48 protein-coding genes (2 of these 48 running past the window's edge) are annotated in these 57,671 nt (G+C 43.4%); 26 read left to right on the forward strand and 22 right to left on the reverse strand.

Features of this window, described 5'->3' with window-relative positions:
• Nucleotides 1-852 carry the 5' portion of a CvfB family protein gene (locus tag KYS23_RS11915; RefSeq protein WP_218418834.1) on the reverse strand. It extends 21 nt beyond the left edge of the window, so only the first 852 of its 873 coding nucleotides appear in the window; its start codon is at nucleotides 850-852; its stop codon lies off the left edge, out of view.
• Between the two features lie 65 nt (nucleotides 853-917).
• Between KYS23_RS11915 and KYS23_RS11920 the strand changes: the two genes are divergently transcribed.
• From KYS23_RS11920 to KYS23_RS11935, 4 genes are all read left to right on the forward strand, one after another.
• The gene (locus KYS23_RS11920) at nucleotides 918-1,646 is read left to right on the forward strand and encodes a 5-oxoprolinase subunit PxpA (protein ID WP_159530651.1); all 729 of its coding nucleotides are present in this window, start codon (nucleotides 918-920) and stop codon (nucleotides 1,644-1,646) included.
• Nucleotides 1,647-1,781: 135 nt separating this feature from the next.
• A complete protein-coding gene (locus KYS23_RS11925; RefSeq protein WP_159530649.1) occupies nucleotides 1,782-2,486 on the forward strand; it encodes a 5-oxoprolinase subunit B family protein in 705 nt (234 codons plus the stop codon).
• Nucleotides 2,476-3,408, forward strand: coding sequence for a 5-oxoprolinase subunit C family protein (locus KYS23_RS11930; protein WP_218418835.1), 933 nt, complete (start codon nucleotides 2,476-2,478; stop codon nucleotides 3,406-3,408). The genes KYS23_RS11925 and KYS23_RS11930 overlap by 11 nt, the downstream gene beginning before the upstream one ends.
• A 2-nt stretch (nucleotides 3,409-3,410) precedes the next feature.
• On the forward strand, nucleotides 3,411-4,277 hold the full coding sequence (locus tag KYS23_RS11935) for a D-amino acid aminotransferase (RefSeq protein ID WP_218418837.1): 867 nt from the start codon (nucleotides 3,411-3,413) through the stop codon (nucleotides 4,275-4,277).
• Nucleotides 4,278-4,394: 117 nt separating this feature from the next.
• On the opposite strand, the gene KYS23_RS11940 is transcribed toward KYS23_RS11935, so the two are convergent.
• Complete coding sequence (locus tag KYS23_RS11940; protein ID WP_159530643.1) at nucleotides 4,395-5,402, reverse strand: LacI family DNA-binding transcriptional regulator; 1,008 nt, start codon at nucleotides 5,400-5,402, stop codon at nucleotides 4,395-4,397.
• Nucleotides 5,403-5,500: 98 nt separating this feature from the next.
• The gene (locus tag KYS23_RS11945) at nucleotides 5,501-6,082 is read right to left on the reverse strand and encodes a gluconokinase (protein WP_218418839.1); all 582 of its coding nucleotides are present in this window, start codon (nucleotides 6,080-6,082) and stop codon (nucleotides 5,501-5,503) included.
• A 270-nt stretch (nucleotides 6,083-6,352) separates the two neighbouring features.
• On the opposite strand from KYS23_RS11945, the gene KYS23_RS11950 reads away from it, so the two are divergent.
• From KYS23_RS11950 to KYS23_RS11960, 3 genes are all read left to right on the forward strand, one after another.
• Nucleotides 6,353-7,693, forward strand: coding sequence for a GntP family permease (locus tag KYS23_RS11950; protein ID WP_218418841.1), 1,341 nt, complete (start codon nucleotides 6,353-6,355; stop codon nucleotides 7,691-7,693).
• 192 nt (nucleotides 7,694-7,885) lie between these two features.
• The gene (locus tag KYS23_RS11955) at nucleotides 7,886-9,523 is read left to right on the forward strand and encodes a trehalase family glycosidase (RefSeq protein ID WP_232370617.1); all 1,638 of its coding nucleotides are present in this window, start codon (nucleotides 7,886-7,888) and stop codon (nucleotides 9,521-9,523) included.
• A gap of 87 nt (nucleotides 9,524-9,610) precedes the next feature.
• Entirely contained in the window at nucleotides 9,611-12,514 is a 2,904-nt protein-coding gene (locus KYS23_RS11960) for a TonB-dependent receptor (RefSeq protein WP_218418843.1), read from the forward strand.
• A 76-nt stretch (nucleotides 12,515-12,590) separates the two neighbouring features.
• Here the strand turns inward: KYS23_RS11960 and fur are convergent, their stop codons facing one another.
• Nucleotides 12,591-13,016, reverse strand: a complete 426-nt coding sequence (gene fur / locus KYS23_RS11965; RefSeq protein WP_159530635.1) for a ferric iron uptake transcriptional regulator — start codon at nucleotides 13,014-13,016, stop codon at nucleotides 12,591-12,593.
• 314 nt (nucleotides 13,017-13,330) lie between these two features.
• Here fur and KYS23_RS11970 point away from each other — a divergent pair, with 314 nt between their 5' ends.
• Nucleotides 13,331-15,337, forward strand: coding sequence for a HAMP domain-containing methyl-accepting chemotaxis protein (locus KYS23_RS11970; RefSeq protein ID WP_159530633.1), 2,007 nt, complete (start codon nucleotides 13,331-13,333; stop codon nucleotides 15,335-15,337).
• A gap of 117 nt (nucleotides 15,338-15,454) precedes the next feature.
• Here KYS23_RS11970 and fldA read toward each other — a convergent pair whose 3' ends face one another.
• The 5 genes from fldA to KYS23_RS11995 all read right to left on the reverse strand — a co-directional run bounded on the left by fldA (nucleotide 15,455) and on the right by KYS23_RS11995 (nucleotide 19,401).
• Nucleotides 15,455-15,979, reverse strand: a complete 525-nt coding sequence (fldA, locus tag KYS23_RS11975) for a flavodoxin FldA (RefSeq protein ID WP_013784294.1) — start codon at nucleotides 15,977-15,979, stop codon at nucleotides 15,455-15,457.
• A 29-nt stretch (nucleotides 15,980-16,008) separates the two neighbouring features.
• Nucleotides 16,009-16,227, reverse strand: coding sequence for a DUF2788 domain-containing protein (locus KYS23_RS11980; protein WP_013784293.1), 219 nt, complete (start codon nucleotides 16,225-16,227; stop codon nucleotides 16,009-16,011).
• A 110-nt stretch (nucleotides 16,228-16,337) separates the two neighbouring features.
• Complete coding sequence (locus KYS23_RS11985; protein ID WP_159530631.1) at nucleotides 16,338-17,120, reverse strand: alpha/beta fold hydrolase; 783 nt, start codon at nucleotides 17,118-17,120, stop codon at nucleotides 16,338-16,340.
• Between the two features lie 116 nt (nucleotides 17,121-17,236).
• On the reverse strand, nucleotides 17,237-17,638 hold the full coding sequence (locus KYS23_RS11990) for an H-NS histone family protein (protein WP_159530629.1): 402 nt from the start codon (nucleotides 17,636-17,638) through the stop codon (nucleotides 17,237-17,239).
• A gap of 113 nt (nucleotides 17,639-17,751) precedes the next feature.
• Nucleotides 17,752-19,401 (reverse strand): electron transfer flavoprotein-ubiquinone oxidoreductase, encoded by a 1,650-nt coding sequence (locus KYS23_RS11995; protein WP_159530627.1) that lies wholly within the window; start codon nucleotides 19,399-19,401, stop codon nucleotides 17,752-17,754.
• Nucleotides 19,402-19,766: 365 nt separating this feature from the next.
• Here KYS23_RS11995 and KYS23_RS12000 point away from each other — a divergent pair, with 365 nt between their 5' ends.
• Together KYS23_RS12000 and KYS23_RS12005 are read left to right on the forward strand one after the other, a co-directional pair.
• Entirely contained in the window at nucleotides 19,767-20,519 is a 753-nt protein-coding gene (locus KYS23_RS12000) for an electron transfer flavoprotein subunit beta/FixA family protein (RefSeq protein WP_159530625.1), read from the forward strand.
• Nucleotides 20,516-21,442, forward strand: coding sequence for an electron transfer flavoprotein subunit alpha/FixB family protein (locus tag KYS23_RS12005; RefSeq protein ID WP_218418845.1), 927 nt, complete (start codon nucleotides 20,516-20,518; stop codon nucleotides 21,440-21,442). Before KYS23_RS12000 ends, KYS23_RS12005 begins: the two co-directional genes overlap by 4 nt.
• 96 nt (nucleotides 21,443-21,538) lie before the next feature.
• On the opposite strand, the gene KYS23_RS12010 is transcribed toward KYS23_RS12005, so the two are convergent.
• Complete coding sequence (locus KYS23_RS12010) at nucleotides 21,539-21,847, reverse strand: isoamylase early set domain-containing protein (protein ID WP_159530623.1); 309 nt, start codon at nucleotides 21,845-21,847, stop codon at nucleotides 21,539-21,541.
• 361 nt (nucleotides 21,848-22,208) lie between these two features.
• On the opposite strand from KYS23_RS12010, the gene KYS23_RS12015 reads away from it, so the two are divergent.
• From KYS23_RS12015 to KYS23_RS12025, 3 genes are all read left to right on the forward strand, one after another.
• On the forward strand, nucleotides 22,209-23,465 hold the full coding sequence (locus tag KYS23_RS12015; RefSeq protein ID WP_159530621.1) for an efflux RND transporter periplasmic adaptor subunit: 1,257 nt from the start codon (nucleotides 22,209-22,211) through the stop codon (nucleotides 23,463-23,465).
• Nucleotides 23,465-26,614 carry an efflux RND transporter permease subunit gene (locus KYS23_RS12020; RefSeq protein WP_218418847.1) on the forward strand — a complete coding sequence of 1,050 codons (3,150 nt, stop codon included), beginning with the start codon at nucleotides 23,465-23,467 and terminating at the stop codon, nucleotides 26,612-26,614. The genes KYS23_RS12015 and KYS23_RS12020 overlap by 1 nt, the downstream gene beginning before the upstream one ends.
• Nucleotides 26,615-26,760: 146 nt before the next feature.
• Nucleotides 26,761-27,171: a hypothetical protein gene (locus tag KYS23_RS12025; RefSeq protein ID WP_218418849.1), complete on the forward strand. Its 411-nt coding sequence runs from the start codon at nucleotides 26,761-26,763 to the stop codon at nucleotides 27,169-27,171.
• A gap of 319 nt (nucleotides 27,172-27,490) precedes the next feature.
• Here the strand turns inward: KYS23_RS12025 and KYS23_RS12030 are convergent, their stop codons facing one another.
• Both KYS23_RS12030 and KYS23_RS12035 read right to left on the reverse strand, forming a co-directional pair.
• Entirely contained in the window at nucleotides 27,491-29,737 is a 2,247-nt protein-coding gene (locus tag KYS23_RS12030; RefSeq protein WP_218397182.1) for a TonB-dependent receptor, read from the reverse strand.
• Between the two features lie 122 nt (nucleotides 29,738-29,859).
• A complete protein-coding gene (locus tag KYS23_RS12035; RefSeq protein ID WP_218418851.1) occupies nucleotides 29,860-30,849 on the reverse strand; it encodes a GlxA family transcriptional regulator in 990 nt (329 codons plus the stop codon).
• A gap of 138 nt (nucleotides 30,850-30,987) precedes the next feature.
• Here KYS23_RS12035 and KYS23_RS12040 point away from each other — a divergent pair, with 138 nt between their 5' ends.
• The 4 genes from KYS23_RS12040 (at nucleotide 30,988) to KYS23_RS12055 (ending at nucleotide 34,940) form a co-directional block, all read left to right on the forward strand.
• Nucleotides 30,988-32,790, forward strand: a complete 1,803-nt coding sequence (locus KYS23_RS12040) for an acyl-CoA dehydrogenase (protein WP_218397178.1) — start codon at nucleotides 30,988-30,990, stop codon at nucleotides 32,788-32,790.
• A gap of 75 nt (nucleotides 32,791-32,865) precedes the next feature.
• Nucleotides 32,866-33,630 (forward strand): SDR family NAD(P)-dependent oxidoreductase, encoded by a 765-nt coding sequence (locus tag KYS23_RS12045; RefSeq protein WP_159530610.1) that lies wholly within the window; start codon nucleotides 32,866-32,868, stop codon nucleotides 33,628-33,630.
• 77 nt (nucleotides 33,631-33,707) lie between these two features.
• Complete coding sequence (locus KYS23_RS12050) at nucleotides 33,708-34,469, forward strand: SDR family oxidoreductase (protein ID WP_159530608.1); 762 nt, start codon at nucleotides 33,708-33,710, stop codon at nucleotides 34,467-34,469.
• A 21-nt stretch (nucleotides 34,470-34,490) separates the two neighbouring features.
• Complete coding sequence (locus KYS23_RS12055) at nucleotides 34,491-34,940, forward strand: YaiI/YqxD family protein (RefSeq protein WP_013784278.1); 450 nt, start codon at nucleotides 34,491-34,493, stop codon at nucleotides 34,938-34,940.
• Nucleotides 34,941-35,098: 158 nt separating this feature from the next.
• Here the strand turns inward: KYS23_RS12055 and KYS23_RS12060 are convergent, their stop codons facing one another.
• Nucleotides 35,099-36,289, reverse strand: a complete 1,191-nt coding sequence (locus KYS23_RS12060; RefSeq protein ID WP_218397176.1) for an amino acid aminotransferase — start codon at nucleotides 36,287-36,289, stop codon at nucleotides 35,099-35,101.
• A 209-nt stretch (nucleotides 36,290-36,498) separates the two neighbouring features.
• Nucleotides 36,499-37,263 (reverse strand): NRDE family protein, encoded by a 765-nt coding sequence (locus KYS23_RS12065; protein ID WP_159530604.1) that lies wholly within the window; start codon nucleotides 37,261-37,263, stop codon nucleotides 36,499-36,501.
• 129 nt (nucleotides 37,264-37,392) lie between these two features.
• On the opposite strand from KYS23_RS12065, the gene KYS23_RS12070 reads away from it, so the two are divergent.
• The 4 genes from KYS23_RS12070 (at nucleotide 37,393) to KYS23_RS12085 (ending at nucleotide 43,038) form a co-directional block, all read left to right on the forward strand.
• A complete protein-coding gene (locus KYS23_RS12070; RefSeq protein WP_159530602.1) occupies nucleotides 37,393-37,998 on the forward strand; it encodes a 1-acyl-sn-glycerol-3-phosphate acyltransferase in 606 nt (201 codons plus the stop codon).
• A 19-nt stretch (nucleotides 37,999-38,017) separates the two neighbouring features.
• Entirely contained in the window at nucleotides 38,018-39,271 is a 1,254-nt protein-coding gene (locus tag KYS23_RS12075) for a cystathionine gamma-synthase family protein (RefSeq protein ID WP_159530600.1), read from the forward strand.
• A gap of 383 nt (nucleotides 39,272-39,654) precedes the next feature.
• Nucleotides 39,655-40,263, forward strand: a complete 609-nt coding sequence (locus KYS23_RS12080; RefSeq protein WP_159530598.1) for an FMN-dependent NADH-azoreductase — start codon at nucleotides 39,655-39,657, stop codon at nucleotides 40,261-40,263.
• Nucleotides 40,264-40,500: 237 nt separating this feature from the next.
• Nucleotides 40,501-43,038 (forward strand): S9 family peptidase, encoded by a 2,538-nt coding sequence (locus tag KYS23_RS12085; RefSeq protein WP_218418853.1) that lies wholly within the window; start codon nucleotides 40,501-40,503, stop codon nucleotides 43,036-43,038.
• A 124-nt stretch (nucleotides 43,039-43,162) separates the two neighbouring features.
• Here KYS23_RS12085 and rrtA read toward each other — a convergent pair whose 3' ends face one another.
• On the reverse strand, nucleotides 43,163-43,747 hold the full coding sequence (gene rrtA / locus KYS23_RS12090; RefSeq protein WP_218418878.1) for a rhombosortase: 585 nt from the start codon (nucleotides 43,745-43,747) through the stop codon (nucleotides 43,163-43,165).
• Between the two features lie 142 nt (nucleotides 43,748-43,889).
• Here rrtA and KYS23_RS12095 point away from each other — a divergent pair, with 142 nt between their 5' ends.
• The gene (locus tag KYS23_RS12095) at nucleotides 43,890-44,654 is read left to right on the forward strand and encodes an enoyl-CoA hydratase (RefSeq protein ID WP_159530594.1); all 765 of its coding nucleotides are present in this window, start codon (nucleotides 43,890-43,892) and stop codon (nucleotides 44,652-44,654) included.
• Between the two features lie 15 nt (nucleotides 44,655-44,669).
• On the forward strand, nucleotides 44,670-46,427 hold the full coding sequence (gene ggt, locus KYS23_RS12100; RefSeq protein WP_159530592.1) for a gamma-glutamyltransferase: 1,758 nt from the start codon (nucleotides 44,670-44,672) through the stop codon (nucleotides 46,425-46,427).
• A 69-nt stretch (nucleotides 46,428-46,496) separates the two neighbouring features.
• On the opposite strand, the gene KYS23_RS12105 is transcribed toward ggt, so the two are convergent.
• A complete protein-coding gene (locus KYS23_RS12105; RefSeq protein WP_159530590.1) occupies nucleotides 46,497-46,955 on the reverse strand; it encodes a nuclear transport factor 2 family protein in 459 nt (152 codons plus the stop codon).
• Between the two features lie 294 nt (nucleotides 46,956-47,249).
• Nucleotides 47,250-48,215, reverse strand: a complete 966-nt coding sequence (cysK, locus tag KYS23_RS12110) for a cysteine synthase A (RefSeq protein ID WP_013784262.1) — start codon at nucleotides 48,213-48,215, stop codon at nucleotides 47,250-47,252.
• Between the two features lie 201 nt (nucleotides 48,216-48,416).
• Here cysK and KYS23_RS12115 point away from each other — a divergent pair, with 201 nt between their 5' ends.
• The 3 genes from KYS23_RS12115 to KYS23_RS12125 all read left to right on the forward strand — a co-directional run bounded on the left by KYS23_RS12115 (nucleotide 48,417) and on the right by KYS23_RS12125 (nucleotide 51,185).
• Nucleotides 48,417-49,253 (forward strand): AAA family ATPase, encoded by an 837-nt coding sequence (locus KYS23_RS12115; protein WP_218418855.1) that lies wholly within the window; start codon nucleotides 48,417-48,419, stop codon nucleotides 49,251-49,253.
• On the forward strand, nucleotides 49,253-50,434 hold the full coding sequence (locus KYS23_RS12120; protein ID WP_159530586.1) for a vWA domain-containing protein: 1,182 nt from the start codon (nucleotides 49,253-49,255) through the stop codon (nucleotides 50,432-50,434). Before KYS23_RS12115 ends, KYS23_RS12120 begins: the two co-directional genes overlap by 1 nt.
• Before the next feature lie 61 nt (nucleotides 50,435-50,495).
• Complete coding sequence (locus tag KYS23_RS12125) at nucleotides 50,496-51,185, forward strand: nucleotidyltransferase family protein (RefSeq protein ID WP_159530584.1); 690 nt, start codon at nucleotides 50,496-50,498, stop codon at nucleotides 51,183-51,185.
• Between the two features lie 24 nt (nucleotides 51,186-51,209).
• Here KYS23_RS12125 and KYS23_RS12130 read toward each other — a convergent pair whose 3' ends face one another.
• The 5 genes from KYS23_RS12130 to KYS23_RS12150 form a co-directional block, all read right to left on the reverse strand.
• Nucleotides 51,210-52,574, reverse strand: coding sequence for an MATE family efflux transporter (locus KYS23_RS12130; RefSeq protein ID WP_218418857.1), 1,365 nt, complete (start codon nucleotides 52,572-52,574; stop codon nucleotides 51,210-51,212).
• 2 nt (nucleotides 52,575-52,576) lie between these two features.
• Nucleotides 52,577-53,812, reverse strand: coding sequence for a molybdopterin molybdotransferase MoeA (moeA, locus tag KYS23_RS12135; RefSeq protein ID WP_218418859.1), 1,236 nt, complete (start codon nucleotides 53,810-53,812; stop codon nucleotides 52,577-52,579).
• 150 nt (nucleotides 53,813-53,962) lie between these two features.
• Nucleotides 53,963-55,717: a sugar phosphorylase gene (locus tag KYS23_RS12140; RefSeq protein WP_159530578.1), complete on the reverse strand. Its 1,755-nt coding sequence runs from the start codon at nucleotides 55,715-55,717 to the stop codon at nucleotides 53,963-53,965.
• 6 nt (nucleotides 55,718-55,723) lie between these two features.
• A complete protein-coding gene (locus KYS23_RS12145) occupies nucleotides 55,724-56,947 on the reverse strand; it encodes a glycosyltransferase family protein (RefSeq protein WP_159530576.1) in 1,224 nt (407 codons plus the stop codon).
• A 12-nt stretch (nucleotides 56,948-56,959) separates the two neighbouring features.
• Nucleotides 56,960-57,671, reverse strand: partial view of an HAD-IIB family hydrolase gene (locus KYS23_RS12150; protein WP_159530574.1) — the 3' portion only. It continues 98 nt past the right edge of the window; 712 of the gene's 810 nt are visible here — the last part of the coding sequence; its start codon lies beyond the right edge, outside the window — the gene reads right to left on this strand; the stop codon is at nucleotides 56,960-56,962.

Here is a 57,671-nt window from a genome sequence, read left to right on the forward strand (position 1 = left end):
GGCGTCTGCGCCAATGGTGATTTTCTTTTGTTTGTACAATGCGCCTAACGCTTTTTTATACGCGGCTTTACTCACATTAAAATGCTGGTAAATGGCATCGGGCGGACTTTTGTCCGTTAAGGTTGAAATACCACCGTGGGCGTCCAAATCATCTAAGATAGCTTGCTGCAAGGCATCACGGGTTTCCTTATCATGACGCTGTAACACCACATCAATCTTGCCATCTTCACGAATGGTTTTGACTACGCCATCGGTAGATTGCCCTACTTTAAGCGGTTTGAATGCATCGCTATGGAAAATTAGGCCTAGGGCTTTTTCGTTCAATACCACTTTAAAGCCTAAGTCAGATTTGGCATAAACCAAACAACTCACATTTTCACCTTCGCTAAGATAGGCGCTACCTTCTTTAAGGAAGTAGTGCAAACGAGTTGCACCTAAAATTCGATTTGTTTTTTCATCAAAGAAAGCGTGAACAACATAATACATGCCGGGATCTATAGGCGATTCTTGATAATCGGCGGGTATGAGTAAGTCGTTCTCTAGGCCCCAGTCGAAGAATGCACCGAAATGTGTAGCCGAGACTGCTTTGAGTACCTTGGTTTCACCTACTTGTATGCGCGGTAGCTTCAAGGTAGCAAACAAATCGCCGCGCTGATCGGTAGCCACAAACACATCTAGGGTTTGTTCCACTTCCAGCGACGTGGTTACTTCGTCGTGAGGTAAGGTTACAGTAGGCATATCTTCACTACTGTAGTCGGTTTCATCTACATTATCGGTAAGTGGTGCTAGCGCATAGCCAAACGGATATTCGGCGACCACTTTTAATGTATTAATTTTTCCAATATTTATCATTAACACTGACTTTTAAAAAAGAACAGGTAACATGATATCGGATTGAGGTTAAGAGCTAAACACTTATGAAGTTAAATTGCGATTTAGGTGAAAGTTTCGGTGCATGGCAAATGCCTGTAGATGCCGACATTATGAAATTTATCGATCAAGCGAATATTGCGTGCGGCTTTCATGCCGGTGATCCCGTGGTGATGAAACAAGCGTTGTATCTGGCTAAAAACAGTAATGTGGAAATAGGTGCACACCCATCTTATCCCGATTTACAAGGGTTTGGACGTCGAAGTCTCGCTATGCCGATAAAAGAACTGATAGCCTGTATTCAATATCAAGTCAGTGCATTGATGGGGATGGCAAGTATTGTCGGGGTGCCAGTGAGTTATGTGAAACCCCATGGTGCGCTATACAACGACATGATGCTTGACCCTCAAGTGCGTACTGCGGTCATGCAAGCTGTGGGGAGTATTAACAAAGGCCGGTTGGGGTTGATGGTGCAATCTCACGCACACAATGAAGCGCTGGTGCTTGAAGCACAAGAATATGGATTGGCGTTAATATTTGAAGCGTTTTCAGATCGTCGCTATACCGATGAAGGTTTTTTGCAGCCTCGCTCACAGGAAGGCGCGGTGTTAACCGCCGCAGAAGCGCTAACCCAAGCGAAGCTTTTGATTGAAGATGGGGAAGTCATCACCGTTAGCGGGCAAAGACTGCCATTGCAGGCTGACACACTGTGCGTACATGGCGATACCGCAGGTGCTGTAGACATTGCGCAGCAAATTCGTGCATGCATGAAATAGACGGTGTGCAGGCATAAGGAAAAGTAGAAGCTAAAGCACAAGAAATAACACCAAGTGAAATTACCTTTTACTCATTAAATCATGTGAATGCCTTAACTTCGCCATAATTTCACCCTTTTTACTAAGGATATTACTATGCATCCCTTTGGGGATATTAAGCAGATAGTACCTGCAGGTTTAGATGCCATACTTTTGTACTTCGCGGGCGATACGGTAGATATCGCCAATGCGCGATGTCAGCATTGGTTACACACCATCACAAATTTGATGTTTCCATGGCTGAAAGAATGCGTTCCAGCCTACGATTCTTTGCTGTTGGTGTTTGATGCTCATAAAGTGGATAGCCATTATGTTTATCAGATGCTTCGTTCGCTGGCAGCGCAAGATGCAAGCATGAGTATAAGTAGTACGGGTGGTATTAGCGTGAAAACTCATGAAATACCTGTGTGGTACGGGGCAGAATCGGCAAACGACTTAGCTTTGGTTAGCCAGAAAACGGGGTTAAGTGAGCAGGATGTTATTGATGCTCACATCAGCATGACTTACAAAGTTTACGCTGTGGGCTTTGCGCCAGGCTTTGCTTATATGGGGCATGTACCTGAAACGTTGCACTGCGCAAGATTAGAAACGCCTAGAAAGCAGGTGCCCAAAGGAGCGGTTGCTATTGCCGACGCGCAAACCGCTATTTATCCTTCGTCATCGCCTGGCGGCTGGCACTTGTTGGGTTTATGCCCACTGAACTTGGTGGATACCAGCCATAACGCGCTTTTAAAAGTGGGTGACAATGTAAAGTTCGCGCCTATTACAGAACAGGAATTCAGAGACTTGCATGAAGGTTAGTGTTGAAAAAAATGGTTTGCTGAGCCTAATTATCGACAGCGGTCGGCAAGGTAAACAGCATCAAGGCTTCTGTCAGTCAGGCCCCATGGATGAAGATGCCTATTGGTGGGCAAATTATTTGGCTGGTAACCAAGAAGGTACGCCCTGTATTGAAACTATAGGGTGCGCAGAATTTGTATGTGATACCAATGCGCAGGTGGCTGCCACGGGGCGCAGTGTGGTTTGCCTGGTAAATAATCAGTCAGTTTCTCCATTTGAAACTATCTTTGTGAAAGCGGGTGATCGGGTATCGATTGACAGTGAACACATGGGCAGTAAAGCCTATCTTGCAATACACGGTCGGTGGCAAGTACCTTCACCTTTAGGCAGTGCGTGCACGGTCTTGCGCGAAGGCATAGGCGGCCTTGAAAATAAAGGCGCACCGTTAGGGGTTGGCGATACCATCAATATTGAAACCCCAACAATACAAAGTGCTCACAGGGCTCTTGCACCGAAGCACTGGCCGCGATACGACTTAAGTCAGCCCTTAGCGCTTATCCTAGGCTATCAAGAAGAGAAGTTTAGCGCGTCTGAAAAAGGGCGATTGTTTTTGAGTGAGTACACGGTAACAACAAATATTAATCGTATGGGCTATCGACTGTCTGGTTCACCCATACATAGCAATATGACTAAAATGCGTTCTGAAGCAATACATATCGGAGCGATGCAAATTCCGCCCGACGGACAACCAATTGTGATGATGCGAGACAGACAAACCTTAGGCGGTTATCCGAAGCTTGGCAGTGTAAGTTTGCTTGATGTTAATCGTTTAGCGCAAGCCGTGCCGGGGGAAACTGTTACTTTCATGAGTCAGCATTACGACGATGCTCGCGCCGCATTTTTATTAAATTGGCAAAAACGACTTCGCCTTACAGGAGAATAAGAGTGACCATTGCATTTTTAAACGGTGAGTTTATGCCGTTATCAGAAGCTAAAATTTCCCCCATGGACCGAGGCTTTTTATTCGGTGATGGTATTTACGAAGTTATTCCCACTTACCATGGTAAAGCGGTTGGCATGACCGGCCACTTAAGCAGAATGCGCGATGGATTGGCGGCTATTTCTATAACTAACCCTTACAGTGCACAGCAGTGGCAGCAAAACCTAGACGGGCTTATCGACGCCAATGCCAGCTATCTCCCAAGCGGAAACATTGGCGTGTATTTTCATATTAGTCGTGGAACGGACACCAAGCGTTATCATGCCTACCCGCAAAATATAACGCCTACCGTATTTGGTTTTGCCTTTGAAATTGCACCAGCTCAACCACTAGAGGCAGCCAATGTTAAGCCCTTTAAGGTGGCGCTTGAAGAAGACAAGCGCTGGCAGCGATGCCATATCAAATCAACCTCATTGTTAGGTAATGTGATGCATTTTCAGGCGGGGGTAGATAGTGGTGTGCAAGAAACTATTTTGCACAACAGTGACGGCATTATCACTGAGGCGAGCTCTTGCAACGTGTTCATGGTAAAAGATAATGCCATTTTTACCCCACCATTAGACAACCAGCTGTTGCCCGGAATTACCCGTCAAATAGCGTTAGAAGCATTTAAACGAGTGGGTTTGGCAGTAGAAGAAAAGTGGTTTACTAAGGAAGATTTATTCAATGCAGATGAAGTATGGTTAACCTCGTCAAGCAAAGAAATTGCCCCTGTCATTGAAGTTGATGGTAAAACCATTGGTACTGGTGAAGTAGGGCAGATGTGGGAGAAAGCCATAAAGGCTTATCACAATTATAAGTTTGAGGCTTAGGGCATAGAGTTAAAAACTAAAGGCTTAAAACGAAACGCTTGATGTTTTAAGCCTGAACATAAGTCATTTAACATTGCTGCAAAATGAAGGATAGGGAAGCGCAAGCAGGCAAAATGCCTAGGCGGTTTCCCTTAACTTAATGTGATAGGGGAACACTTTGCTTGTTTCGCTTACACTTTTACCTTCAATAATTGATATCAATGATCGGGTGGCTAATTCAGCCATCTCCCTTCTTGGTGTAGATACCGTGGTAAGGGAAGGGTAAATAGCTTTCGCAAAGCTCAAATCGTTGAAACCACATATATCAATGTCTTTTCCAGGTTTTATTCCCCTGCGATTACATTCCATTACAGCTCCGGCTGCAAGTTCATCACTAACAAAAAATAGGGCATCTAAGTCTGGCCATTTATGAAGCGATTCCACTAGCAATTCAGCGCCCGCTTGAAATGAGGCGTCAGCACGTGACTGAAGGCACATATCATCTTGCAACTGTGCATTATGAAGGGCTTGCTCCCAGCCTCGTTTTCTAAGTACAGCACGCCAATCAAGCAGCAATGAACAAAAAGCAATTTTCTTTCTGCCCTTCACGTTTACTAAATAGTCCGTCATTTCTTTTGCCGCATTGAAATGATCTACACCATAGTTAATATCAAAAGTAGACTCCGACATATCCATAATTTCCGCAACCGGCGCATCGGTGGTTTTTAACATTCTTATCGTTTCGTCGGTATGACGACTAGAAGTGAGAATAAACCCCGAAACCGCTTGCTGAATATAGGATTCAACAATTCGTTCCTCCCCTAACGCTGAATAGGTAGAGTCACCAATCATTAATGCATAGCCAAGTTCATCAGCAACCGCTTTTACGCCTGAAACTACATCATTAAAAACATTGTTTCCAAATGAAGGGAGTAGCAACGCAATTGTTTTATTGTTTTGAATAGATAAACTTTGTGCTGCACGGTTGGGGATGTAATTTAATTCCTTAGCCGCTTTCTTTATTTTCAGCGATAACGCTTTAGAAATACTACTTGAATCTTTAAGTGCGCGAGAAACGGTAGTTTTGTGAATACCTAAATGTGCGGCGATGTCTGAAATGGTTGTGCGTTTTTTAATATTTTTCATAGGGTAGATTCATTTTTTATTATTGTTGCACAGTTTACTTATTTCACCGTGATGTGGCGCTATACTCTTGTTTAAAAAGGGCGTCCAATCTAAGGGGGCTATGTAGCATCTATCACTGAGCTGATAAACGTCTTGCATATTTCCACTACCTCATCGACACTTTGTGAAACATCCACAAAGAAAGCCTCATCTTTATTTGGTACTTCCAGGGTAGAAAACTGACTTTTGAGCATATCATCGCCCACAAAAAAATGCTGTCTTTGTTTAAGCCTTTGGCCAATGGTATCGCTAGAGCCATGTAAGTAGATGAACCTTACATTTGATTGAACGCTTTTAGCTAATGGAATTTTTTTCTCTTCAGCTTGCCTTCCTGTTAGTTCTTTACTAAGCCCTTCACATAATATTGCTCGGTAGGATGCTTTAAGCGCTGAACAAGAAATAATAGCGCTTTGATCATTTGCCAAATGATCTTTGGCTATTTTATTCAAACGCGTTAGCCAGTCCCATCTGTCGGCATCTTCTAACGGAATACCAGCAGACATTTTTTCTACGCTAGCAGCAGGGTGATAACTATCACCTTCCTCAAAAACAAGTCCCAGTTCAGAAGCCACACGCTCGCCGATGGTAGATTTCCCTGTGCCTGAAACCCCAGTAATAAAGAAAACGGTATTTGCAGTCATTCAACTACCTCTTTGATTCAATGCTAAGCAATGAGCCCAAACTACGTTAATTAATTTAAACTAAGCATAATTCGGAAACCGGTTGCGTTCAAGGTTTCTTTATAATATTGTTACGGCGAATACATAATTTGTTAACGTAGTGTTGCATAGAATAACAACGGGTTGCCTGGGTGTTCTCTGTTTACTAGATAATAAAAATTTTCAACGTGTACCTCAGAATTTTACGTGCCGCTAACTGCAGGTTTGAGTGCAGGTTTATAGGGAAGAAACATGTCAGATACCTTTTCACTTCTTTTTTTCGCCATCGTCAGCATTGTACTGCTGGCCTATTTGGTTATTGCTAGAAAAGTACATGCATTTATTGCCATTATTATTGCGGCAGCCTTTGTGGGGATAGGCACGGGAATGGACGCTACAGAAGTTCTCAATTCCATGCAAAGTGGTATGGGAAATACACTTGGTTTTGTTGCTACCATAGTGGGATTAGGGGCAATGTTCGGGCAATTCCTAGAAGAGTCGGGTGGCGTGGATAGACTGGCGCTAACGATCAAGCAGAAGTTCGGTGAAAAGAATAGCCAATGGGCACTGGTTATCACCGGTTTCCTAGTGGCGATACCTGTATTTTTTGAGGTAGGACTCATTATATTAATGCCGCTGATATATTCGATGGCGCAAAAAACCGGTAAGTCATTAATTTATTATGGCATTCCCTTAGCAGCAGGACTTGCGGTCACCCACGCATTTATTCCACCAACGCCAGGGCCTGTAGCCGTAGCCTCTATATTAAATGCCGACATTGGACTAGTGATTTTATTTGGTTTTATCGTTGGTGTGCCATGTGCTTGTATTGCAGGCCCAATTTACGCTTCCTATATCGCTAAGAAAATCCATGTGCCAGTGCCGGAACATATTAGAAATATCGAGGCTAGGCCAGTAGAAGCATTGCCTTCGTTTTCATTAGTGGCCGCTTTGTTATTCTTTCCTCTTGTTGTGATCCTCGTCGGGTCAATTGCGAAATTTGTGTTAGCTGACGGTGTACTAAAACAAGTATTTATTTTTGTTGGACACCCATTTATCGCCCTAACCATTGCGACATTGGCATGTTTTAAGTGGCTGGGAAAAAACCAAGGCTTAAGCGCAGATCAAGTGAGAAATGTGGCATCGAAAGGGTTAGAGCCAGTAGCGTTGGTGATATTAGTTACTGGTGCAGGTGGTATGTTCAAACAAGTATTAATCGATTCGGGGGCAGGTCAAGCCTTTGCCGATGTAGTGGCACTTTCACCTCTTCCACCGCTTATGGCTGGGTTTCTTATTGCCATTTCCGTCAGGATTATTCAAGGCTCAGCTACCGTTGCAATGCTAACGGCTGCAGGTTTGATGGCACCCGTGGTAAATGCATTGTCGTTATCACCATCTTTATTAGCGCTAATGACTATATCTATTGCTGCCGGAGCTACAGCAATGTCGCATGTAAACGATACGGGATTTTGGATAATTAACCGCTATTTCGATATTTCAGTCAAAACCACCTTAATATCCTGGACGTGCATGGCCACTATTATTGGCTTTGTTGGGCTAACGTTAACCCTACTCTTAGCCATGTTCATCTAACACTCATTCATCTGTAGGTACACATACCCAAACGGTGTTTTAACGCGTTGGATCTTATGGTCTATTTTTGTATTTAGTATGGAAACCGGTTTCTAAAATAATTAAGCGTAAAAAATTACATTTATACAAACCATCAGGGCGTTAAAACCAAAGTAAACGGCTGACGATAAAATTTCAAATAGAGGTAAAGACATGCGTGAAAGCAATAGAGCAGTTAAATTAAATAAGCAACTTAGCAAGGTTGCATTAGTAGTCATGTTGTCTAGCCCATTCGTTTCTGTGCAATCGGCACAACAAGAAAATACAGCGGGCTATTCATCAAAAGTCTATCAAGCAGAAGACGCGTTCCCTGGGCTTTTTGAAGCAGTACAAACCGCAAAAATTCTGGGTGACTACAAAACCTTTGTCGACGCCGTTCCGAAGCAAGAGCCACGTGATATTTTACAAAAGTATGGATCGTTGAAAGACACAAAAGGTTTTGATCTGAAGGCATTCGTATTAGACAACTTCTCCTTGCCTCAAGCGACTAAAGAGACAAAAGTCACTCACGAAGCGTCATTGCAGATCCACCTTGAAAACCACTGGAAGAACTTAGTGAGGCAACCGGTTAAAACGTCTGAGTTTTCTAGCTTGATAGAACTGCCTAACCCCTACGTGGTGCCAGGAGGGCGCTTCAGGGAAATGTTCTACTGGGACAGTTACTTTACCATTGTGGGGTTATTGGCATCGGATCACACCACACTCGCTAAAGGGATGATTGATAACTTTGCTTACCAGATTGACCAGTTTGGTTTTGTTCCAAATGGTAATCGAAGCTATTTCTTAAGTCGTTCACAACCACCATTATTCGCAGCCACTTTAATGGCGTATGCACAAAAGGAAGGTCTTGAAAGTATTGTTCAGTACTTACCTCAACTTGAAAAAGAATATCTGTTTTGGATGGACGGAAATACTGATATTCCCACAAGTGCCAAGGAAGGAGAGCACTTAGTTACCTTAGAAAACGGAGACTTTTTAAATCGGTATTATGGTGCTATCGCAAAGCCCCGTGCTGAAGCGTACGGCAAAGAAAGTCGCTGGGCTCAAAATAAAACGTCCTCAGAAAAAGACAGTTTCTTTAGAAACCTAAGGGCGGTGTGCGAGTCGGGTTGGGATTTTAGTAGCCGTTGGTTTAGTGATGGAAAGAATAAAACAACCACGCATGCGATGGACATTATTCCTGTTGATTTGAATAGCTTACTGTACCAGTTGGAATCCACCATCGCTTTGCTGCACAAGCAAGAGAACAACGAAAGCAAAGCCAAGTACTTTACAGACCGGTCAGAAGAACGAAAAGCGCTAATCCACAAGTACCATTTCGATGAAGAAACCGGCACTTATCAAGACTACGATTTCAAACGTAAAGCCCATACTAAACGCCCCTCTATGGCAATGGCTTACCCGCTATACGTGGGTGCAGCTAAGCCGCTTGCAGCAAAGCAAGTTGTTAAGTACCTCCATAACCATTTTCTTAAGGCGGGTGGTTTTGTCACTACATTATCGAATACTGGTGAACAATGGGATTACCCAAATGGGTGGGCACCACTTCAATATATTGGTGTAAAAGGCCTTTTAAATTACGAGGAAGGCGCTTTCGCTAACGAGGTTATGCAACGCTGGTTGGCACTCAATGAAAAGGTGTATGCGCAAGAAGGCAAAATGATGGAGAAGTACAACGTTGTTGATACGTCAATGAAAGCCGGGGGAGGGGAATACCCCACACAAGATGGCTTTGGTTGGACCAATGGCGTCGATTTAGCTTTTTATGAAATTTTAAACACTGATCAGTAGTAAGCACACGGTTTTAACAGGCGGTACGGAACGGGAATTAGCAAGCGTACCTGCCGCCAAGCACACAGCTAAAACTTGGAGAAATACATGAAGAATGGAATATTCAAACTGGGGTTAATTGCATCATCGATTTCCTCGATACTTTCGCCCTCAATTACGTTAGCACAAGATGCAGACAATGCCGTAAATAACGATATTGAGGTCATTTCAGTTTCAGGCATTCGTGGCGCATTAGCCCGCTCTCAAGCCGAAAAAATGAATGCATCTTCTATTGTTGAATCAATATCAGCAGAAGATATAGGCAAGCTACCAGACTCATCAATTGCAGAATCACTGGCTAGACTCCCAGGACTAGCAGGGGAGCGTAGCGGTGGACGTACTTCGGGAATTTCTATTCGAGGTTTTAAGGAAGATTTTACTGGCACGTCATTGAACGGCAGGGAGCTTATTGGAATTGGTGACAACCGAGGGGTTGAATACGATTTATACCCTTCTGAAATCATGACAGGCGCCACCATTTATAAAACCACCGAAGCCGACTTAATGGTACAAGGGATTGGTGGCACGGTTGATTTGCAAACCGTTCGTCCCTTGCAAGCAAGCGACACTATCACAATCAACACAAGTTACGAGCTGGGGGAGCGCGATTCAGATAACCCAGAGTACAGTAATAAAGGTCACCGTGCGGCGCTTAGCTTTAACAAAAAATTTGCCGATGATACCTTTGGTGTTGTAGTAGCACTGGCCACAACCGAGTCGCCAAACAATCATCGTAACTATGGTGTTTGGGGCTATGCGACTAATGATGACGGACAAATTTTGCCAACGGGAATCAGTAGCCACGTTATTAGCACAGAGCTAAAGCGAGATACCATCTCAGCCGTGTTTCAATACCGTCCTACCGATAAACTGGATATTGTGCTTGATGTATTGAATATAGATTATTCAGACTCGGGCATAAGACGGGGCATCATTGACCCGTTCTCGGCTGTTAACGTGGTAGGCACGGGAGCAAATAGTATCGGCACGCAAATTAACGCTAACCCCGTCCTTAGAACTGATCCTAGGCAGAAAACCGGTGAACTGAATACGCTGGGGCTTAATTTAGAATACTTTGTTACCGACAACTGGTCGGTAGAATTGGATGCGGCCACCAGTAAATCGGATAAGCGGGACTTACGCGGCGAATCGTACGCCGGGTTAGGGCGCTCAGGCACCGTGGACCCCTCTCAATTTGGAACTCGACAATTTCAAATGTCACCAGATGGCATCGTGTTCTCTGATTCATCAGGTTTAGACGCATTTTCCGACCCTACCTTGTTACAACTTGCAGGCCCACAAGCGTGGGGAGGCGGAATGGCGAGTTTATCTGATCAGTTTGAAACCGACGCGTTACAAGTGAATGGAAACCCGCTTTCCTACTTAGACGCACAAGACGGTTTCCTAAATTATGCTGATTTTACTGAAGAGCTCACCACTGTAAAATTTGAAGTGGTTGGCAACCTATCAGGTGATATTTTCACCAAAGTCACCGCAGGTGTTAATTACTCAGATCGCTTTAAAGACAAAGTAAATAAGGGCTTTTTCGCTACCTCAGATACATACCCATCTAGCGAATCAATTCCGTCTGACTACGTTTACGGCTTGGCAGACTTAACTTGGATGGGACTCGGAGAGGTGGTGGCTTATGATGGTTTTGCTCCCTATGAAGACGGTACATATACCCAAAATGATGCAGGTTTCTTAGAGCCCGATCGCCTAGGTGATACCTATGAAGTCAACGAAGAAGTGATTACCTTGTATGTGAAAACGAATTTTGAATATGCTTTTAATGACATGTTCTTGGTGGGAAATGTAGGCGTGCAATATGTAGATACCCAACAGTCTTCTACAGGCACCATAGGCGTAGTAGGAAGCAACTTTAAAGTTTGTGATGATAACGATGACGGTGTGGTTGATGAAAGCTGCCAAGTCGATTTGGGCACTGATTATAGTCATGTGCTACCCAGTTTAAATCTGAGCCTCGAATTTGCCGATAGTCAGTTTATTAAGTTAGCGGCGAATAAAACAATAAGCCGGGCAAGAATTGATCAAATGAAAGCGTCGGGATTCGTGAAGTTCACACAAAATATTGATCAGATCTCCATTCCTAATTCTGCCGAAGCCGTAGAAAATTATGGCTCACCATGGTCTAAATTTACCGGTAACCCTCTACTTCGGCCGCTGGAATCAAATAACTTTGATTTGTCATACGAAAACTATTTTAGTGACGAAGGTTATTTTGCTGTTGCCTATTTTTATAAAGACTTAGTTAATTGGACTAGAGACGGTGATCAAACTATTGATTTCACAAACGACGAAACCAATAACGGAGCAAATTACTTCGTTCCAGGTTATCACGACCGTGTTATCGAAAATGATGGTACTTATGGCCCTGCGGGTGTGTTCTATTCCCAAGGTGATGTGGTGACACCGCCTGACTTAGGTACCTATTCATTCTTTGAAGATGGGTTAGAAGGCACGGTAGAAAGTATAGAACTAACGGCTAACGTACCATTGAATGTGGTAGCTGATGTTCTAGACGGCTTTGGTGTAGCGGCATCATACACTTACGTTGATGCTGAGTTAGAAGATGGGTCACGCGTACCAGGGCAATCAGACAAGTCATACTCAATCACTATGTACTATCAATATGAAGGGTTTGAATTTAGAGTGGCCACAACCGATAGAACAGGCTTCTTGACGTACGAGCGGGGAGGGTCGAATAAGATATCAGAAGCAACGCGTAGTGCGGTAACTCTGGTTGATGCACAAATCAGTTATGACTTTGCAGATGCTGGAATTGACTCACTAGAAGGGCTGCGCGTATCAATATCAGGCACGAACTTAACAGATGAAGATGAAGAAACCATTGATGATGCTACGGGTGTCGTGTCGTCACGTCGTCAATTCGGACCTTCTTATTTATTCAACGTAAATTACTCCTTCTAAAACAAAAAGGCCCTTCAATTCACATTGTAGGGCCTTCTTTGTACCGTAGCAGTTCTAAACGGTATCAGCTGCGGTACTAGTCTTTACCTTCGCAATTCTCATCTGTGCATTCGCCATAAAGATACAAACTATGGTGAGTAAGCTTGATATTATGCTTCTTCGCAATCATATCTTGGCGCTGCTCGATAATATCGTCTTCAAATTCAATTACCTTGCCGCATTTTAGGCATACCAAGTGATCGTGATGTTCTTTGTGGCTTATTTCAAAAACTGATTTGCCACCTTCAAAGTGATGGCGATTCAATATACCCGCATCATCGAACTGGTTTAGCACGCGATAAACTGTAGCAAGGCCAATCTCTTCCTCTTGCTCGATCAGAATCTTATACACGTCCTCTGCACTGATGTGTTGATTTTCAGGTTCTTGCAAAATTTGCAAAATCTTGAGGCGTGGCAGGGTTACTTTTAAACCTGCTTTTTTAAGTTCTTTATTCTGATCCATTACAACCTACTGAGAACGAGATGTTTATCAATGGAGCTATTATAGGTAACTCGTCAGGATTTAAAAGAAAAACCGCTGTTTCTTGTTCGGTACGATGAAAATTCGAACGAATGGGCAAATTTTTCTTCTGTGACTTGTTGTGGAACGCTTTGTTTTTCGAGGACTGACCAGTTTGTAAGTGTCAGTTATTGTTAATAATTAATAGCAATTATATATACTTGGGGTGCATATCATTAACATTCTGTTAAACTGAGTGTAATGACGGTAAACGAGGTTAGTACGTTGAACTTCATCGCGTACTTTGAATTATGCCAATGAAATTGACGGTTATAAATAAAATAAAAATAGGTTTTGGCCTCTTTGGATGCTTGTTACTTATCACAAGTATTCTTTCTTATTTCGGTTTAAACGACATTAGGCGTTCAGCAGAAAACGTGGTTGAACGTAAAATGCCGGCTCAAACCAGTATGCTTAAAGTCAAAACCGAGATCCTATCTTTATCTGTGGTTACGGCCAATGGTTTTCACGAAAATACCCCCAGCGCTTTGGCCCAAAATCGCCAAGAGTTTGAAACTCTATCGAACGAGTTTGTTGCTGATCTCAAGAGCCTAACCATTATTCTGCCGAGCAATCCAATTGCGGTAGAGGCAGTAGATGCAAGTTTAGCCTACGTAGAAAATAGTCATGATATGTATAGGGCGTTAGCGCAGCGAATGGTGATAGAAAGCGCGTTAGGCGACAAATTAAGAGAAGTAATGAGCGAAGCAGATGAAGCAAGCGCCTTAATGCTAGATTTGTCTTACTTAGAGTCAGACAGTCCAAGCCTAGATACACTAATTGGTGCAGGGACGAATATCGATAATAAGCTGCTTACCACCACTGATTCTTTTAGCGAACTTGCCGCCAGCGTAGACGCACAAGACACAGCCAATATTATTGATGATATAAAATATCAAATTAGTAATATTACGGTAGATAAGGACTACTTAAACCGCCTTGCACTTGATATTGATGATGGAGGCACGGTAGCTGCCTTTAATGAACAATTTGCTTTACTCATTGAAAACGTTAACAGCACCAACGGGTTGGTGGCGCTGCAACAACAAAAGTTAACTGAAATAGCTGTAGCACAAGCGAAAAAAGACGAAGCATTAACGGCGTTGCAATTAGCGTTAAGCAGCATTAATACATTATTTGATAGTGTGCAGTCTGAATCTATTCAGGGGCAAAATGCTATTTTAGAATCTGTGCAAACCAACTTAGTTAAAAACTTTGTTGTGGCAGTTATTGGCCTGATTGCCGCCATCACGTTAGGTGTGCTGGCGACCCGCAGTATCTCTACGCCTCTTGGAAGAATCAATGAAGGGTTAACCCAACTAAGTAAAGGAGATTTAAGCCATACACTGCCTGAAATAGGAAACGATGAATTCACGGCACTTTCCGTCAAAGTGAATAGTTTGACCAATAGCTTGCGAGAGTTAGTGGGGAATATTTTAGAGCAAGAAAAACGCTTAATTACCATTACTAAAGAAAGTGTCGCCTTAGGTGAAAAAAGCTTACAAGGTGTGGATGAACAACGTAAACAAGTTACGGTAATTTCTACTAATACACAAGATGTGCAAAACACGAGTCGTAGCAATTTAAGTCAAATTAATGATGCTATGGAAGCGCTGCATACAGTGACCGCACAAAGCGAAGAAATTAGTGTGCTAGTTGCCCAAAACCGCAGTCAGGTAGACAGCCAAGCCCGACAGGCTGAAGCATCCGCAGATATTATAAATCGTTTAGATGGACACTCACGCAGCATTGGCAGCATTTTGGACGTTATAAAAACCATTGCAGAGCAAACCAATTTGTTAGCACTTAACGCAGCAATTGAAGCCGCTAGGGCAGGAGAGCAAGGCAGAGGCTTCGCCGTAGTAGCCGATGAAGTGCGCACCTTGGCAAATCGTACACATAACTCGACCGAAGAAATCGAGTCTATGATAGGCAATCTTCAAAAAGATGCTGAGAAAGCGGTAAAAGCAATAAATGCGGGCAGGGAACAAGCCCAAGAAGGGGTGGAAATTACCCAACAAGTCTCTCAGCAGGTTGAAAGTATTCGAGAAATTATTGCTCGTTTAAGTCAAATTAATGAGCATATTGTTACAGATACCCAGCAGCAAGATGTATTACTGGCAGATGTAGCCTCAAGCTTAAATACCATTGTTGCATTGGCTGATTCTAGTGCCGAAAGTACCCGCCAAGCCAACGAGTCGACCATGATGCTAGATGCGCAAACTGACAGCCTTAGAAAAGCGGTAGAGCGTTTTCAGCTTTAATCCTGCTACGTTTTTATAAAAGAGTCGTTGATATAAAGATGAAGCGTGATTTACTCAAACAAAAACGCCGCTGATAAAAGCGGCGTTTTTATTATTCATAAGCATGAAGCTGATGAACTAGGCTAGCTCAGATAAGCACAATTCGTCGTGAATTTGCTTACACCAAGATTTTACACGCGACTCGGTAAGCTCGGGTTGACGGTCTTCATCAATACCTAAGCCCACAAAGTGGTTGTCGTCTGCCATACCTTTGGATGCTTCGAAATCGTAACTCTCGGTAGGCCACTGACCTACTAGAATGGCGCCACGGCCTTCAACGATATCGCGAACCATACCCATAGCGTCAAGGAAGTATTCAGCATAGTCTTCTTGATCACCACAGCCAAAAATAGCCACGAGCTTGTCGGTAAAATCAATGTCTTCTAATTCTGGGAAGAAATCATCCCAGTCACACTGTGCTTCACCATAGTACCAAGTAGGGATCCCGAAAATTAGCAAATCGAACTCTGCTATATCTTCTTTGCTGCTCTTGGCAATGTCTTTTACATCAATTAGCTGTTTACCCAGTTCCTTCTGGATCATTTTCGCAACATGTTCGGTATTACCGGTGTCACTTCCGAAAAACAGGCCAACGCTTGCCATATCAAACCTCTATTATTCGTTACTAGTTACTATACACCTGTGCTTAGCCAGAACCATTCAATGATTCCTTTTGCTAGGAAACCAATGGCCCCTAAGCCTAATACCCCATAAGTCACAACACGCCCAATTAACGGCACATTATTTTTTGATAGGACATCGTGTACCGCGAAGCTCATCAATACAAATAGTATAAATAAACCGCCGTACAGCATGATGGATTCAATTAGCTCAAAGTTTTCTGCAAGCATAGTGTCTTTATTGAAAAAAATCTGGCGCAACTATATCACAGTATGTACGCCTAGCAGAGTCAAAAAGGGTCAAAAAAAAGTAATAATAGTCATTCGCATCTGTGATGGTGCTAACTTGCTGACTTTTCTAAGGTGCGAGCCACAATTGCATTGAAAACACTCGGTTTCTCAGCATGTAGCCAATGTCCTGTACTCTCTATAATATGGGCTTTGGCACGAGGGAAATATTTTGTAATTTCCTTCCTATAAGAATTATTAATGTAATCTGACTCGGCCCCCTTAATGAACAAGGTTATCCCTTCGAAGGTCAAATTACTTTGAGGCCAATCAAGTATTCGTGAATAACTGGCAATTAACCCATCTACATTAAAGCGCCATTGCCACTCGTCGCTATCAGTTTGGTACAAGCTTTTAAGCAAGAACTGCTGTACGCCAGGTTCTTTAACGAATTCAGAGAGGGCGGCTTGGGCTTCTTTTCTATCACTTATAGTGTGTAGAGGAACGTTTTTAATGCCATCAAATACTGCTTGGTGACTATGTGAATATTTAACGGGAGCAATATCTGCCACAATTAAATGGCGAACACGGTCAGGGTTTAATAACGCAAATTGCATTACCACTTTACCGCCTAAAGAATGGCCTAGTAAGGCAGCTTTATCAATCTGGTTATTATCAAGTATTTCTATAATTCCGGCTACCGCAGCTTCCAACGTAAACCCGTTAGTCCAAGGGGATTGTCCGTGATCAGGTAAATCAATACTGATAATATTATAAGTGCTTTCAAAGTGACGCTTAACGCCTGCTAGATTGTCAGCACTACCAAACAAACCATGAACTAATACTAACCATGGTGAGTCTTTTTGGGCTTCGGATAATTTGAAATGCAAAGACATTTTATACCCTATTAAAATAGCAATTAAGACTAATAGTGGGGGGAAATTTAAAAATGACAAGAGGTAGGGTCAGCAGCAAGTTTATTCACCGCTAACCCATCTTTATAGCACTATCACTATGCGTTTACTGAATAGTCTTCCAGCGACTTTCCGTTTTCAAGTGCTGCTTTGTATACGCGAGGCATACGGCCAATGCCTGTCCAAGGATGAGTAACACCTTCGCTATCCGTCAATATATATTTAACGGGGCGCTTTTTACCTACCTTTTTAGGGGTGTCTTCATTTAACGATTGTAAGTCTTCGAATTTTAAACCCGCTTCTTCCATTTGTTTTTTAATTTCTTCAAGCTTGGCACGTTTTTCTTTACCAACTTTTTCTTCTTCAAGCGCTTTTTCTTTTCTTTTATCAATAATGTTTGCAAGTTTTTCTTGCACGGTTTCTAGCTCTTGAATGCTTAATTCCTTTACAGCACCTTGTAAACGTCTTCCATGGGTTAAAATATCTAAAAATTCGTTCATTTAATAACCTTAGCGTTTCGTAGTGTATTTATCCGGCGAATGATAATTAAATTTAGCACAAAAAAAAAGCGGAGAAAGTCCGCTTTTTAATTTTTTAAGATAAATAGCTTAAATTACATGTTTGGGTAATTTGGTCCACCGGCACCTTCAGGTACAACCCAACGAATATTTTGTGAAGGATCTTTAATATCACACGTTTTACAATGCACACAATTTTGTGCATTAATTTGAAAACGCTTAGACCCTTCTTCTTCAATTATTTCATAAACGCCAGCAGGGCAGTAACGTTGTGCAGGCTCTGCATATTTAGGGAAGTTAACTTCTAAAGGAATAGAGGCATCTATTAATTGTAAATGACAAGGTTGCTCTTCTTCATGGTTTGTATTCGATAAAAATACAGAAGAAAGCTTATCAAAACTTAAAACACCATCCGGTTTAGGGTAGCTAATTTCTTTAGCATCAGAGGCTAAATCAAGTTGCGCATAATCTTTATGGTCGTCTTTCATGGTGAAAAACAAATTACCATTAAATAAGTTCTGTTCTAGCGTATTAAATGCACCACCCCAGAAATTACCTAGCTTATGAATAGCAGGCCCGAAATTACGTGAACGGAATAATTCATCATATACCCACGAATTTTTAAATTTTTCGGTATAGCTGCTTAATTCACTTTCAGGGGCTTCTGCGTTTTTAGAAAGGGCATCAATAATAGCTTCAGCGGCCAACATGCCTGATTTCATAGCCGTATGATTGCCTTTAATTTTGGCAAAATTGAGTGTACCTGCTTCACAGCCTACTAATATGCCACCCGGGAACGTCATTTTAGGTAAAGAATTAAAGCCACCTTTTGCAATTGCACGGGCGCCGTAAGATACACGCTTACCGCCTTCCAAATATTGCTTAAAGACAGAGTGGTGTTTTAACTGTTGGAATTCGTCAAACGGGCTCAAATACGGGTTGCTGTAATTCAAATCGACAATAAGGCCTACAAACACCTGATTATCTTCTGCATGGTAGAGATAACTACCACCAGTTTCGTCATTTAGCGGCCAACCAGCACTATGTACGACTAGACCAGGCTGATGTTTAGCAGGGTCGATATCCCAAATTTCTTTGAAGCCTATCGCGTAATGTTGTGGCGACGCGTCTTTATCAAGTGAGAAGTGCTCGATAAGATCTTTACCTAAATGCCCACGGCAACCTTCTGCAAATACGGTGTATTTCGCTCGAAGTTCCATGCCCGGCATATAGCCATCTTTGGGTTGGCCATCTGCGCCAACACCCATGTCACCCGTTAATACACCACCCACACTGCCGTCGTCATTATAAATGACCTCTGAAGCTGCGAAGCCAGGGAAAACTTCCACACCCAGTTGTTCCGCTTGTTCAGCTAACCAACGACAGACGTTGCCCATCGACACAATGTAGTTACCATCGTTATGCATGGTTTTAGGGGTAATCGCGTTTGGTAGGCGTTTTGATGATGATTCACTATTCAATAAATAAATATGATCTTCGGTCACTGGGGTGTTCAAAGGTGCGCCTTTTTCCTTCCAATCTGGAAAAAGTTCGTTCATTGCTCTAGGCTCAAATACCGCACCTGAGAGAATATGTGCACCCACTTCAGAGCCTTTTTCGACAACACAGACCATGAGTTCTTGGTTGTTTTCATTGGCAAGCTGCATAAGCTTGCAGGCGGTTGATAGTCCAGCTGGGCCGGCACCGACGATGACTACGTCAAACTCCATCGATTCTCGTTCCACGGGTGGCTCCTTATGTTCGATTTTTTATAGTGCACTATTGATGAAACAAATAATGCGATGTGTCAAAAACATGTAAATTAATTGTCGTCCTGAAAGGTAATCTAGGTTGACGTTTACGTCAACAGTAAGTACATTGCAGGGAGTTTACGTTAACGTTAACTAGCAGCACAAATACTGTGCAAGTAAACGTGGTGTTAATGATATTTTGGGTCTAGCCTTTTGAAAATGTCTTCGCCGCAACGCAAAGTTAGCGTAAAGCACATTGTTTAAGTTTCAGAATGCGTGGTGAAGTAACGCTGTTTCCTTAACCGCTTATTAGCATGGAATAGCAACATACACCGACGAACTCAACAATTGAGGTAAATATGAAAATACTCGTCCCGGTCAAACGCGCGATCGATTATAACGTTAAAGTAAGAGTGAAGGCCGATAACTCTGGCGTCGATCTTACTAACGCTAAAATGGCCATTAACCCTTTTTGCGAAATTGCTGTTGAAGAAGCAGTAAGACTAAAAGAGAAAGGGATAGCGACAGAAATCGTAGTGGTTTCTATTGGCGATAAAAGCTGCCAAGAACAAATTCGTACTGCGTTAGCACTAGGCGCCGACCGCGGTATTCAAATTGATACAGACCAAAACCTAGATTCTCTTCAAGTGGCTAAGCTGCTTGCTAAAGTTGTTGAAGAAGAACAGCCTCAGTTGGTGGTGTTAGGTAAACAAAGTATTGATTCAGACAATAACCAGACTGGGCAAATGCTTGCTGCATTAACCGGTATGCCTCAAGGCACCTTTGCATCAGAAGTAGCGGTAGACGGAACAAGCGTTAACGTTACCCGTGAAGTTGATGGCGGTTTACAAACCGTTGCCTTAACGTTACCTGCTGTTGTGACTACCGATTTACGTTTGAACGAACCTCGCTATGCTTCGCTGCCAAACATTATGAAAGCGAAACGCAAGCCGCTAGATGTTAAAGCAGCTGCCGACTTCGGTGTGGCACTTGAATCTAACGTAAAAGTACTCAAAGTAACGCCGCCGCCTCAACGTGAAGGTGGAGTGAAAGTTGCGGATGTTGCTGAGTTGGTTGAAAAACTTAAGAATGAAGCAAAGGTGATCTCATGACAGTTCTTGTATATGCCGAGCACGACAATGCTAGCTTGAAGTCAGAAACTGCTAAAATGGTTCATGCTGCAGCGAAAATGGGCGGCGACATTCATGTGCTTGTAGCGGGTGAAGGTTGTCAGGCTGTTGCTGACAGTGCTGCGCAAATTGACGGTGTAAGCAAAGTATTGCTTATCGACAATGCAGTATACAAATACCAGCTTGCTGAAAACGTTGCTGATCTTGTTTTATCACTTGCTGATGATTACAGCCATTTATTAGCGGCCGCTACCACTACAGGTAAGAACTTCATGCCTCGTGTTGCTGCACTTTTAGATGTTGCTCAAATTTCTGACATCATTGGTGTTGAAAGCGAAGATACCTTTATTAGACCTATTTATGCTGGTAACGCTATTGCGACTGTACAATCTTCTGATAGCAAAAAGGTGATCACCGTACGGGCAGCTTCATTTGATGCGGCTACAACAGGTGGAAGTGCTGAAGTAACGACACTAGATGTGGTTAAAGAAAGCGAAAAATCTAGCTTCGTCTCTGAAGAGCTTACTGAGTCTGAGCGTCCTGAACTAACCGCTGCTGAAGTGGTTATCTCTGGTGGTCGTGGAATGCAAAACGGCGAAAACTTCAAGTTGCTTGAAGGTATTGCTGACAAACTTGGTGCTGCTATTGGTGCATCACGTGCCGCAGTTGATGCGGGCTTTGTACCAAATGACATGCAGGTAGGCCAAACCGGTAAAATTGTTGCACCGCAGCTGTATATTGCTGTAGGTATTTCTGGTGCCATTCAGCACCTTGCCGGTATGAAAGACTCTAAAGTCATTGTTGCTATTAACAAAGACGAAGACGCGCCTATTTTTCAGGTAGCGGATTATGGTCTTGTTGGCGATTTATTTGATGTGTTGCCTGAACTAGAAAACACACTGTAAATACAACGCGTTTATAAAAATCAAAAAAGGCTGCTTTTGAAAGCAGCCTTTTTTAATGCTCGCAGTCACCGTTAGAAACCGCAGGCGAGGGCAGTGTTAAACACGAACCACAGAATTATCTTCGCTTCCTATGGTAGAGGGTAGATATGCATCTGCGGCCCAATCGTTTTCCCACAAATCACCATCGAGTAAATAGCGAAATTGGTACTCATGGTCGGTTTCTAGATTGATAGTCAGCGTAAAATCGCCGCTCTTTAGTTTTTTCATCGACAGAGGTTGCTTGTCCCATTCGGTAAAGTCACCCACTAAGCTAGCCTCATCGGCATTTTTTGCTTCTTCAGCTGAAAGGCGGAATGTTACTTTACAAACGGGTTTAGATTTCAGGTATTGCTTTTTTAGGCTCATGACAGGTCATCCCTTTTAGCGTAACAAATTCGTTGTTGCATCGATAAGTGCAACTTTTCCTGCGAGTGTGCAGGTGTTTAAATAATCAACGATTATTACTCATTTAGCAATCTTACATTTAAATTCTGTGCGGATTTTTTTATATTACGGTGAGTAGCGCAATAATGAGTTAAATAATTCACAATTTTTAACAAACGAAGACAAGCGCTTCACGTCGAAACACATTACACTAGAACCAATAAAAAAATAATAAATCACGTATAGCTTTAACCCTTTGTTCGCCAGACAAATTTCACTTATACAGGTAGGTGAGCCTCGCTTCATCGGTTAAACTTTAGTACTACGTTTTATAGGGAAAATAATGAAAAACTCCATCTGGATAAAAAGCGGTATTCCTCTTATCATCATACTGGTCGCGTTTGTAATTGCGGCAATTATGATTTCCTCACGTAAGCCTCCAGAGCAAATTCCCGTTGAAACGCAAGCTTTCCTTGTTGATGCCAAATCAATGAGTTACGAACCTGTCAGCTTCGTGGTCGATTCTCAGGGCAACGTAGTACCTCGTAATAAAACATCGCTTAGTGCACAAGTCAGTGGGCGAGTAGTTAGTTTGTCCGATAAATTCATTGTTGGGGGCATGTTCAAAAAAGGGGATGTGCTAATTACGCTTGAACAAGATGACTACCGCACTGAAGTGAAGCTTGCCGAAGCTGAACTAGCTCAAGCACATGCTGCGCTTGAAGAAGAACTCGCAAGAGGGAAAGTAGCAGAACAAGAATGGCGTTCAGTAAGCAGTGTTGTGCCGCCTGAGCTTGGCTTGCGTAAGCCTCAATTAGCCAAAGAGCAAGCCAATGTTAAAGCCTCAGAAGCAAAACTAGAGCGTGCCAAGCGTAACCTTGAGCGTACCAAAATTAGAGCCCCATACAATGGCATAGTGGTTGAGCGAAACATCGATTTAGGTCAATTTATTTCAGCAGGCGCCACAGTAAGCACCGTTTACTCAACTGACACCGCCGAGGTACGTTTACCCATAACCGATAAAGACTTGATGTTTGTAAATATTGGTAACCAATCTAACCATCAATCTGATGTCACATTAAACGCGACGGTAGGCGGTAAAAATAGAACTTGGACTGGTAAGTTAGTTCGTTCTGAAGGTATTTTGGATTCAGGCAGCCGCGTACTTTATGCTGTGGTTGAAGTTAAAGACCCTTATCAATTTAATGGTGGTGACAATGCGCCACTTCGCTTCGGCCAATTCGTTCAGGCCGAAATTGTGTCTCATCAAAAGCAAAACTTAACCGTGCTGCCGCGCTCGATATTGCGCCTTGATAACACAGTGCTAACCGTTAACGATAACCGCGAGATTGAAATTGTACCGGTAGACGTAGTACGTACCACAGCAGAACAAGCTTTCATTGGTGGCGGCTTAAACAGTGGCGCGCTGGTAGTAACCAGTGCGGTTCCGAATCCCTACAATGGCATGAAAGTAAGACTGCCAGGTGATGAGCTTGCTATGCCACCAGAAGCAGAGAACGATAAAGAGGAAGACACTCAATCAGTAGGCGTTAAAGAAGATGCTACTGAAAGCAGCCCTGCTTCTTCTGGGGGTAACTAATGAGTCAAATTGATACGCAAAAAGGGTTAATTGCTTGGTTTGCGCGCAACAATGTTGCGGCAAACTTGTTGATGTGGCTGCTAATAGTTGGCGGGCTATTTGGTGCTTTTAGTATACAAAAACAAGTTTTCCCTAGTTTTGAAATAGATATCATCAACGTTCGCGTGCCGTATTTAGGTGCTGCGCCTCAAGAAGTAGAAGAGGGCGTGATCCTAAAAATAGAAGAGTCGATTAAAAATCTAGAAGGGATTAAACAAGTTACCTCTACCGCGGTAGAGGGGATGGGTACGGTCAGTATTCAAGTTGAAGAAGATTACGACATTCAATCTTTACTCGATGAAGTGAAGGTGCAAGTTGATGCTATCCCTCTTTTTCCAGCCGATACAGAAAAGCCGGTTATCTATCGTCAAAAAATTCAGCAAGACGTTATTTGGATATCTGTGTTTGGCGATGCTAGCGAACGTGAACTAAAAGAGTTTGCTAAAGATATTCGTGATGATGTCGCCAATCTTCCAGGTATTTCAAGCGTGCAAGTTGTTGGGGCTAGAGACTACGAAATATCGGTTGAATTGTCTGAGGTAGACCTACAAAAATACAACCTGACCTTTGCAGATGCGGTCAGTCGTTTAAGTCAGTCGAGTATTGATTTACCTGGTGGGTCTATTCGCACAGAAAATGGCGACATTCTGCTTAGAACGAAAGGGCAGGCTTACACTGGCTGGGATTTCTCTCAAATAGTGTTAGTCACCAATGCCGACGGTACCCGAGTTACGTTAGGCGATGTTGCTTACATTAATGATGGCTTTATTGAAAACAACCAATATGCATTATTCGATGGAAAACCAGCGGTTAGCCTTCGCGTGCAAGCGGTGGGTGATCAAAATGCATTAGAAATATCCGAACAAGTCAACGGCTACATCGATGAGAAAAAGAAGGATTTTCCAGCCCATATTTCCGCTGACACATGGGGAGATAGTTCGTTTTATCTAGCGGATAGATTGAACATGATGCTTGAAAATATGTTCTTTGGTGGCCTGTTGGTGTTCTTAGTACTGTCGTTGTTCTTGAGAATAAAGCTCGCGTTTTGGGTTATCGTTGGCCTGCCGGTTTGTTTTCTAGGTACGTTGTTAGTTATGCCTATTGATATGCTTGGTGTGTCTATCAATATGCTGAGTTTATTTGCCTTTATTCTTGTGCTTGGAATAGTGGTGGACGATGCCATTATTATGGGGGAGTCGGCCTATTCCGAAATTGATCAAAAAGGGCACAGTACCGAAAATGTGATTGCAGGCGTTAAGAAAGTGGCTATGCCTGCCACCTTTGGTGTACTTACTACCATAGCGGCATTCTCACCTATGTTAATGGTATCTGGGCCCTTTGGCGTCATTTGGAAAACCATAGGGCTTGTGGTGATCATTTGCTTAGTGTTTTCACTTATTGAATCGAAGCTTATTCTCCCTGCACATTTAGTGCATATGAAACTAAAACCTTACGACCCAGCTAAGGCCAACAAACTGCAAAAGTTTAGAGACTTTTTTAGTGAAGGTATTAAGCGCTTTATTCACAATGTTTACGCACCATTTTTAGAAAAGACAATACGCAATCGTTACACCACGGTATCGGTCTTTTTAGCCATGCTAATTCTGACTATTGGCTTATTTGGCGGCGGCATTGTTCGATTTGTTTTCTTCCCCAGTATTCCTAGCGACTTCATGTTTGCGAGTTTCGAACTAGAGCCAGGCTCTTCACTAAAACAGCGAGACGAAGTGCTTACTGCATTACGTGAAGGCATGATGCGTATGGATGAAAAAGTGCGTGACGATACAGGTGAAGGGGTAATTAAACACTCCATGGCATTTGATAACGGTGACTTGGGTGGGGAGGTATTTGCCGAACTGACCAAAGGTGAAACTCGTACCATGGCCGATTATGAAATTCATCAGCTGTGGCGCGATGAAATGTCTGAAATTCCAGGTGTTAAGACATTCAGTATTGGCGCCCCTGGTGGTCCAGGTGGTGGTGCCGATCTTAGCTTTGAGTTTAGCTCTGGTGATATTGCGTCGTTAAGAGCCGTAAGTGATGAATTAAAAAGTATTTTGTCGGGTTACGATGGTGTAACCGATATTAATGATACGTTCTCAGGTGGTAGTGAGGAAATTCAATTAGCATTGAAACCTCAAGCCGACGCATTGGGTATTTCGCTACAACAACTTGGACAGCAAGTGCGTTTTGGCTTTTACGGTGCGGAAGTTCAGCGTATTCAACGTGACGATGAAGAAATTAAAGTCATGGTGCGTTACCCAAGAGCAGAACGCAGTTCAATTGAGCATTTGGAAAATATGCGTATTCGTGCGCTGAACGGCCAAGAAATACCTTTCCAGCAAGTGGCTAGCTTTACCGTAGGTGAGGGGTTTGATTCTATCATTCGTGTAGATGGCAGCCGTTCAGTTACTGTAACCGCCGTGGTAGACAAGGCGTTGATGGATCCGTCTGAAATTACAGGTGAGGTTATCGAATCTGTTATGCCTGATTTGTTAGCACGCTACCCTAAAGTGGATTTCCAATTACAAGGAAATGCAAAAGAACAAGCTGATGCAATGATGAGTTTGGCGCAGGGTTTATTATTTGCCTTATTTGCGATTTACGCGCTATTGGCTATACCCCTTAAATCTTACAGCCAACCGTTTATCATTATGTCAGTCATACCTTTTGGTGTGGTAGGCGCTATTATTGGGCATTTAGTATTAGGCATGGCGGTAAGTGTACTGTCGATTTGTGGCATTATTGCGTTATCAGGGGTTGTCGTTAACGACAGCTTGATTATGGTGGACTTTGTTAACCGAGCTCGCCAAGAAGGTCATTCACTGATGCGCGCAGCCATTAGTGCTGGTACGCAGCGTTTCCGCGCGATTATATTAACCTCATTGACAACCTTTATGGGGCTAATGCCAATCGTGTTTGAGCGAAGCCTACAGGCACAAATTGTTATTCCTATGGCAATTTCATTGGCCTTCGGTATTTTGTTTGCCACGATTATTACCTTACTACTAGTACCTGCCTTGTACCTCATATTAAATGACATTAAAAATGTATTTAAAGGTAGAAAGCATACTGAGTCAGTTAGTACAGTGTCTGTTGAGCAGCAGTAATACGCGCTAATAACCAGAAAAATTGTTGTGTAGTTTATTAAATGGATTATAAAAACACCGCATTGGTTCGCCATTGCGGTGTTTTTGTTTGCATTTTGTACAATCGGTTGTATACTGTATAGATAAACAGTATTCAGGTGAACGCGATGACAACAGGTGTAAAAGCAGTTGATCAACTTATTGAAAAGTTCGGGATCTTATCTTCGCCAGGGCAAAATCAGTTCCAGCGCTTAACGCATTTATTTGGTGGTGACAAACGGGCTGACTCGTTGCCTTTTTGTATGTATCAAAAAGTCATGGGCGCGCCTGTATCTCGTCGATTTACTGTCCACCACTTTTATTTGCCCTACAAAAACTGCAAGTTAGCCACTTTCATGTTTAATGAAAAAGGGGAGTTAATTGAACAAGTTTATTTTACTAAAATGTCTCGGATGGTGAATGTTTGCCGCAAGTTGCAGCGTATGCTCTTGCAAGAAAGAGTATTGCAAGGAAGGCAACAACAAGGAAGGCTACAGCAGGAAAGTGAGTGGGTGCATACCGAGCAATTTGCGGCCTAATCACTTATGCAGATGAAGTGTAAGCCATAAACATGAAAGCCTAGAGTAAGTGGCAAGTACGTAAAGATGATCACCTAAAGAAGATTACCTAAAAGACAGTCACCAAAAAACAAATGCCTACGAGCACATGGCCAAGCAGGCAAGGATAAATTGCCAAGGTTAGAAGGCCCAAGGTAAAAGTAGAGAACAAAAAAGCGAAGGGGCGGTAGAACGACACCTTCGCTTTTTTAAATTTATCAATCTTAAAAACGGAATGTGATAAGGCTTAAAGTAAAAGTGCAGAATAGGGCTGCACTTTTAAGCTATATCAACATTGCGCTTAGTAGAAAGAGTATTTCACTTCAACACCAAGAATACGTGGTTCGTTCACAATACCGGTAAGGTTTGCGAAGTCGATTGCACCTTTAACGTTATCTTCATCGGTAATGTTACGACCAAACAAGGCTACTGTGTAGTTATGTTCGAAGTTTTCGTAACCAATACGTAAACCGCCTTCAAAGTTGTCATCAGTCGTAAATTCAACCGCTTCGTAAAGGAAGAGGTTAGTTTCGCCTTGGAAAGCCCAATCAGTGAAGATAAAGAATTCGCCGTCGTCACCCATTGGTACTGTGTAACGTGCGGTAAAGTTAAAGATTGATTCTGGCGCTTGAGGGAATGGGTTACCATCAATTGATGCTGAGAAGCCATCGGCGCGAGGATCTAATACTGTGCAGTAACCTGTGAAGTCTGCATCAGCACTTGTACCACAAGGTGCAACAGTTAATGTATCGTCTTTAATTTCTGTGTGGTTATAACTATAACCAGCAGTGAAAGTAAGTTCGTCTGTCGCTAGCCATTGGGCATCAACTTCAAACCCGTAGGCTTCCCCTTTGTCGGCATTTACCAGTGCCGTAAAGTTGTTACCACCACCAATGGCGGAGAACTGCATGTCGTCTACTGTATAGTAGAAAGCAGCAGCATTTAAGCGCAAAGTATCATCTAGCAAGTCAGACTTAACGCCTACTTCAAATGAGTTAATGGTTTCTGCTTCAGCTACAGAAGGAGATCCTTCAAAGGCTACATCGCGGCCTTGAATGGTTTGCGCGCGAAAGCCGTTAGCATATCGAGCAAATACTGACATATCGTCAGTAACACGATAGTTGGCGCTAAGCTCATAGCTCATTTGACCGTCGTCTACGTGAATATCATCATATTCTTGTACGCTAGCAAAACCGATAAGTACCGCGAAGCCATCAACGTTTTGTTCACCAACAATAAGCGATTTGTCATCGTGAGTGTAGCGAAGGCCACCAGTAATATTTAGCTTCTCGTTAACTTGGTAAGAAGTCTGTCCAAACAATGCCCAGGTTTTGTTGTCATGGAATACGGTTGTTGCACCGAAGAAACCATCAACACTGGTTACATTGAAAGACGCGTCATAATAGAACGCACCTACCTGCCAGTTCATAGCATCTGTTGTGTTGCTTGAAAGGCGGAATTCTTGAGTGTATTGCTCTAGGTCGTTTAACTTATCTTGGGTAACGAAGTTTTGGCTCGCAATGCTATCACCGTCTACGTCACCTAAGCTGTAACCGTCAGCCGTTTCTATTGCAGAAATAGACGTGAAGGTTACGTCATCCATGTCGTATTCAAGTTTTAATGAAGTACCAAAACCGTCATATTCTTGAGGGTTGTTATCAGCACCTGTGCCTAATAGGTCACTGTCATAGCTTACGGTGTCACGATCATAACTGGCATTTAGGCCATTTTCGCCTTTATTGAAAACGTTGCCACGGAAGATAGAGGCTGTGCCTTCTAATTCACGGCCGTGTACATTTAACAATGCAGAGAAGTCGTCAGACGGTTCCCAAAGAAGCTGTAAGCGGTATGCTTTCTCGTCAAAGCCACCAAGCGCATCTTTTTGGCCTGTTGCAGCATTGTCGATGTAATCGTCACGCTCTTGTGAAAGTACAGACAAACGGGCAGATAGCTCGTCAGTTAAACCGCCGCCTACAGCGCCTTCAAAGTTCATAGTGCCATAAGAGCCAAAACCGGCTTTAGCGTAACCTTCTAAATCTTGTGTAGGTTTTACTGTATCGAACTTAATGATACCTGCTGTAGTGTTACGGCCAAACAAGGTGCCTTGTGGGCCACGTAAAACTTCAACTTGTTGCACATCAAAAAGTGGGAAGCTTTTTAGTACCACATTTTCCATTACCACTTCGTCCATGATAATAGAAACAGGCTGTGAGGCAGCTAAATCAAAGTCAGTGTTACCTAGGCCACGAATATAGAAACGTGGAGCTACGCGACCGTTTGACGATTCAGCGTAAAGCCCAGGCACACGAACGGCCAATGCAAGAATGTCTTCACCACCTGAAAATAAGCTTTCGAATTTCTCGCCACTTAGGGTCGCTACAGAAATAGGCACTTCCTGTATTGACTGGGTACGTTTTTGCGCTGTTACGGTAATTTGTTCAAGGGCAGTTTCTTTTTTTTGTATTGTTTCTGCTTCTTGAGCAACGATTGAAGTACTGAACGCTGCACTAACTGCAAGCGCCAAAGAGGCTAGTTTATGTGTTCTCATGTGTCCACCAAGAGTTTTGAATTATACTTTTGTAGTGTTTTTCGGTACAGAAAAAGCGGTCTGTACGCGGCGTAGCATTTTACACAAACTAGGTAATAAAAACTTATCATTGTTGTAAATATTTATTTTCTTATGAACTTGGCGCGGTATTGTGAAGGCGATAAACCGGTATTCTTTTTGAAAAGCCGAGTGAAAGAACTAAGGTCTTCGTAGCCCACACTATTTACAATTGATTCAAGCGGAGACAAAGACGTTTCTAAAATTTTTCGCGCTTGTTCTAATCGTAAACCTTGAAGATATTGAATAGGCGTTATTGCGCAGGCTTGCTTGAAACGCCTTATTAATGTGCGTTCAGTCATATTGTGTTCGTGGGCAACATGTTTCAGGGTGAGACGTTTCGTAAAGTGATTTTCTAAGTAATTTTGTACTGCTAACACATCTTTATCTTGGTGAAATTTATGCTGGCGACTGCTTGCATACACGGTTTGATTCGGCCTGGAAAAATCGAGTACGTGTGACTTGGCAGTATCGCTTGCCACTTGATGACCGCAATAACGTTCTATAAGCAAAATAGCCAAATCTATCCACGCCATGCCGCCACCTGCACAAAAAATAGCATCTTGTTCAGTTACCATCTTTTCAGACTGCAAATTAACATTAGGGTATCTAGAGCGAAACTTATCGGCATAGCCCCAATGGGTAGTGGCAACTTTGTTATCAAGTAATCCTGATTCTGCTAACAAGAAAGTCCCTGTGCAATTACCCGCAATATCCGCCCCTTGTTTTTGCAGCCGTTTAATATGTACAAGTTGATTCGCGTTTTCTTGTAAAACGGTATCAATATCGCCGCCAATCGTGGGGATCAGCAAGATATGGGTTTCAATGACATCTTCAATAGCAATGTTAGGGGTTAGCAGTAACTGGTTAGTACAGTGAAAAGGTTTACCGTGAAAACTCGCCAGCTGAACTTTGAATTTAGGCGTGGTGGTTTGGTTATGAATGCGCTGCCAACTGATGCCTGCAAACGCGAAAACATCGAGTGCGCCGGTAATGGCAGAAGCCAGTGCTTGATCAAACCCTAATACGGTCACGACGAAAGGTGGTTTATTCATAAAAATAATACGGTTTATTAAATACGATAACTAACAGTGATTGTTGGCGTAAATGGCCATGATTGTGTCATAAATGACAATAATGGCATGATAACGAATATGACACAATGCATTAACAATTTGCTCATGGACTTTATTATGGCTGACCAACTTATTCCCCGCCGGGAAATGCAATTCCAACTTTACGAAGTTTTAAACACACAATCACTGTGTGAAAAGGCCCGTTTTGAGGAACATAATGTAGAAACGTTTAATGCCGTTATTGATATGGCAGAAAAAATGGCTGAAGAGCTGTTTCTACCTCACAACGCTATCGCCGATAAAAATGAGCCTACTTTTGATGGCAAAAAAGTCACCATGATAGATGAGGTTAAAAAAGCCTTTGATACCTATCGTGAGTCGGGCTTTATTGCAGGTCACTTCGATTATGACGATGGCGGAATGCAATTACCCGTTACCATCATGAATGCGTGTGCAGGTTACTTCTTAGCGGCAAACCCTTCCACCACAGCGTATCCTTTTCTTACTGCTGCTGCTGCAAATGTGGTTAAGCATTTTGCTAACGAAGAAACCAAGCAAGCCTTTTTACCTAAAATGCTAACAGGTGACTTTACCGGCACTATGGCATTAACTGAGCCTCATGCCGGATCTGGGTTAGCAGATATTCGTACATCGGCGACCCTTCATGAAGATGGTACATATCGGGTGAAGGGCAGTAAGCTTTATATCTCTGCTGGCGAACACGAATTATCAGACAACATTGTTCACTTGGTATTAGCGAAAATTCCTGGCGGCCCTGCGGGTGTAAAAGGTATTTCGTTATTTGTTGTTCCTAAATACCGTTTAGATGAAAACGGAAAACCTGGCCCTCGTAACGACGTAACCCTAGCTGGGCTTATACATAAGATGGGTTATCGCGGGACGACCTCTACCGCACTTACCTTTGGTGAGAACGGTGACTGTCATGGTTATCTCGTGGGTGAGCCGCACCAAGGCTTGCGTTATATGTTCATGATGATGAACGAGGCGCGTATTGGTGTGGGTTACGGTGCAGCCATGATTGGTTATCGCGGCTATCGCTATTCACTTGAGTATGCCAAAGATCGCACCCAAGGGCGTGCCGCACCAAAGCTAGCACCAGAAGATGAAGCAACACCAATTATTAACCATGGTGATGTGCGTCGCATGTTGTTAGCGCAAAAATCTTATTGTGAAGGTGGCATGGCACTGTGTTTATATGGCAGCACCTTAATTGATGCGTTAGAGACGGAAGAAGACACCGCAAAACGCACCGAAATTTCCCAGTTACTTGAGCTACTCACCCCTGTATTTAAAGCGTGGCCTTCAGAATTTGGCCCCAAAGCTAACGACTTAGCCATTCAAATTCTTGGTGGCGCAGGTTATACCCGTGAATACCCTGTAGAACAGTGTTGGCGGGATAACCGTTTGAACCCTATTCACGAAGGAACAAACGGTATTCAAGCCTTGGATTTACTAGGCCGTAAATTATGGCAAAGCGAAGGCAAAGGGCTTCAAGTATTAATGGCCCGTGTATCTGGCGACATGAAAGCGGCTACAACACCACGAGCCCAAGCACTAGCGGCGAAACTTAAACCTTACCTTGACCAACTAGGCGGGCTTATTCAACAAGCGGCGGGTGATCTACGTTCAGATAAACAAGCTGTACTGCTTACCAACGCAAGTTGCTTTTTGAATATCTTCTCTGCCTGTGTAGTCAGTTGGATTTGGTTACGCCAAGCGAATGTGGCAGAGCAAGCACTGGTTGAAGGGGCGGGTGGTCAAGACGGCGATTTCTACGAAGGTAAAATGGCAGCCGCTGAATACTTCCTAAATTGGGAATTACCGCTAGTGAAACGTGATATAGAAGTCATTACGTCTCAAGAACCAACCTGTGAAAATGTGAAAGCCAGTTATTTTTAATAACGGCTTAAAGGGCATAACAATGACATACCAACAACGGCAAATTGCGTTAATAATTAAGGCGGAGCAATAACAATGGTGGCATCAAACGTAGAAGGGAAACATATCCTTATCACCGGTGGCGGTTCAGGTATTGGCGCGGCCTCGGCCAAAACCTTATGTGAGCGTGGAGCATTGGTCGGTGTTGCTGATTTAAATATGGATGCTGCTGAAGCCTTAGTACATGAGCTCAAAGAAGAGGGCGGTAATGCCTATGCGGTAAAAGTAGATGTTACCGAGCCTACAGAAGTGAATGCCATGTTTGAAGCGGCGTTTTCAGAGCAAGCTAAGCTAGACGTAATTATCAATAATGCGGGTATAGACCATTTCCCAGCGCCCCTTACTGAAGTAGACGATGCTATGTTCATGAAGAACATTCAGGTGAATCTAGCGGGCGTGTGGTATTGCATGAAGAATGCGCTTAAACATATGGCCGTAAATGGTGGCGGTCATATTATTAATATTGCGTCGGTAGCGGGCTTACGCTCCGCGCCTATGATCAGTGCATACAGTGCATCTAAACACGGTGTTATTGGCCTAACTAAATCGGCGGCGGTGGAATATGCCCGTGCGAATATTCGTATTAATGCGGTGTGCCCCAGCTTTGTTGACACACCGATGGTGCAGGGCGTGTTGTCTAAATTAGACGAACGTGGGCAAAAAGCCATGGTGGGGGCAAACCCCATGAAGCGTTTAGGCAAACCTGAAGAAATAGCGAATGCGATAGCATGGTTGTGTAGTGATGAGTCTTCATTCATGACAGGGCAATCGGTTGTACTTGATGGCGGCATGTTGGCCTAATCACCCAATTTCTTGCGTTTGATAAAAGTTCTTGCGTTTAATAAAAAGCGCGACAGATTTAAAAAGGGAAAACTATTATGAAAAATTTATTCGATTTAACCGGCAAAGTTGCTCTAGTAACAGGTGCTAGCCGAGGTATTGGTGAATCAATCGCCCGTCTGTTGGCGCAATATGGCGCACACGTTATTGTGTCTAGCCGTAAAATTGATGGCTGTGAAGCAGTAGCCTCTTCAATTCGTGATGCAGGTGGTAAAGCGACAGCGCTTGCCTGTCATGTTGGCGATATGGAGCAAATTACCGCTGCATTTGCGGCGATTAAGAGCGACTTCGGTAAGTTAGATATACTAGTGAACAATGCCGCAGCTAACCCGTACTTTGGTCATATCCTAGATACAGATTTAGGCGCTTACGACAAAACAGTAGACGTGAACATTCGTGGCTACTTCTTTATGTCTATTGAAGCGGGCAAAATGATGAAAGAGCAGGGCGGTGGCGTCATTCTTAACACGGCTTCAGTGAATGGTGTAACACCGGGCGATATGCAGGGTATTTACTCTATTACGAAAGCGGCGGTTATTAGTATGACGAAATCATTCGCGAAAGAATGTGGAAGCTTAAATATCCGTGTTAACGCCTTACTACCTGGTTTAACCGATACCAAATTTGCCTCTGCACTAACTTCAAATGATCAAATTTTGAAGCACGCGTTAAAAGTGATCCCACTAGGCCGTGTTGCCGACCCGGATGAAATGGCGGGTACGGTATTGTACTTAGTGTCTGACGCATCTAGCTACACCACAGGCACGACAGTGGTAGTTGATGGTGGTATGCTAGCGTAAAAACGCTAACGAGATTTTACCATGCATATATGGGTTGACGCAGATGCGTGTCCCAGTGTAATTAAAGACATACTTTTCAAGGCAGCCCGACGTACCGGCCTGCCTTTGTCTTTAGTTGCTAATCATTCTATGTCTGTTCCACCAGATAAACACATTACGTTAACTATCGTGCCTTCTGGCTTTGATGCCGCAGATGATTATATTGTTGAAAAGATAGAAGCCGGTGATTTGGTGATAACCGGCGATATTCCTTTGGCTGCCGATATTCTGGCCAAGAACGCCAAAGCCATGAATACCCGGGGCGATGAGTATGACAAATCATCCATTCGCGCTGCGCTCACTATGCGAGATTTTATGGATACCATGCGTTCAAGCGGTGAACACACGGGTGGCCCTAAAGCGTTTTCTCAGCGAGATAAACAGAATTTCGCTAATGCGTTAGATAGGATGATTACCGCAGGCACGCGTTAGTGTGCACTATTTAAAAAGAGATAGTACTAGCGGGATTGCCCACAAGAGATAGCCAAGCGACTGATACAAACAAAAAGGGCTGCGTTTTCACGCAGCCCTTTTTTATGTGTAACTAAAAACCGAGTATTTATCGTACTGAGATTTACAGTACCACGTGCTTAAAGTACCGAGACTAAGGCTTTCGCTAATGTTTCAACGTTCTCTGTGTTGATACCCGCAATGTTCACGCGGCTTGAGTCAACGAAGTAAACACTGTGCTTTTCGCGCACTTCACGCACTTGCTCCGGTGTAATACACAAGAACGAGAACATGCCTTTTTGATCGTTAACAAAGCTGAAGTCTTTTGGCGAACCATTGTCGTGAAGATTCTTAACTAGCATGGCACGTAGAGACTTCATGCGGTTACGCATTTCGTCTACTTCATTTACCCATTCTTGATTAAGCGCTTCATCAGACAGAATAATATCAACCAACGCACCGCCGTAGCTAGGTGGCATAGAGTAAATACCGCGAGCAATAGATTGAATTTGACCTTGTGCAATTTTACGCGTGGCCGTGTCAGCAGTAATGATAGCTGCAAGACCAACACGCTCACGGTATAAACCGAAGTTTTTAGAGCAAGACGCCGCAACAATCACTTCTGGTAGGTTTTCAACCAATAGACGAAGGCCATACGCATCTTCATCTAAGCCTTCACCGAAACCTAAATAAGCAACGTCAATAAAGGGGAGGAACTCACGCTCTTTAGCAACGGCCAATACTTCGTCCCACTGTGCATTAGTCAAATCTGCACCCGTTGGGTTGTGGCAGCAACCGTGAAGTAACACGATATCGCCTTTCTCAACACCACGAAGGGTATCCATCATGGCATCGAAGCGAATGCTAGCAGACGCTTTATCGAAGTACGGATAGGTTTCAATTTTAAGACCAGCCGATCCAATTAATGGAATGTGGTTAGCCCAGGTTGGGTCGCTTACCCATACTTTAGCGTTCTCGTTACAACGAACCAGTAATTCTGAAAGAATGCGAAGTGCACCACAACCACCCGGGGCTTGAACCGCGGCAACACGGTCAGCAAGCAATACAGGACTGCTCTTGCCTAATAGCAAAGTAAGCATGTTGTCGATATAACCTTGATTACCTTGTGGCGTAATATAGGTTTTGCTGGTTTCACGTTCTAACAACAGTTGTTGCGCTTTCGCTACGCTAGTAAGAATAGGGGTATTACCTTGCTCATCTTTATAAACACCGACACCTAAGTCGATTTTATGAGAATTAAGATCTTCACGATAAGCAGCTGACAAACCAAGAATTGGATCTGGGGCGAGTTGGGGTAATACTTCAAACACGATATGTCCTCGTTGCAATGCAAAAAATAGCAGGCACGCATTATGCCACCGATGGTAGAAAAAACGACCCTTTATAGTAGAAAATATGTCATTAAATCGGTATTTGTAGTGTAAAACGAAATACACATCACAAAAATCCGTCTCTGTTAATACACCTCATACTTGCTTTGATTTCCACCTTTATGCGTTACCGCCCGCTTAGGCAATGCTTAGTCGATAGTGAAATGTTGGTTACCCTCTACACCACCTTGTGTATTAAAAGTGCGTTCATACCAATGTATTCGCTGGTGGTTATCAACAAGAAGCAGGGTAGAAGTGCGTGTGCCATACTCTGGTGATTGGATAAAAATGGACGACAAACGTTTTTCCCATTCATACCCAATGCCTGTATTGGGGAGAGCGTTATCAGACGCTTTCGCTTCGTCTTTCAAAATAGCAAAAAGTGCCTCAGTGTCGAGCTTACTATTCTGTCTCACGTAGTCGGTTAACGACGCTATTCCTTTGGTGACTTTCGGCCAAGGTGTTGTTAAGTTCGCATTGGATAAACCATAGACACCTTGGGTTAACGTAGCGTGGGTGTCTTCGAAGTTGTTATAAACCGCCAGTGATTTCACATCGCCATAAACCAGATTATAGCCGTTATACTGGTGCCGGTTTGCGCGTAAAGCTTCAAGGTAAGTGGGCTGTTTAAGTACTTCATCTATAAGCCAGTCTGCGACTAAAGCGCCGCGAGAAATTGCATCGACTTTAATCGTTTCCGGAGCTCTTATATTGGTTAAAGCCGCTAGTTTTCCGTTACGCGTAACGCCCATCCAGGTGCCATTTGCTTGTAAGTCTCGGCCTGCAAGTACATGATGGTGATTTTCCCAGAAGCCAGATGCCGCGGTAGGTCTAGCGTGAAATTCATCTCTATTTGCCGCGATTACTAAGGGGAATTCCTGACTTTGGTCTACTGCAATAAACAATATGCACATATACAACTTAACTCGCTGACTGTGGTGAATAATGAACACTATTACAGTATTCAATATCACGTAAAGGTGGTGGATTGCTGCTAACTTTTTTATGCTTACCCGCTAAAACGTAGTAAGAGAATAACAAGAATGAAACAAACGATTCATCATCAGTTAGTGGGCAATAAGTTACCACGCAAATGGCCACATTGGCTAAGTGCCTGCGGCAGTTTTATATTAACTAAACGGGGGTGGCGCGTGGAAGGTGAGCTCATCAACGATAAAAAAGTGATATTGGCCGTAGCGCCACATACCTCGAACTGGGATTTTTTTATTGGCATACTGGTGGTGTTTGCATTGCGCATTAAGGTTAACTTTTTTGGTAAACACACCATTTTTACGCCCCCTTTAGGCTATATCGTTAGGAAACTTGGCGGCATACCCATTGAACGAAGTAAAGCTCATGGGGTGGTAAATAATATTGTACGGCAAATACAAGGCAGTGAAGAAGTGGTGTTAGCTTTGGCACCAGAAGGGACACGCAAGGGCGTATTTCCATGGAAAACCGGTTTTATGTACATAGCCAAAGAGGCCAATATTCCCATTCAGCTGCTAGGACTTGATTACGCCACAAAAACCGTTGTTCTTGGCCCAATAATTAACCAAATCGACAATATTGAAGAACAAATGCAAACTATTTATGCGTTTTATGCTAACGTTTGCGCCCATTATCCAAAAAACTGTATAACCAGCTAACGTAACGGAGCGTTCACCCGTGTCAAAACAGGGATTTACAACCCGGCAGGTTCACGCAGATCGTGTGCTCAATACTCCAGAGCATGGCGGCGTGCACACCAGCACTTCTAATTCTGTACTTTTCGAATTTTCTGATGCCCAAGGTATCATTGATGCTTTTCAGGGCAAGCGTGCAGCCCACGTATACTCTCGCTCATCCTCTCCGTCGGTTGCCGCATTACAAAATATGCTTAACGATCTTGAGGGCGGTTTAGGGGCGCTGTGCTTCTCAACGGGTATGTCTGCCATTAGTAGTACGTTGTTTTCTCTTTTAAAAGCTGGCGATCATCTTATTGTTAGCCAATACTTGTTTGGAAACACACGAAGCTTTTTCGATACTCTGGCCGACTATGGTGTACAAATTACCTTCGCTGATGTTACCGATATCCAGAACGTCAAAGAAGCGTATTTACCCAATACGAAAGGGGTTTATACAGAAACGGTAGCTAACCCGGTGACCCAGGTTGCTGACTTACGTGCTATCGGTCAATATTGCGAAGAGCGTAATATTTTGTTTATGGTAGATAACACCATGACACCGCCTCCGCTTTTCTATGCTAAAGATCTGAAGGCGTCGTTAATATTTTGCTCACTGACTAAATATATTTCTGGTCATGGAAATGTGCTCGGTGGTGCAGTGATTGATACCGGCCTTTTCAATTGGAAAGGCTTTGGAAACATTAAAAGCGCTTACCAAGTTGCCGATGAAGCGCAATGGGGTTTAACCCAAATTAAGAAAAAAGGGTTACGGGATTTAGGCGCCACGCTGGCACCTCAGTCTGCGACAGCCATAGCGTTAGGTATAGAAACATTAAGCTTGCGCCTTGCTAGAGCGTGTGAGAATTCACAAAAACTTGCTATGTTTTTAGACAACCACCCCAAAGTAAAACACGTATTTTACCCTGGGCTGGCTAGTCACCCGCAGCACTTTATGGCAAGAGAGCAATTGAAAAGAGGCTATGGCGCTATTCTTAGCTTTAACCTTGTTGATGATATCGACCCTGTTCAATTTCTAAATGCCCTAGAGTTGGTCATTTGCGCCACGCACTTAGGTGATAATCGCACGTTGGCATTACCAGTGGCCCCAACAATTTACTTCGAAAATACGGCAGAAGAACGTGAAGCCATGGGGGTTTCCGATACCATGATAAGAATTTCGGTAGGTATTGAAGATACCGACGATCTTATTAATGATTTTTCTAAGGCTTTCGACCGCAAATACGCAGATAACTAAATTGTCGGCTTCATTGATTTAACGTTATTTTCACTTTTTGTTCGTCATCGGAGCAGTAACGAACAAAAAGTGATGGTAATATCGATTTTGCAAGAAGTAGCTAGATCCTTTTCATCGCATTAATTCTCTTAGTTGTGTTGTGGCAAACTCGATTGATTCTGGGTTAGCAATGAGAGGATCAGCTTCTTGCCCTCTGAATCCTCCCCTCAGATATGCTTTCACTAATATTCAGCTAAGAATCTCCACTAGAAAATTTTGCGCTAGCGTATTTTGTGGTATGGATCGTTCGTCATTTAAAATAGAACGTTAGGTGGGTTTTTTCCTAATATAGATTCGATTTATTTTCTCCTATTATTTACAGACTAACTAATAGGAGAAATATTATGACGTCTATTCTTGTTGTGTATTCAAGCCTCAATGGCGAAAACAGTCAATCAACTGAGCTTGCTGACTTCTACCTTCAATCACTAGAAGGCAGCGAAATATCGGTAACAAAAGTTGATGTTGCAAAACTAGCGTTGGCACATTTAACGAGTGAAGAAATGCAAGCGTGGATGACAGACACCAGCGAACGTTCTGCCTCTCAGAAAAGTTTGGCCGCGGTTTCCGACGATCTGGTTGCACAACTTCAAGCTGCAGACGAAATTGTGCTAGCTGTACCCATGTATAACTTCGGTATTCCTTCTTCGCTTAAAGCCTATTTCGATCGTGTCGCACGGGCGGGTATTACCTTTAAGTACACCGAAACAGGGCCGGTGGGTTTACTAGAAGGCAAACAAGCTAAAGTGTTTGCTAGTCGAGGCGGCCTCTACGAAGGCAGTGATTACGATACACAAACAGGCTATTTAACCCATTTTTTAAATTTCATTGGTATTACTGATGTAAAATTTGTTTACGCAGAAGGACTTAGCATGGGTGAAGACGGTGCTCACGAAAGTATCGCTAATGCGAAGGGTAAAATAATTGAACTAACCCCAAAAAGCGCTGACTAAATCTATGCAGTTAGCAAAACGCAATGAGTGCGTTTGAGCTAAAGTGTGTTCCAAGTTGAGTGTGCTTGATTGCCCCGCATATTATGCGGGGCTTTTTTATGCCGTGCTTTTTATGAAAAGCGTTATATTGAGTTTTTAATAGATTAAGTAAATTACACCTAGTGTTTACTGCCTATTAGTCAATCACACAATTCTTTGGGTATAATGCGAGCATAACTAAAAAATAAAGTCGTTAATATGCAGAAATTTTCTTCCCTTGTTTTAGCTTCTAGTATTACGCTTCTGCTTAGCGGATGCGCCAATACAGATCCAACTACTGAATTAAACGCTAAAAGAAGCTCCGCCCAAAGTGACACCCTTTCATCTAGAGCACCTAAAAGTAACCGTAATGAACCGATTGCTTCTTACACCCCTGATATTGAACCGGGCCCTGTACAGTACTCGCAAAACGGTGAGATTACCTTAAAGCAAATTATGGCAGATCCTCAATGGTTAGGCAGAGCCCCGACTAATATGGGGTGGTCAATTGATGGTAGTCACATTGTTTACGAAAGAGAACAAGCTAACAGCAAGCTAAAAGATGTTTATATAGCAACTCTTGATGCGGCGGATAAAAGTGAAAAAGCACCGCTATCTCAATTACATCAATATAAATACGATGAGCGGGCAGAGCGCGAAGACGGCGTCATTGCCTACCGGTTTAAAGACAGCGTATATGTGCAACTTGCCAATGATGACGTTGTGCAACTTACCCGTGGTGGTAGCTTTCTCTCATCGCTATCTTTTATGACTGATGGGCGTTTAATGGCATTGAGTGGCAACAGCGCCATTGCCATAGACCTAACGAACGGCAGCAGAGAAGAATTGGTAAGTTGGGCATTCAGCGATGAACCAGAACCAGTCGCTGCGCCAAAAGATTATATTGCCGAGCAGCAACAATCATTAATTCAATACATTGCTAAAAAGCGCAAAGATCGTGAAGCGAAAGCAAATGCGCAAGATACGCTTGCGGCAAATAACACCAGCATTGCACCCGATACTTTTTATTTCGATAAAACCCATAAACTGGTAGGCGTGAGTGTATCCCCGAAAGGGAATTTTGCGATTGTGGCGACCACGCCAGATACGCCTACTCGTGATGATAGGGACATTATGCCGCACTACATTCAGGAAGATAGCCGCATAGCGAGCAAGCCTGTACGTAGAAAAGTAGCTGACGCTGAACCAATTAATCATCAGCTTTGGCTTTTAAACTTAGCAAGTGGCGAAAAGTCTCTATTAAATTATTTTAGCTTACCGGGCTATAACGATGATGTATTAGCCGATGTAAAGGCTGAAAATGCAAAAGCTAAGGGTGAAAATTATGATGTTAATCGCTTACCAAGACCTATTACCTTATTATCTAGCTGGAACTGGCAAAAGCCGTCTATAAGCTGGCATAAAAACGGTGAGCAAGTTGCGGTAATGGTAGAGGCCTGGGACAACAAAGATCGCTGGATTGCCACGGTAGACTTGGATAACCAACGTTTAGTGAACCAACATCGCCTACATGATGATGCGTGGGTAAACTATCGTTTTAACAGCTTCGGTTGGTTTAATAACAGCGAAACCTTGTATTATCAGTCTGAACATTCAGGGTATGCACATCTTTATACGCAAGTACCTGGTCAAGCGCCAAAAGCATTAACCCAAGGTACATTCGTTACCGATAACCCAACGTTGTCTAACGATGACATGTGGATGTATTTTACCGCAAACAGTAAACATCCCGGTATTTTTGAAGTTTATCGTGTGAAGACTACCGGCGGTGAAGTAGAAGCGCTAACCAACCTCAACGGTATAACAGAGTATAAACTCAGTCCGGATAACGCCACATTAGTGTTAAGTCATGGCAAAGTGTCTCGTCCTCCAGAGCTTTATGTTAAAGCTGTAGATAGCAATGAAGCGGCTATGAAAATTACCGATACGGTAAGCGACGCGTTCACCGCTATGCCGTGGGCAGTGCCCAACGTGGTGGCCATTCCATCTAGTCACACCGATGCCCCTATTTATGCCCGCGTATACTTACCAAAAGACTTTCAAGCAGGTAAGCCGCTTAAGGCAGTAGTCTTTAATCACGGTGCAGGTTATTTGCAAAATGCCCACCTAGGGTGGTCGTTGTATTTCAGAGAATACATGTTTAACAGCATGCTAGTGCAACAAGGATATGTGGTACTAGATATGGACTACCGTGCTTCGGCGGGTTACGGGCGCGACTGGCGCACGGCTATCTACCGCAACATGGGGACGCCTGAAGTACAAGATTTACGCGATGGGGTTAACTGGTTGGTAGAAAACGCCAATGTCGATCGCAACCGAATAGGCACGTATGGGGGCTCTTATGGCGGGTTCTTAACCTTTATGTCTATGTTTAACGCACCGGATCTTTTTGCAGCTGGCGCAGCGCTTCGCCCAGTAACAGATTGGGCGCACTATAACATTGGGTATACGTCAAACATCCTTAACACCCCAGCTGTAGATCCTATTGCTTATGAGCGCAGTTCACCTATCTATTTTGCAGATGGGCTAGAGAAACCACTGTTAATTAATGCACCCATGGTAGATGACAATGTGTTTTTCCATGACACGGTTCGACTAGTACAGCGCTTAATCGAGCTAGAAAAGGAAGACTTTGAAACGGCTATTTACCCTGTAGAGCCACATGGTTTCGTTCAACCAAGCTCTTGGTTAGATGAATACCGCCGAATCTATAAGTTATTCGAAGAGAATTTGTAGTGAGCAAAGGCGGGCTATTAAGATAAAAAAACGCCCCTATAAAGGGGCGTTTTTGTTTTAGTGGGTAGTCAGTAGTTAGTACAGGAAACCGTATTGTCACACCCAATTCTATTTCACTCGTTAACTACCGTTTTTTAGCGGTTAGCCACATCAGCGTGAAGATGATTAATCCACTTAGCGCACCGAATAAGTGCGAATCGATGGCAACTTTGGCGTCAATCAGTGCAGCAACCTGAGCACTACTGCCTGATATTTGTTCATAAATCACTTTAAGCGCAACACCGCCCAGTAAAATCCAACCCGAGCGCATCTTATTCATAATATCCATTAATGCGCCCCATACGAAGATACCGTGTAGCGCACCTGATAGCCCCGCATACCAAATAAGATCTTCAGAAAAAAGGTAAAGACCTGCACTTGTGCCTAAGCTGCACCATACAAACACTTTTAAGAAACGACCTATTCGGTAATGTTCGCCGTGTAACGCCCACAGTAAGGTAAGGCCTGATAAATTCAGCAGCAGGTGATACCCATTGGTGTGCACAATATTGCCAGATAATAAACGCCAGGTTTCCAACCCTTGAATGGCGAAACGATCGTAAGCTAACCACTTACCAGAGAGCGGCTCTAAGAAAAAAGCGACGATAGCGCAAAGCGCTAAAATAAGTGGGCCTACGCTATACTTAGGTGAGACCGGTAGTGACATCATCATTGTTATTTATTTTAGTAATCCGTGTGTGCTGGGTATGATACATAAAATTGCCAGTAGGGTGGGAAGCGTTATCGGTAAAAATGCTTTTTTTGTCGGCTTCCGCCTATATAACAATCATAAAAACGTAAAGAGGTGACACATGTCTCTAATTTTAAGTGAAAAGAAAAACGGGATCTTAACGATCACCATCAATCGCCCAGAGAAGAAAAACGCCTTAACCCGAGAAATGTATCAGAGCATGGCTGACGCATTATTCAGTATTGAAAATGACGATAGTATCAAGACTGTGCTGATTCGTGGTGAGGGAGATTGTTTCACTTCCGGTAACGATATTAGTGATTTTGCAGGGCGCAAAGAAGGAGATGACGTGAATGAGTCTGCGGCATTTATGCGCGGGCTAATAAACTGTAAAGTGCCGGTAGTCGCACAGGTTCATGGCGTAGCTGTGGGTATAGGCACGACGATGCTATTACATTGTGATTTTATCTACGCTGAGACAAACACCCGATTTGTTCTACCATTCATCAACTTAGGCCTTGTACCTGAATTTGCTTCAAGTTATCTTCTTCCGAAAATGGCGGGGCATGTAAAAGCCAGCGAGTGGCTGATGTTAGGCGAACCATTTGGCACAGAAGATGCGTGTCAGTTTGGGTTGATTACCGGTATCTATTCTGCCGACGAGTTAACCGAGAAAGTGGCATCGGTGTGTAAAAAACTGGTGTCAAAGCCCTCATTTGCATTGATGCAAACCAAATCACTGTTAAAGAATGATGTGGAATCTACCCACCATTATATGGATATTGAATTCGATGTGTTTGGTCAAGCAATGGATTCAGAGGCTGCGCGTGAAGCGTTTGATGCGTTTTTGTCAAAACGTCCGATCAATCCGGAGAAATTTAAATAAAGAGGAAGTCATATTTTGAAACGTGGTTCATGGTTCTGTTCATCGCTTTTAGCCATTGCAGTTTCAAGCTGCCTGTTGGTGTCTGCAAGTGCACAACAAGTAAGAGAAGTTGGGGAGCCAGAGGCTGCCACGGGATACGTGGACAAACAAGCCTTTGCTGCTAAAGATTACATGGTGGTAGCAGCTAACCCATATGCTTCATGGGCAGGCAAAAATATATTGGCGAAAGGTGGAAGCGCCATTGATGCTGCTGTTGCTGTGCAATCCATGTTATCGCTTGTTGAACCACAATCCTCTGGAATTGGTGGTGGCGCGTTTATATTGTATTGGGACAATAAAAACAAAGTGCTGCACACCTTTGACGGTAGAGAAACCGCCCCCGCGGCCGTAAACTCTCATTGGTTTATTGAAGGCAATAAGCCCATGCGTTGGCTTGATGCCGTGGTAGGCGGGAAATCGGTAGGTGTACCTGGCGCAATTAAAGCGCTGGAAACTGCCCAAAGTGAATTCGGTAATTTGCCGTGGAACGCACTGTTTGACGATTCTATCAAAACGGCAACCGAAGGGTTTCGAGTGTCCCCACGACTGGCCAAGCTCATTGCCCTTGATTACCACCCAGGTTTAAAAACGTTTCCAACCAGTTCCACCTACTTCTTTCCCGCTGGGCTTCCGTTAAAAGAAGGTGCAATACGTAAAAATAGGCAATTGGCTAAAACGTTGAAGGGTATTGCCGAAAACGGCACTGATTATCTGTATAAAGGCGAGCTAGCTGAAAAGATTGTTAAAACGGTAAATTCTGCGTCAATTAACCCAGGTCAAATGACAACAGAGGATTTAGCTGCTTACGAACCTATTCGACGTGAACCGGTGTGTGGTTTGTATCGTGAAAAACAGATTTGTGGCATGGCACCGCCAAGTTCGGGCGGTATAAACGTGTACCAAATTCTGAAAATGTTGGAAGGGCAGGATTTTTCTACCCTCACGCCTGACTCTGTAGAATTCGCAAACGTTTTTACTCAATCAAGCGCACTGGCCTACGCTGACAGAGAAAAATACATAGCGGATAGTGATTTTACCAACCTACCTTTTGCCGCCATGATTAACACCGCGTATCTGAATCGCCGTGCCGAAGGTATTGCATCCGATAAGAAGTGGCGACGGGTACGTGCTGGCAATCCTTACGGTGATGCCAATATTAGTCTTGGCAGCAACATGGAACAGCCTAACACCTCGCATTTCTCTATCGTCGATAAAGAGGGCAACGCGGTATCGATGACCACAAGTATCGAGTTTATGTTCGGTTCGGGTTTGATGGTTGGTGGCTTCTTGCTAAATAACCAATTAACCGACTTTTCGTTTTCGCCTACGCAGAATCGCTTCCCTGTACCCAACCGTGTTGAGCCAGGTAAGCGCCCACGAAGCGCTATGAGCCCCACAATGGTGTTCGATGAGGAAGGCGAGCTAGAAGTCGTAGTAGGCTCTCCTGGTGGCTCACGTATTGTGAGTTACGTGGCACAAACGTTAGTGGGCGTGTTGGATTTTGGATTAGACATACAGCAGGCCATTAATTTACCTAAAATTACTAACCGAAATGATTACACAGCCCTTGAAAAGGGAACGCCGATTGCTGAGCTTGAAGCGCCGTTAAAAGCGTTAGGGCATAATGTAAAGGTTGTCGACTTAAACAGCGGTTTACATGGTATTCAAATTAAGTCGGGTAAGATTATTGGCGGTGCGGATCCAAGACGTGAAGGCGTTGCGGTAGGGCGCTAAGCGGCTTTATTTAAAAAGCATCCTAGCTTACACAAAAGGCTGTTCGAATAACTCGAACAGCCTTTTTTATTACATGAAATGATCTGGATGTATTTGAGATACTTTCCACATACCATCTTCTTTAATAAGCTCTAAGCTGCGCAAGTCCTCAATTTTATCGTTATCGTACATTCCACTTAAAAATACGGTAACCGTTGCCTTTTCCGAGAACTCAGAACGCCCAACACTATTACCGCTTTGTGGGGTAATAACGACAGAGTCGTACTTTAAATTTAAAAGGTGGCGCTGAACATTTCTATTACTGTGGTAATTAGTCAGAATTCTCGCTAAACGATCGGATGACAGGCTAATGGCTACATCAAGATTATCGTCTTCATAAACGCTTTTCAGAAACGTAACTGCAGAATACTCTGGCGTACTGTCGGCCAACATACCATAGCGACCCATGCCTTCTTCTTTTTCTCCACATCCTGCTAAACAAAGCACGCTAAGCAAAACGGCAAACAAACTAAAACGAAAAGACCGCATTTATGACAACCCCACAATAAGACTAAGGAAAATGATCGCGCATATTATCAAGACTCATCCGATGAGACGCAAGCCAATACGTCTAAACCTTTCGAATAACATTCACTCATCTTTTAAATTACTGACTTTAGATAAAGATAGTTGAGATAAAAGGTTTTGAGCCCTTTTTACTACAAACAATGATATAGCGATGATGAATGGTATGCCTTTATAGAGTATCTAAAAACAAAAAACGAGGCCGAAGCCTCGTTTTGTTATTTACACTCTAACCGTATAACGGGTTAATAAAAGTGATTATTGTGTTTCTTCTTGGTCACCAAATGCGCCCGCAAATAATGGGCTACTTAGGTAGCGCTCGGTACCACTGGCTAGCAGTACAACAACAATTTTGTCTTTGTTCTCTGGGCGTTCAGCAAAACGTTTTGCTGCTACCACTGCTGCACCAGAAGAAATACCCGCAAGAATACCTTCTTCGGTCATCAAGCGGTGCGCCATTTCCATACATTCATCGTTGGTGACTTGCTCAACTTCGTCAATCAAGCTTAAGTCCAAGTTACCTGGAATGAAGCCTGCACCAATACCTTGAATTTTGTGTGGCCCTGGTGTGAGTTCTTCACCGTTCATCGCTTGGGTAATAACGGGCGAGTCAGTAGGCTCTACAGCAATAGAGGTAATAGCTTTACCTTGCGTGTTTTTAAGGTAACGGCTTACACCAGTAATGGTTCCGCCTGTACCTACACCTGCTACGAATGCATCCACTTTACCGTCGGTGTCATTCCAAATTTCAGGACCTGTGGTCTTTTCATGGATAGCAGGGTTAGCAGGGTTATCGAACTGCTGAAGTAAAACGTACTTTTCAGGATCAGAAGCCACAATCTCTTGTGCGGCGGCAACTGCACCTTTCATGCCTTTAGGTGCTTCAGTTAATACTAAGCTTGCACCAAGGGCCTTTAATAGTTTTCTACGCTCTAAACTCATGCTGCTAGGCATGGTTAGGGTAAGTTTGTAACCACGTGAAGCAGCAACGAACGCAAGGGCAATACCTGTGTTACCACTGGTAGGCTCTACGATTTCCTTACCTTGGGTAAGCACGCCACGTTTTTCTGCATCCCAAATCATATTGGCGCCAATACGACACTTAACGCTGAAGCTAGGGTTACGAGACTCAACCTTTGCGTAAACGTTACCAGAAGTAACGCGGTTTAATTTAACTAGAGGCGTGCGGCCAATAGATAGAGAGTTGTCGTCAAATACTTGCATTATTAATCCTTACCTAGTTAGGAAATCCCAGCAGTCGTGTTCGGTACGACCTTTATAATAGTTAATAATTCATAGCCTGAATTTGGGGATTTCGTCATACCCCTATATCATTGGTCCCAAACGTGAAAATGCAAAGTGCTTTTTCGCTATATGTTATTGTTATTTTACATGACGAATCAGAACGAAAGAGGTAAAACCAGAATGGCTTTTAGTGGAACGTCGAATTACATTGCTACAAAAGATTTGCAATTGGCCGTGAATGCCGCCATTACGCTAGAGCGTCCACTGCTCATTAAGGGTGAGCCAGGCACGGGTAAAACCATGTTGGCAGAAGAATTAGCCGCCAGTCTTGGAACCGATTTAATTCAGTGGCACATCAAATCTACCACGAAGGCACAACAAGGCTTGTACGAATACGATGCAGTATCCCGCCTTCGTGATTCACAGCTGGGTGACGACCGTGTTCACGATATTGGCAATTACATTGTTAAAGGGAAACTGTGGCAGGCTTTTGAAGCGGGCAACCGTCCTATCTTACTAATTGATGAAATAGACAAGGCAGATATTGAGTTTCCAAACGACTTGTTGCTTGAACTCGATAAGATGGAGTTTTTTGTCTACGAGACTCAAGAGCGCGTGGTGGCCAAAGAGCGTCCTATTGTTATTATCACGTCAAATAATGAAAAAGAGCTTCCAGACGCCTTCCTACGCCGTTGCTTCTTCCATTACATTCAATTTCCTACGCCTGAAGAAATGCAGCAAATCGTTGATGTGCATTTCCCCGATTTGAAGAAAAAGCTGCTTGATGAAGCATTGAAAGCCTTCTTTGAGATTCGTGATGTACCAGGGCTTAAGAAAAAGCCGTCTACGTCAGAGCTTATCGATTGGTTGAAACTGCTGGTGGCCGAAGACATTCCACCTGAAGCGTTGCAATCTAAAGACGGTAAAGCTGCCATTCCACCGCTTTATGGTGCATTACTTAAAAACGAACAAGACATTCACTTGTTTGAAAAATTGGTATTTATGGCGCGCCGCTAATGCTTATTCAATTCTTTTTCACGCTGAGAAAATATCAAGTAAAAGTGAGCTTGCGAGAGCTACTTGATTTACTCCACGCCTTGGAAAAGCATATTGTTTATGCAGATTTGGAAGGCTTCTATAGTTTGTCTCGAACCATCATGGTGAAGGATGAGTCTCAATACGATAAATTCGACAGAGCATTTGCCGATTATTTTGAGGGGGTAGAATCTATCGATTTATTCGGTAAAGATATCCCCGAAGAATGGTTACGTAAACAAATCGAGAAAACCCTGAGTGCCGAAGAGCGTGAAGCGCTACGGCAGTCTGGCGGCTTAGAAGCTTTAATGGATACCCTTAAAAAGCGCCTTGAAGAACAAGAAAAGCGACATCAAGGTGGTAACAAGTGGGTGGGTACGGGTGGAACATCTCCCTTTGGCGCTTATGGCGATAACCCTGAAGGTATTCGTATTGGGCAAAAAGGCAACCGTCGTAACTCTGCGGTAAAAGTATGGGATAAGCGCGAGTTTAAAAACTTATCTGCCGACGTTGAGCTAGGGACACGAAACATTAAAGTCGCCTTGCGTAAATTACGTAAGTTCGCCAGAACCGGTGCCAGTGAAGAACTAGATGTAGCCACCACCATTGGTGAAACGGCCAAAAAAGGCGGTATGCTAGATATACACATGTCGCCAGAGCGTCACAACGCGGTTAAGGTTTTAATGTTTTTTGACGTGGGTGGCTCTATGGATCCTCACGTTAAAACCACGCAAGAACTTTTCTCTGCAGTGCAGAGTGAGTTTAAATACCTCGAGTATTTCTATTTTCATAACTGCGTGTATGAAGAGGTTTGGAAAGATAACCTGCGACGCGAAAAAGAGCGGGTATCGGTTCACGATATCATTCATCGCTATGGTAAAGACTATAAGGTCATCTTTGTTGGCGATGCCACCATGGGGCCTTATGAAATTACCTATCCTGGAGGAAGCGTTGAACACTGGAACGAAGAGCCGGGTAGTGCGTGGCTGGGGCGTATACTGAACCACTTTAATAAAGCGGTATGGTTAAACCCCCAAGCTGATAATTATTGGCCTTATTATTCGTCTATTTCAATAATCAAAGACATTGTGGAAGACAGAATGTATGGGTTAACGCTTGAAGGCTTAACACAGGCTATAAAAGAGCTTAGCCGTTCACGTTAGCGTTGGTTACCTTAGTCCCTGTTTACATTAATCGTCGTTATTAGCCAGTGGGTTAGACAGAATGAGTAAAGTCGCAAGCATACTGTTGGCGGGTGGGGAAAGTAGGCGTTACGGCAGTAACAAGTTACTTTCCCCGCATTATAGTGGGTTGCCGTTAATTCAATACGCTTTGCAGCAGTTACACGGGCTTAATCTTGCCGGTACTTATGTTGTTACTGGGCGTTGGCACAGCGATGTTGTCGATGTGATTTCGGCAAACGCGGTTCAAGATAGCAATAGTACTAAGGTGTGTTACAACCCATTGTGGCGTGAAGGCATTGCTTCAAGTATTCGTTGTGGTCTGCAGGCTCTCATGCAGGAAAATAACCTCATACAGGCAAAGAATGCCAATCAGGTAACTGACAATGAGTACACCCATGTGTTTGTACACTTAGCAGACTTAGCCAGTGTTACCACCGCTACACTGCAAGCATTGCTTAACGAAATTCCATCAAACCCCAATCACATCATTTACAGTCAGTGGCATAACCGCGGCTTTGAAGAGCAAGTGAAAGTAAAAGCGACAGTGCCCGCTATATTCCCCAATGCGGCATTTGACAGCTTACTTGCGCTAAGGGGGGGCAAGGGCGCAAAGAAAGTAATAGAAGACTGGAAAGACAAAGGGCGGGCGATTGGTGTCAATCACCCCGAGTCTGCATTTGATATTGATGCGCCCAGTGATTGGAAAGCCTATCGGAGCAACGAGGCATAACCGATAGGCATGACATCAATTAAATTACGTGGCGAATCGGTAGTTTGGCCGTTGAATATAATAAAGTCTTGCACCTAGCATGACTGCCGCAGCACTTAACCCCACAATAAAACCAATCCAGAAGCCGCCAGCAGACATTGGTTCTGCCGTGATCCAATTAGTACGTCCTAAAATTACGCCGGTGGGTAAACCAATTAACCAGTAAGACACAAACGTAATGATAAACATGGCGGTAGTATCTTTGTAACCACGAAGCACATTGGCTGATATTACTTGAATAGCGTCAGAAAGCTGAAAAATAGCCGCATAAATCAGTAGGGCATTCGCCATTTGGTAAACCGCATCATCGCTGGTATAAAGCCCAATAATGAATGCCTTTGCGGTTAACGTGAAAGTAGCCGTACAGGCAGCGGTAATAAACCCAATAATAATTGAGCACTGAGCGGCAATTTTAGCTTGGCGTCTGTTATTTTGCCCAATCCGATAACCAATTCTAATAGACGCTGCCATACCAATACTCATTGGTATCATAAACATGAGTGCCGAGAAATTAAGGGCGACTTGGTGGGCGGCAACAGTCGTGGGGCCAAACGGCGCCAGTAATAGTGCCACCACCGCAAATAAGGTCACCTCGAACAATAATGTCATGGCGATGGGAAGGCCAAGCTTAAAAGTACGCTTTATGGCAACCAAAGACGGCTTATAGTACGTATCGAATAGTTTGTACTTTTTTAGTGCTGGGCTAAAGCGCACATAAATGAAGGTTGCAATTAGCATGGTGTAAATAACGATGGCCGTTGCAACACCACAACCCGCGCCACCAAAGGCAGGAATAGGGCCCACGCCGTAAATGAAAAGGTAGTTACCTATTATATTGGCCATTAAACCAATCACGGTAATTAACATGGTAGGCTTGGTTTTACCTAGCCCTTCACAGTAATTTCTTAGCCACTGATAAAGCGCAAAACCCGGCATAGCACACAGTACATAAATTACATAGTCCACAGTGATGGTATGAAGTTCATCTGCCATTGGGAATATCGATACAATGTTACCGGCAAAAGGAATAAGTGCGGCCACCACGATACCAACGAAACACACTAAGTAGCCTGCTTGTTGACTGGCATTGGCAATGCCGGTGATGTCTTTTGTACCTTGAAGCCTTGAAATAATGGGCGGTAAAGCTAGCGCAATACCTTGTATAAAACACAACAAAGGTACGGTAATACTAAAACCAAGCGCCACCGCAGCCATATCAGTCGCACTATAACGGCCAGCCATAATGGTATCGCTCACGCCCATTAGCATTTGGGTAATTTGCGCAATTAATAGTGGCCAAGCCAGCTTTATAATATCTCTACCTTCAAGTAGATAACGTTTGTTCTTCAAGGTTACAGATCCGATTCAGGTGAAAGTAAATCAAAAGGAATAACAGGCAGGGTTGTGCCTTTTTCAACATGACTGATGTCTTCGTGAATTATCATTAAACAATTTGCTGCGGTAATAGACGTCATCACACCAGAACTTTGTGTGCGAAACGGCGTTACCAGAAGGTTGAAGTTTTCATCGTAGGTTATCGTGGCACGCTGAAAATCCCGCCGGCCAGCACGACGTTTAATGTCGCATGTTACCGTGGCATTAACGGTTAGCGGCTTACGAACTTGCTGTTCACCCTGCATTTTTCTGATTAACGGGGTAACAAGAAGTTTAGCGGTTACAAAGGCCGAAACAGGGTTACCAGGCAAACCACAAAACAAGGTATTGCCAATATGGCCTAAGGCAAAAGGTTTACCCGGTTTAATTGCCACTTTCCAAAAGTCGATACTACCTAAAGTGTCTATTACGCCTTTCACATAATCGGCGTCGCCAACAGAGACGCCACCACTACTTACCATCACATCTACCCGTTCGCTTGCTTCTTTAAATAGAGCGGTGAGCGACTTCTCATCGTCTTTTACTATGCCGAAGTCGATAATCTCAACGCCCAATTCTGAGAGTAGGGCGCTCACACCAATACGATTAGATTCATATATCTGTGTAGGTAAGCAGGGTTCGCCAGGTTGAGCCAGTTCAGAGCCTGTGGCGACAACACCCACTCTAACTTGTTTCACTACGTCTACCGTGGTTAGGCCTTGTGAAGATAGCAACATAAGGTGCTGCGGCTGTAATCGAATACCTTGAGTTACCAGTGACTGTCCGACTTTAATATCCGCTTCTTTGGTGCGAATATTTTCACCACAAGACGGTCGCTTATTAATGCTTACCTTATTGCCTTCAGTGAACGTATTTTCAACCATCACTACGGCATCGGCGCCTGGAGGGACAGGTGCGCCTGTCATTATTTTAATCGCGTGACCGGGTTTTAAAGGTTCGTCTGCGGCCATGCCGGCGGTAATGGTGCCCTGAATAGGCATAAGCGTGTCTTCTCGACTATCAGCCGCATTAATAGCAAAGCCATCCATTGCCGAGTTATCCCACGGCGGCACAGATAAAGAAGCATGAACTTCAGAGGCGGTAATTCTTCCTAAGGCGCGGCTTAACTCAATGGCTTCAGATTCACCCAAGATGCTAGTTGCATCAATTGCTTTTTCTAATGCGTGTTCTAACGATAACCATTTTGAAGACATGAAAACCACTCCCTAATTTGAGGGGGGGGATTATCACCTAAATGAGTGAATAAACCAATGTATTAGGCAGTGACGAAAAGGAAATTATAACAAAAACGGCGCTATAAGCGCCGTTTGGAAGAGGTCAATGGAGAGCTCAAGAATGTAAGGTTACTCAAAGTCTTGGTTGCTTATCCAAAGCACTTGATAGGGTTTCAATTGCAAAAAGGCATCCGACAAGGAAATTTGTTGACGAGTCACAAGATCTATCCAGTTATCGGTACCAATTAGGTTGATATCAGATAATAGAATAGTTTGCTCTTCATCCGACACATTACTAATACAGAAGATACTTTGCTTTCTGTCTAAGCTTTGTCGCCAATAACCGAAAATACTTTCGTTAAGCTGCAACGTGAATTGTGTGGCATTCGGGTGGAATGCAGGTTGAGCTTTACGAATTCGAATTAACTGAGACAATCGCGTCAGCACTTTGTGGTGCTGAGAGTAGGGCGAATCAAGCAAAGCTTCGAGCTCTTTGAAATCCCAACGTCTGCGGTTAATTGAACGGTTTTGACCTGTATTAGCCACTTTTTCATAGTCGTTAGACGTACCTAATAAACTATGAATATAAATGCCTGGAATGCCTTCCATTCCCAGCATAATGGCATGCGCACAGATGAATCTGTCTATCTGCCATTTATCAGGGCCTTTTGTCGTTCCCTGTAACGCATCAAATAATGTGATGTTTATTTCATAAGGCTTTTGCTGCCCATGATCAGATGCACGCCACGAAATCTTGCCACCAAAGTTTTGCATGGTATGCACAAGTTCTGAAATTTCTTCATCGTCTAGCAACCCTTCGGCAGGGCGAAGCCCAATACCATCGTGGGAAGCAATAAAGTTGAAGTATGCCGTACCGTTTTGCGCAGGTGGCATGCTCATCATCCAACTCTTTAAGTACTTACAATTACCCGTCACCAAGGTGTTTACCAATAGTGGCGGCAATGAAAAGTTATAAATAGCATGGGCTTCATTGGCATTACCAAAATAGGTCAAGTTTTCCCTATTGGGAATATTGGTTTCAGTAATGATAATAATAGACGGGTCGACATGTTCAATCAGCGTGCGAATTAACCTAATAACCTCATGAGTTTGAGGAAGGTTAATGCAGTTAGTGCCAACAATTTTCCACAAAAACGCCACGGCGTCTAAACGGAATATTTTTGCACCCTTATCGATATACAAACGAATGATATCAATGAACGTAAGAAGTACCTTAGGGTTCCTGAAATCAAAATCAACTTGGTCGTGACTGAAAGTACACCAAACATGTTTAGTGCCATCTTTGGTTTCTGTTTCACGCAATAGCGGCGAAACCCGTGGTCGGGTAACGATAGACAAATCGTCAGCGGGATCTCCAGTAAAGAAAAAATCTGAACCCGGGCCTTCACCTTTAATGAAATTATCGAACCATACACTACGCGCAGAACAGTGGTTAATCACCAAATCAGTCATTAACCCATAGTCTTTCGCAATGGCTTCTATATCATCCCAACTCCCCAATGCTTCATTCACACTTGAATAGTCGATAACCGAAAAGCCATCGTCTGAACTGTATGGAAAGAAAGGCAGAATATGCACGTTGTTAATGGTGTTCTTGCTATATCGATTTAAAAAGCGATTGAGGGTAACGAGCGGACGCTCGTCACCATCAATAACGCTATCACCATAGGTGATCATGACAATGTCTTCCTCATCCCAATAATTGGAATGAGATGGAGGAAGCGCAATATCATCATCAGGCTTAATGCCCATGGTTTCCATTAAAGACATGGTTAAGCTTTCTAATGAATGCTCAAGGGGCACGTCAGCATAGATATATTCTAGATGGTGCTTTACTTTGTCATGGAGTACTTGCCATGTCATTGTCTATTACTCCATAAATTCTGCGGTGTCAGCTTCAACGGCCTCCAGCAAGCGCTCAAGAATATCAGGCACAGCGCTGGTGACTCGGTTCCAACTTGGAATGAAAGGGGTTTCCATTGGGTTTTCCAAGAAGTTCTGACCAGCTTTCATGATATTACTGGCGAACATTTCAACTGCTTTCTCTTCACTGTGAATATCAAGAGTAAGACCATTCATGACTGCGTCGTTGTGATAGGTCTCAATAAAGTCTAGTGCAATTCTGAAATAGGTGGCTTTAATAGAGCGGAACATCTCGTTACTAAAGGTATAACCTTGGGTAGCCAACTTTCTAAAAATGGCTTTAGTAATGTCGATAGACATTTTAGATAAGCCACCTTGATCGTCATTTAATGATAGGTCTTGGTGTTTATGATCGTAAATATCACAAATGTCGGCTTGGCAAAGACGGTTGTGCGAATAGTTGCGGTGCATTTCAGACAAGACACCAATTTCTAAACCCCAGTCGCTAGGAATGCGAATGTCATTTAGTACGTCGCGGCGGAATGAAAATTCACCGGCTAATGGATAGCGGAAACTGTCCATAAACTCGAGATATTCGTTATCACCCATAATACGCTTGAGTGCACGTAATAACGGCGTAACGAGTAAGCGTGAAACTCGACCATTAATTTTGCCGTTAGCCACGCGGGCGTAGTAACCCTTACAGAACTCATAGTTAAAGTTCGGGTTTGCCACCGGGTAAATTAGTTTAGCTAACAAATCTTTATTGTAGGTAACGATATCACAATCGTGAAGCGCGACAGATTCGGCACGATTTGATGCCAACACATAGCCCATGCAATACCAAACATTACGGCCTTTACCAAGTTCTTTTGGCGCAAGTCCTTTAGACTGAAGTTCTTCATCCAACGCCTTTAAACGAGGTCCGTCGTTCCACAATACACGGTGGTGCTGAGGAAGTTTGTCGAAAAATTTAAGTGCATGTTGATATTGCGCTTTATCGGCGCGATCTAGTCCTATTACGATTTCGGATAAATACGGAACATCTGTCAGTTCATTAACAATATGAGGCAACGCCTCACCTTCAAGTTCCGAGAAAAGGGACGGCAAGATAAGCGCCATCGGACGTTTCTGAGAAAAGCGGAGTAATTCGGCTTCTAGTTCCTCTGTTGGTCTACGAGACAAATTATGTAAAGTTGTAACCACACCATTTTGATAAAAATCAGCCATGTGTCCTCCTGATTATAGGGAAAGCAATTGAGTTAGCATTTCGTTCCAGCCTTCGGGGCCAAGTAACGTGCTGGTATAAACCTCGTCTTTTTTAACGGAAGGCGGAGGATTTACCGGAGATAAAATTCGTATAGCGATATGCGCTGCTTCAAGCATAGCAATATCGTTTTTACCATCGCCGAGGGCAATAGTTTTAACATGACTCTCATGTTGTCTTTGGTATTCAGCCGCTAGCCATTTAAGGGCTTGGCCTTTGTCGCAATTGCCAGATACATGGATAAATCGTCCGCCCTCTAGAGGATAGGCGCCACGCTCTTTTACTGCCGCTATAAACTTTTGTTTGTTTTCATCAGAACCTGTCCAAAGTACTGGTTCACCAAATTGACGTTTAGCTGCTAGGGCTGCGGATGCTTCATCTAAGCCGGTACTGCTTTGAATTTCTTCTAAACTCATTTGTGAAAACTGTTTGAACTCACCTTCAAAATCCGCTTTGATTTTATCCAGCAGTTTGATCCAGTAATTTTTATTGGAGATGAACGATTTACACCAGTAACCATCCACCCATACGGTTCCACTAGGTTTCTTTTTGAAAAAACCATGTGGAATGAATATCGCCGCGCCATTTTCAATAATAAATGGTCCAGTAAGGCCAATTTGCTCTCGTAGAGGTTGTAGCTCAGCAAAGGTTTTACTGGTGGTTGGAATAACCGGTATATCTCGTGAC

The sequence above is a fragment of the Alteromonas lipotrueae genome, assembly GCF_019249255.1.
Classification (GTDB): Bacteria; Pseudomonadota; Gammaproteobacteria; order Enterobacterales; family Alteromonadaceae; genus Alteromonas; species Alteromonas lipotrueae.

Coding starts and splice junctions, on each gene's coding strand:
- KYS23_RS11920 (WP_159530651.1), top strand. CDS start 918: ATGAAGTTAAATTGCGATTTAGGTGAAAGTTTCGGTGCATGGCAAATG.
- KYS23_RS11925 (WP_159530649.1), top strand. CDS start 1,782: ATGCATCCCTTTGGGGATATTAAGCAGATAGTACCTGCAGGTTTAGAT.
- KYS23_RS11930 (WP_218418835.1), top strand. CDS start 2,476: ATGAAGGTTAGTGTTGAAAAAAATGGTTTGCTGAGCCTAATTATCGAC.
- KYS23_RS11940 (WP_159530643.1), bottom strand. CDS start 5,402: ATGAAAAATATTAAAAAACGCACAACCATTTCAGACATCGCCGCACAT.
- KYS23_RS11945 (WP_218418839.1), bottom strand. CDS start 6,082: ATGACTGCAAATACCGTTTTCTTTATTACTGGGGTTTCAGGCACAGGG.
- KYS23_RS11950 (WP_218418841.1), top strand. CDS start 6,353: ATGTCAGATACCTTTTCACTTCTTTTTTTCGCCATCGTCAGCATTGTA.
- KYS23_RS11955 (WP_232370617.1), top strand. CDS start 7,886: ATGCGTGAAAGCAATAGAGCAGTTAAATTAAATAAGCAACTTAGCAAG.
- KYS23_RS11960 (WP_218418843.1), top strand. CDS start 9,611: ATGAAGAATGGAATATTCAAACTGGGGTTAATTGCATCATCGATTTCC.
- fur (WP_159530635.1), bottom strand. CDS start 13,016: ATGGATCAGAATAAAGAACTTAAAAAAGCAGGTTTAAAAGTAACCCTG.
- KYS23_RS11970 (WP_159530633.1), top strand. CDS start 13,331: ATGAAATTGACGGTTATAAATAAAATAAAAATAGGTTTTGGCCTCTTT.
- fldA (WP_013784294.1), bottom strand. CDS start 15,979: ATGGCAAGCGTTGGCCTGTTTTTCGGAAGTGACACCGGTAATACCGAA.
- KYS23_RS11980 (WP_013784293.1), bottom strand. CDS start 16,227: ATGCTTGCAGAAAACTTTGAGCTAATTGAATCCATCATGCTGTACGGC.
- KYS23_RS11985 (WP_159530631.1), bottom strand. CDS start 17,120: ATGTCTTTGCATTTCAAATTATCCGAAGCCCAAAAAGACTCACCATGG.
- KYS23_RS11990 (WP_159530629.1), bottom strand. CDS start 17,638: ATGAACGAATTTTTAGATATTTTAACCCATGGAAGACGTTTACAAGGT.
- KYS23_RS12000 (WP_159530625.1), top strand. CDS start 19,767: ATGAAAATACTCGTCCCGGTCAAACGCGCGATCGATTATAACGTTAAA.
- KYS23_RS12005 (WP_218418845.1), top strand. CDS start 20,516: ATGACAGTTCTTGTATATGCCGAGCACGACAATGCTAGCTTGAAGTCA.
- KYS23_RS12010 (WP_159530623.1), bottom strand. CDS start 21,847: ATGAGCCTAAAAAAGCAATACCTGAAATCTAAACCCGTTTGTAAAGTA.
- KYS23_RS12015 (WP_159530621.1), top strand. CDS start 22,209: ATGAAAAACTCCATCTGGATAAAAAGCGGTATTCCTCTTATCATCATA.
- KYS23_RS12020 (WP_218418847.1), top strand. CDS start 23,465: ATGAGTCAAATTGATACGCAAAAAGGGTTAATTGCTTGGTTTGCGCGC.
- KYS23_RS12025 (WP_218418849.1), top strand. CDS start 26,761: ATGACAACAGGTGTAAAAGCAGTTGATCAACTTATTGAAAAGTTCGGG.
- KYS23_RS12030 (WP_218397182.1), bottom strand. CDS start 29,737: ATGAGAACACATAAACTAGCCTCTTTGGCGCTTGCAGTTAGTGCAGCG.
- KYS23_RS12035 (WP_218418851.1), bottom strand. CDS start 30,849: ATGAATAAACCACCTTTCGTCGTGACCGTATTAGGGTTTGATCAAGCA.
- KYS23_RS12040 (WP_218397178.1), top strand. CDS start 30,988: ATGGCTGACCAACTTATTCCCCGCCGGGAAATGCAATTCCAACTTTAC.
- KYS23_RS12045 (WP_159530610.1), top strand. CDS start 32,866: ATGGTGGCATCAAACGTAGAAGGGAAACATATCCTTATCACCGGTGGC.
- KYS23_RS12050 (WP_159530608.1), top strand. CDS start 33,708: ATGAAAAATTTATTCGATTTAACCGGCAAAGTTGCTCTAGTAACAGGT.
- KYS23_RS12055 (WP_013784278.1), top strand. CDS start 34,491: ATGCATATATGGGTTGACGCAGATGCGTGTCCCAGTGTAATTAAAGAC.
- KYS23_RS12065 (WP_159530604.1), bottom strand. CDS start 37,263: ATGTGCATATTGTTTATTGCAGTAGACCAAAGTCAGGAATTCCCCTTA.
- KYS23_RS12070 (WP_159530602.1), top strand. CDS start 37,393: ATGAAACAAACGATTCATCATCAGTTAGTGGGCAATAAGTTACCACGC.
- KYS23_RS12080 (WP_159530598.1), top strand. CDS start 39,655: ATGACGTCTATTCTTGTTGTGTATTCAAGCCTCAATGGCGAAAACAGT.
- KYS23_RS12085 (WP_218418853.1), top strand. CDS start 40,501: ATGCAGAAATTTTCTTCCCTTGTTTTAGCTTCTAGTATTACGCTTCTG.
- rrtA (WP_218418878.1), bottom strand. CDS start 43,747: ATGATGTCACTACCGGTCTCACCTAAGTATAGCGTAGGCCCACTTATT.
- KYS23_RS12095 (WP_159530594.1), top strand. CDS start 43,890: ATGTCTCTAATTTTAAGTGAAAAGAAAAACGGGATCTTAACGATCACC.
- KYS23_RS12105 (WP_159530590.1), bottom strand. CDS start 46,955: ATGCGGTCTTTTCGTTTTAGTTTGTTTGCCGTTTTGCTTAGCGTGCTT.
- cysK (WP_013784262.1), bottom strand. CDS start 48,215: ATGCAAGTATTTGACGACAACTCTCTATCTATTGGCCGCACGCCTCTA.
- KYS23_RS12115 (WP_218418855.1), top strand. CDS start 48,417: ATGGCTTTTAGTGGAACGTCGAATTACATTGCTACAAAAGATTTGCAA.
- KYS23_RS12120 (WP_159530586.1), top strand. CDS start 49,253: ATGCTTATTCAATTCTTTTTCACGCTGAGAAAATATCAAGTAAAAGTG.
- KYS23_RS12125 (WP_159530584.1), top strand. CDS start 50,496: ATGAGTAAAGTCGCAAGCATACTGTTGGCGGGTGGGGAAAGTAGGCGT.
- moeA (WP_218418859.1), bottom strand. CDS start 53,812: ATGTCTTCAAAATGGTTATCGTTAGAACACGCATTAGAAAAAGCAATT.
- KYS23_RS12140 (WP_159530578.1), bottom strand. CDS start 55,717: ATGACATGGCAAGTACTCCATGACAAAGTAAAGCACCATCTAGAATAT.
- KYS23_RS12145 (WP_159530576.1), bottom strand. CDS start 56,947: ATGGCTGATTTTTATCAAAATGGTGTGGTTACAACTTTACATAATTTG.